General features: G+C 57.4%; 54 protein-coding genes and 4 tRNA genes (1 of these 58 running past the window's edge). 29 read left to right on the top strand and 29 right to left on the bottom strand.

Annotated elements, in window-relative coordinates; translation table 11 throughout:
• Positions 1–40 precede the first annotated feature (40 nt).
• From fliJ to fliR, 9 genes are all read left to right on the top strand, one after another.
• Positions 41–514, top strand: coding sequence for a flagellar export protein FliJ (gene fliJ / locus F568_RS0109155; RefSeq protein ID WP_019018419.1), 474 nt, complete (start codon positions 41–43; stop codon positions 512–514).
• A 14-nt stretch (positions 515–528) separates the two neighbouring features.
• Positions 529–1,839, top strand: coding sequence for a flagellar hook-length control protein FliK (locus tag F568_RS23855; protein ID WP_019018418.1), 1,311 nt, complete (start codon positions 529–531; stop codon positions 1,837–1,839).
• A gap of 211 nt (positions 1,840–2,050) precedes the next feature.
• A complete protein-coding gene (gene fliL, locus F568_RS0109145; RefSeq protein ID WP_026300439.1) occupies positions 2,051–2,539 on the top strand; it encodes a flagellar basal body-associated protein FliL in 489 nt (162 codons plus the stop codon).
• 7 nt (positions 2,540–2,546) lie between these two features.
• On the top strand, positions 2,547–3,593 hold the full coding sequence (gene fliM, locus F568_RS0109140) for a flagellar motor switch protein FliM (RefSeq protein WP_019018415.1): 1,047 nt from the start codon (positions 2,547–2,549) through the stop codon (positions 3,591–3,593).
• Positions 3,586–4,083 carry a flagellar motor switch protein FliN gene (gene fliN / locus F568_RS0109135; protein WP_019018414.1) on the top strand — a complete coding sequence of 166 codons (498 nt, stop codon included), beginning with the start codon at positions 3,586–3,588 and terminating at the stop codon, positions 4,081–4,083. Before fliM ends, fliN begins: the two co-directional genes overlap by 8 nt.
• Positions 4,080–4,523, top strand: coding sequence for a flagellar biosynthetic protein FliO (gene fliO, locus F568_RS0109130; RefSeq protein WP_019018413.1), 444 nt, complete (start codon positions 4,080–4,082; stop codon positions 4,521–4,523). The genes fliN and fliO overlap by 4 nt, the downstream gene beginning before the upstream one ends.
• A gap of 86 nt (positions 4,524–4,609) precedes the next feature.
• Positions 4,610–5,323, top strand: a complete 714-nt coding sequence (gene fliP, locus F568_RS0109125; RefSeq protein ID WP_507236282.1) for a flagellar type III secretion system pore protein FliP — start codon at positions 4,610–4,612, stop codon at positions 5,321–5,323.
• Between the two features lie 45 nt (positions 5,324–5,368).
• Positions 5,369–5,638: a flagellar biosynthesis protein FliQ gene (fliQ, locus tag F568_RS0109120; protein WP_026300437.1), complete on the top strand. Its 270-nt coding sequence runs from the start codon at positions 5,369–5,371 to the stop codon at positions 5,636–5,638.
• A 1-nt stretch (position 5,639) separates the two neighbouring features.
• Complete coding sequence (gene fliR, locus F568_RS0109115; protein ID WP_019018410.1) at positions 5,640–6,425, top strand: flagellar biosynthetic protein FliR; 786 nt, start codon at positions 5,640–5,642, stop codon at positions 6,423–6,425.
• A gap of 73 nt (positions 6,426–6,498) precedes the next feature.
• Here the strand turns inward: fliR and flgL are convergent, their stop codons facing one another.
• The 11 genes from flgL to flgB all read right to left on the bottom strand — a co-directional run bounded on the left by flgL (position 6,499) and on the right by flgB (position 16,884).
• Positions 6,499–7,725, bottom strand: a complete 1,227-nt coding sequence (flgL, locus tag F568_RS0109110) for a flagellar hook-associated protein FlgL (RefSeq protein WP_019018409.1) — start codon at positions 7,723–7,725, stop codon at positions 6,499–6,501.
• 22 nt (positions 7,726–7,747) lie between these two features.
• Positions 7,748–9,364 (bottom strand): flagellar hook-associated protein FlgK, encoded by a 1,617-nt coding sequence (gene flgK, locus F568_RS0109105; RefSeq protein WP_019018408.1) that lies wholly within the window; start codon positions 9,362–9,364, stop codon positions 7,748–7,750.
• A gap of 87 nt (positions 9,365–9,451) precedes the next feature.
• Positions 9,452–10,540, bottom strand: a complete 1,089-nt coding sequence (gene flgJ, locus F568_RS0109100) for a flagellar assembly peptidoglycan hydrolase FlgJ (RefSeq protein ID WP_019018407.1) — start codon at positions 10,538–10,540, stop codon at positions 9,452–9,454.
• Positions 10,540–11,637 carry a flagellar basal body P-ring protein FlgI gene (locus tag F568_RS0109095; RefSeq protein ID WP_169338670.1) on the bottom strand — a complete coding sequence of 366 codons (1,098 nt, stop codon included), beginning with the start codon at positions 11,635–11,637 and terminating at the stop codon, positions 10,540–10,542. The genes flgJ and F568_RS0109095 overlap by 1 nt, the downstream gene beginning before the upstream one ends.
• 61 nt (positions 11,638–11,698) lie before the next feature.
• Positions 11,699–12,361: a flagellar basal body L-ring protein FlgH gene (locus tag F568_RS0109090; protein WP_026300435.1), complete on the bottom strand. Its 663-nt coding sequence runs from the start codon at positions 12,359–12,361 to the stop codon at positions 11,699–11,701.
• Between the two features lie 56 nt (positions 12,362–12,417).
• Positions 12,418–13,200 (bottom strand): flagellar basal-body rod protein FlgG, encoded by a 783-nt coding sequence (gene flgG / locus F568_RS0109085; protein ID WP_019018404.1) that lies wholly within the window; start codon positions 13,198–13,200, stop codon positions 12,418–12,420.
• Positions 13,201–13,243: 43 nt separating this feature from the next.
• Positions 13,244–13,981: a flagellar basal-body rod protein FlgF gene (flgF, locus tag F568_RS0109080; protein ID WP_019018403.1), complete on the bottom strand. Its 738-nt coding sequence runs from the start codon at positions 13,979–13,981 to the stop codon at positions 13,244–13,246.
• A gap of 78 nt (positions 13,982–14,059) precedes the next feature.
• Positions 14,060–15,274, bottom strand: coding sequence for a flagellar hook protein FlgE (flgE, locus tag F568_RS0109075; protein WP_019018402.1), 1,215 nt, complete (start codon positions 15,272–15,274; stop codon positions 14,060–14,062).
• Positions 15,275–15,333: 59 nt separating this feature from the next.
• Positions 15,334–16,032 (bottom strand): flagellar hook assembly protein FlgD, encoded by a 699-nt coding sequence (locus F568_RS0109070; RefSeq protein ID WP_019018401.1) that lies wholly within the window; start codon positions 16,030–16,032, stop codon positions 15,334–15,336.
• Positions 16,033–16,056: 24 nt separating this feature from the next.
• Entirely contained in the window at positions 16,057–16,464 is a 408-nt protein-coding gene (flgC, locus tag F568_RS0109065) for a flagellar basal body rod protein FlgC (protein ID WP_026300434.1), read from the bottom strand.
• 6 nt (positions 16,465–16,470) lie between these two features.
• A complete protein-coding gene (gene flgB, locus F568_RS0109060) occupies positions 16,471–16,884 on the bottom strand; it encodes a flagellar basal body rod protein FlgB (protein WP_026300433.1) in 414 nt (137 codons plus the stop codon).
• Between the two features lie 236 nt (positions 16,885–17,120).
• Here flgB and flgA point away from each other — a divergent pair, with 236 nt between their 5' ends.
• From flgA to F568_RS22515, 4 genes are all read left to right on the top strand, one after another.
• Entirely contained in the window at positions 17,121–17,789 is a 669-nt protein-coding gene (gene flgA / locus F568_RS0109055) for a flagellar basal body P-ring formation chaperone FlgA (protein WP_019018398.1), read from the top strand.
• Between the two features lie 110 nt (positions 17,790–17,899).
• Entirely contained in the window at positions 17,900–18,181 is a 282-nt protein-coding gene (flgM, locus tag F568_RS0109050) for a flagellar biosynthesis anti-sigma factor FlgM (protein ID WP_019018397.1), read from the top strand.
• A gap of 20 nt (positions 18,182–18,201) precedes the next feature.
• Positions 18,202–18,654, top strand: a complete 453-nt coding sequence (locus F568_RS0109045; RefSeq protein ID WP_019018396.1) for a flagella synthesis protein FlgN — start codon at positions 18,202–18,204, stop codon at positions 18,652–18,654.
• A gap of 198 nt (positions 18,655–18,852) precedes the next feature.
• The gene (locus F568_RS22515) at positions 18,853–20,331 is read left to right on the top strand and encodes a GGDEF domain-containing protein (RefSeq protein WP_019018395.1); all 1,479 of its coding nucleotides are present in this window, start codon (positions 18,853–18,855) and stop codon (positions 20,329–20,331) included.
• Positions 20,332–20,335: 4 nt separating this feature from the next.
• Here F568_RS22515 and F568_RS0109035 read toward each other — a convergent pair whose 3' ends face one another.
• Positions 20,336–20,746, bottom strand: a complete 411-nt coding sequence (locus tag F568_RS0109035) for an SRPBCC family protein (protein ID WP_019018394.1) — start codon at positions 20,744–20,746, stop codon at positions 20,336–20,338.
• Positions 20,747–20,965: 219 nt separating this feature from the next.
• On the opposite strand from F568_RS0109035, the gene queC reads away from it, so the two are divergent.
• The 5 genes from queC (at position 20,966) to F568_RS24315 (ending at position 24,918) form a co-directional block, all read left to right on the top strand.
• Positions 20,966–21,667 (top strand): 7-cyano-7-deazaguanine synthase QueC, encoded by a 702-nt coding sequence (queC, locus tag F568_RS0109030; protein WP_019018393.1) that lies wholly within the window; start codon positions 20,966–20,968, stop codon positions 21,665–21,667.
• Positions 21,660–22,307 (top strand): 7-carboxy-7-deazaguanine synthase, encoded by a 648-nt coding sequence (queE, locus tag F568_RS0109025; protein WP_019018392.1) that lies wholly within the window; start codon positions 21,660–21,662, stop codon positions 22,305–22,307. The genes queC and queE overlap by 8 nt, the downstream gene beginning before the upstream one ends.
• Complete coding sequence (locus F568_RS0109020) at positions 22,307–23,167, top strand: 6-carboxytetrahydropterin synthase (RefSeq protein WP_019018391.1); 861 nt, start codon at positions 22,307–22,309, stop codon at positions 23,165–23,167. The genes queE and F568_RS0109020 overlap by 1 nt, the downstream gene beginning before the upstream one ends.
• Before the next feature lie 108 nt (positions 23,168–23,275).
• The gene (locus F568_RS22510) at positions 23,276–24,625 is read left to right on the top strand and encodes a mechanosensitive ion channel family protein (protein ID WP_019018390.1); all 1,350 of its coding nucleotides are present in this window, start codon (positions 23,276–23,278) and stop codon (positions 24,623–24,625) included.
• A gap of 44 nt (positions 24,626–24,669) precedes the next feature.
• The gene (locus F568_RS24315) at positions 24,670–24,918 is read left to right on the top strand and encodes a YkgJ family cysteine cluster protein (RefSeq protein WP_083933005.1); all 249 of its coding nucleotides are present in this window, start codon (positions 24,670–24,672) and stop codon (positions 24,916–24,918) included.
• A 31-nt stretch (positions 24,919–24,949) separates the two neighbouring features.
• Here the strand turns inward: F568_RS24315 and F568_RS0109010 are convergent, their stop codons facing one another.
• The 11 genes from F568_RS0109010 to F568_RS0108960 form a co-directional block, all read right to left on the bottom strand.
• Positions 24,950–25,978: a CobW family GTP-binding protein gene (locus tag F568_RS0109010; RefSeq protein WP_019018389.1), complete on the bottom strand. Its 1,029-nt coding sequence runs from the start codon at positions 25,976–25,978 to the stop codon at positions 24,950–24,952.
• A 150-nt stretch (positions 25,979–26,128) separates the two neighbouring features.
• On the bottom strand, positions 26,129–27,955 hold the full coding sequence (locus F568_RS0109005; RefSeq protein ID WP_019018388.1) for a SurA N-terminal domain-containing protein: 1,827 nt from the start codon (positions 27,953–27,955) through the stop codon (positions 26,129–26,131).
• A gap of 177 nt (positions 27,956–28,132) precedes the next feature.
• Entirely contained in the window at positions 28,133–28,405 is a 273-nt protein-coding gene (hupB, locus tag F568_RS0109000; protein WP_019018387.1) for a nucleoid-associated protein HU-beta, read from the bottom strand.
• 176 nt (positions 28,406–28,581) lie between these two features.
• Positions 28,582–30,990 carry an endopeptidase La gene (lon, locus tag F568_RS0108995; protein WP_019018386.1) on the bottom strand — a complete coding sequence of 803 codons (2,409 nt, stop codon included), beginning with the start codon at positions 30,988–30,990 and terminating at the stop codon, positions 28,582–28,584.
• 317 nt (positions 30,991–31,307) lie between these two features.
• Positions 31,308–32,585, bottom strand: a complete 1,278-nt coding sequence (gene clpX / locus F568_RS0108990) for an ATP-dependent Clp protease ATP-binding subunit ClpX (protein WP_019018385.1) — start codon at positions 32,583–32,585, stop codon at positions 31,308–31,310.
• Positions 32,586–32,651: 66 nt separating this feature from the next.
• Entirely contained in the window at positions 32,652–33,272 is a 621-nt protein-coding gene (clpP, locus tag F568_RS0108985) for an ATP-dependent Clp endopeptidase proteolytic subunit ClpP (RefSeq protein ID WP_019018384.1), read from the bottom strand.
• A 116-nt stretch (positions 33,273–33,388) separates the two neighbouring features.
• Positions 33,389–34,747, bottom strand: coding sequence for a trigger factor (tig, locus tag F568_RS0108980; RefSeq protein ID WP_019018383.1), 1,359 nt, complete (start codon positions 34,745–34,747; stop codon positions 33,389–33,391).
• 252 nt (positions 34,748–34,999) lie between these two features.
• Positions 35,000–35,074 (bottom strand) — tRNA-His (locus F568_RS0108975).
• A 30-nt stretch (positions 35,075–35,104) separates the two neighbouring features.
• Positions 35,105–35,179 (bottom strand) — tRNA-His (locus F568_RS0108970).
• Positions 35,180–35,241: 62 nt separating this feature from the next.
• Positions 35,242–35,318 (bottom strand) — tRNA-Arg (locus F568_RS0108965).
• Between the two features lie 88 nt (positions 35,319–35,406).
• Positions 35,407–35,483 (bottom strand) — tRNA-Pro (locus F568_RS0108960).
• Between the two features lie 194 nt (positions 35,484–35,677).
• Between F568_RS0108960 and folD the strand changes: the two genes are divergently transcribed.
• The 3 genes from folD to mtnN all read left to right on the top strand — a co-directional run bounded on the left by folD (position 35,678) and on the right by mtnN (position 37,814).
• Positions 35,678–36,541: a bifunctional methylenetetrahydrofolate dehydrogenase/methenyltetrahydrofolate cyclohydrolase FolD gene (gene folD / locus F568_RS0108955; RefSeq protein WP_019018382.1), complete on the top strand. Its 864-nt coding sequence runs from the start codon at positions 35,678–35,680 to the stop codon at positions 36,539–36,541.
• 77 nt (positions 36,542–36,618) lie between these two features.
• Positions 36,619–37,089, top strand: a complete 471-nt coding sequence (locus tag F568_RS0108950) for an S-ribosylhomocysteine lyase (RefSeq protein ID WP_019018381.1) — start codon at positions 36,619–36,621, stop codon at positions 37,087–37,089.
• Positions 37,089–37,814: a 5'-methylthioadenosine/S-adenosylhomocysteine nucleosidase gene (gene mtnN / locus F568_RS0108945; protein ID WP_026300431.1), complete on the top strand. Its 726-nt coding sequence runs from the start codon at positions 37,089–37,091 to the stop codon at positions 37,812–37,814. Before F568_RS0108950 ends, mtnN begins: the two co-directional genes overlap by 1 nt.
• 78 nt (positions 37,815–37,892) lie before the next feature.
• Here the strand turns inward: mtnN and cysS are convergent, their stop codons facing one another.
• Together cysS and F568_RS0108935 are read right to left on the bottom strand one after the other, a co-directional pair.
• Positions 37,893–39,275 (bottom strand): cysteine--tRNA ligase, encoded by a 1,383-nt coding sequence (cysS, locus tag F568_RS0108940; protein WP_019018379.1) that lies wholly within the window; start codon positions 39,273–39,275, stop codon positions 37,893–37,895.
• 7 nt (positions 39,276–39,282) lie between these two features.
• A complete protein-coding gene (locus tag F568_RS0108935) occupies positions 39,283–40,962 on the bottom strand; it encodes a glutamine--tRNA ligase/YqeY domain fusion protein (RefSeq protein WP_019018378.1) in 1,680 nt (559 codons plus the stop codon).
• 143 nt (positions 40,963–41,105) lie between these two features.
• Here F568_RS0108935 and F568_RS0108930 point away from each other — a divergent pair, with 143 nt between their 5' ends.
• A complete protein-coding gene (locus tag F568_RS0108930; RefSeq protein ID WP_019018377.1) occupies positions 41,106–41,600 on the top strand; it encodes a peptidylprolyl isomerase in 495 nt (164 codons plus the stop codon).
• 96 nt (positions 41,601–41,696) lie between these two features.
• Positions 41,697–42,425 carry a UDP-2,3-diacylglucosamine diphosphatase gene (locus F568_RS0108925; protein WP_019018376.1) on the top strand — a complete coding sequence of 243 codons (729 nt, stop codon included), beginning with the start codon at positions 41,697–41,699 and terminating at the stop codon, positions 42,423–42,425.
• Between the two features lie 80 nt (positions 42,426–42,505).
• On the opposite strand, the gene F568_RS0108920 is transcribed toward F568_RS0108925, so the two are convergent.
• The 3 genes from F568_RS0108920 to F568_RS22505 form a co-directional block, all read right to left on the bottom strand.
• On the bottom strand, positions 42,506–46,417 hold the full coding sequence (locus F568_RS0108920; RefSeq protein ID WP_040476098.1) for an ATP-binding protein: 3,912 nt from the start codon (positions 46,415–46,417) through the stop codon (positions 42,506–42,508).
• Positions 46,418–46,485: 68 nt separating this feature from the next.
• A complete protein-coding gene (locus tag F568_RS0108915; protein WP_156817389.1) occupies positions 46,486–47,112 on the bottom strand; it encodes a MiaE family protein in 627 nt (208 codons plus the stop codon).
• A gap of 8 nt (positions 47,113–47,120) precedes the next feature.
• On the bottom strand, positions 47,121–47,570 hold the full coding sequence (locus tag F568_RS22505; RefSeq protein ID WP_019018373.1) for a DUF1289 domain-containing protein: 450 nt from the start codon (positions 47,568–47,570) through the stop codon (positions 47,121–47,123).
• A gap of 273 nt (positions 47,571–47,843) precedes the next feature.
• Between F568_RS22505 and acnB the strand changes: the two genes are divergently transcribed.
• From acnB to F568_RS0108885, 5 genes are all read left to right on the top strand, one after another.
• The gene (gene acnB, locus F568_RS0108905; RefSeq protein WP_026300429.1) at positions 47,844–50,447 is read left to right on the top strand and encodes a bifunctional aconitate hydratase 2/2-methylisocitrate dehydratase; all 2,604 of its coding nucleotides are present in this window, start codon (positions 47,844–47,846) and stop codon (positions 50,445–50,447) included.
• A gap of 255 nt (positions 50,448–50,702) precedes the next feature.
• Positions 50,703–51,305, top strand: a complete 603-nt coding sequence (locus tag F568_RS0108900) for a porin family protein (protein WP_019018371.1) — start codon at positions 50,703–50,705, stop codon at positions 51,303–51,305.
• 247 nt (positions 51,306–51,552) lie between these two features.
• The gene (locus F568_RS0108895) at positions 51,553–52,158 is read left to right on the top strand and encodes an outer membrane beta-barrel protein (RefSeq protein WP_019018370.1); all 606 of its coding nucleotides are present in this window, start codon (positions 51,553–51,555) and stop codon (positions 52,156–52,158) included.
• 121 nt (positions 52,159–52,279) lie between these two features.
• Positions 52,280–52,768: a ribonuclease E activity regulator RraA gene (gene rraA, locus F568_RS0108890; RefSeq protein WP_019018369.1), complete on the top strand. Its 489-nt coding sequence runs from the start codon at positions 52,280–52,282 to the stop codon at positions 52,766–52,768.
• Between the two features lie 134 nt (positions 52,769–52,902).
• Entirely contained in the window at positions 52,903–54,735 is a 1,833-nt protein-coding gene (locus F568_RS0108885; RefSeq protein ID WP_019018368.1) for a glycerophosphodiester phosphodiesterase family protein, read from the top strand.
• 123 nt (positions 54,736–54,858) lie between these two features.
• Here the strand turns inward: F568_RS0108885 and ppsA are convergent, their stop codons facing one another.
• Positions 54,859–57,231: a phosphoenolpyruvate synthase gene (gene ppsA, locus F568_RS0108880; RefSeq protein ID WP_019018367.1), complete on the bottom strand. Its 2,373-nt coding sequence runs from the start codon at positions 57,229–57,231 to the stop codon at positions 54,859–54,861.
• 245 nt (positions 57,232–57,476) lie between these two features.
• On the opposite strand from ppsA, the gene ppsR reads away from it, so the two are divergent.
• Positions 57,477–57,671, top strand: the 5' end (the start) of a protein-coding gene (gene ppsR, locus F568_RS0108875) for a posphoenolpyruvate synthetase regulatory kinase/phosphorylase PpsR (protein WP_019018366.1). Its footprint extends 639 nt past the window's final position; 195 of the gene's 834 nt are visible here — the first part of the coding sequence; its start codon is at positions 57,477–57,479; its stop codon lies beyond the right edge, outside the window.

Genomic DNA, 57,671 nt, shown 5'->3' with positions numbered 1-57,671 from the left:
TCTAAGGCTTGATTCAAGTCTAGCGAGAAGGAACGATCCCGTGGCACAAGCAACGACACCGTTGGATACGTTGATTTCATTGACGCGTAACTCCCGCGACAGTGCCAATATCGAGCTCAACGGTCTGCGTCGCGATCTTCAGGGCGCCAAGTCCCAGCTCGAAACGTTGAACCGTTATCGCCATGAGTATCGCCAACGCCTTCAACAGGCCATGGAAGCGGGCATCGGGCCCGACAGTTGGCGCAACTATCAGCAATTCCTCGCTTCGTTGGATTCCGCCATCGCCCGTGCTCGACAAACCCTCGGCGAACGTGAAGCGCGCTTGAATCATGGCCAGAAGCACTGGCAGAACGAGCAGCGTAAGCTGTCCGCCTATGACACCTTAGCGACCCGCCGGGCAACGGAAGCCCAGCAGCGGGCCAGCCGACAGGAACAGCGGTTAGCCGATGAAATGGCCAGTGGCCTTGTGCTGCGCCGCCAACGCCAAGAAACGAATACCGATACCCATCACTGAGGCAGCTAGCTTTCATGGAACTTTCTCAACTGCTTGCTGGCAGTAGCACTGCCGCCTCGGTGCCCCCGGGCAAAAGCGAAGGCAAGGCCAACGGCAATGACAATGCCGAATTTGCACGTCTGTACAAGCAGGCGGGCGAAACGAACAAGCGCACAGCGGCCGACACACCCACAACAAAGACCGGCCCCGATAAAAAATTGCTTGCTGAGGAAGCCTCCCAGTCCGGCGCGCTTGATCATGAAAGCGGCTCCCTGGAGCAGGACCAGTTGATCGCTACCGCCCCTGACGAACTGGCCCCTTTGACGCAGCAAGTCATCCAGGCCATCGAAGGCAAACTGTCGGGAAATGCCAAGACACTGGAACAGCAGGTCGAAGGCCTAGCTTCTGCCCAAGCCGAAAATGGCAATTTTATGGCAGCGACACTCGCCTCCTTGTCGGCGGGGACCGGCGAATCACTGGCCGACATCCGCCAGCGTCTGGATATGATTGCCAGCGCACAGCGCGGCGATACGCCCCCCGCCCAGCAAGACGCGAAACTTGCTGTCAACGCAGCGCAGCTGATCACTGATGCTGGAGGCAAGCCCGCCAGCAACGACCGGGCCGCAGCTCTGGCCGACTCCCAGGCAGCTGGCCAGCGGCATCAGCAGTTGATGGCCCAGGGCGTACAGACGTTGGCACCACAAGGCGCGGCTGCCCAGCCGACAGCTACGCCGGTCGGCACCTTCGCGGATGCCATCGCGGCGGTTACCGCTGACGAAGGTGCCTTTCTCGCCCGGCATGGCAATGACAATCCGTCCAGCCACTCACTCAACGGAACCGCTGCACCGCTGGGAGCGACATCCAACAGCGTAAATGGCGCCCTGCCAACTACCACGCAGCCCACCCCAGGGTTGACGGCTCCCTTGGCCTCGCCACAGTGGCAGCAGGGGTTAGGGCAGCAACTGGTGGCCTTGCATCAGCGTGGCGGGCAGCAGGTCGAACTTCACCTGCATCCTGCCGAGCTGGGTCCACTCTCGATCAGTCTGAAGGTTGACGATCAACTTGCCCAGGCTCAGTTCTTCTCCGCCAACCCGCAGGTTCGCGCAGCCATCGAGCAAGCCATACCGCAGCTCAGAGAGGCCCTGGAAGAGAGCGGCATCCAGCTGGGTGAAGCCATGGTGGGAGAGCAGCAGCACCGTGATGACGGGCAGGAGCAAAAGCAAGGTAAGGGCGACCTCGATGGCTTGACCAATGGCGTTCTGGCATCCTCGGGTGACACGGCTCTGGCCGACCAGCCATCGGCGGTAATCGGCCCGGACAGTAACGCAATAGACCTATACGCCTGACGTCACCCTTCAAGAACGGCCGAACTGGCCGATACCTGAAAGAGCCTGCCCGCAATTGCGTGACAGGCTCTACGGCTGTCTGGGATGCAACAAGATCAGCAGCTGAACAAAGCCTTGAGATAAGCGTGTATCGGCAGCTTTTTCCATCCATGCCGATGGGAAGGCAGCCAGCATAATCCCCACTGAAATATCGACCACAGCGGCGTAAGCAATGGCCAAGAACCCCAACGCAGGAACGAGTCGCAAGCCCTGGTGGCTGCTAGGTATCATTCTCATCGTGCTATCCATGGCCAGCTCGGCTGGCGTGTACTTCCTGCTCGATTCCAAGAGCGAGGCAAGTACCGAGGGAGTCGAAGAGACGGCAGAGCCCATCAAGCCAGAGCCACCGATCTTTGTGACCGTTTCACCATTTACGGTCAACCTGCAGAGCGACCAGTATGAGCAGCGCCTGCTGTATATCGGCTTGTCGTTCAAGGTGGCCGATGAGACCACGCGCGAGATGCTTGAACAGAACATGCCTCAGTTGCGCAGCCGGTTGCTGATGCTGTTCTCTAGCCAGCACGCCGAAAGTTTGACAACTCCTGAAGGCAAGCGAGCGCTGTCACAGCAAATCCTGGCGCTTTTCGATGAGCCGTTCAGCGACCCCCAGCCCAAACTGGCGGTCAATGACGTTCTCTACACCGACTTTATCGTGCAATAGGGACACCATGTCTCAAGACGATCTGCTCTCGCAGGATGAGATCGACGCCCTTCTCAAGGGCGTCAGCGGCGAAGACGACGCGAGTTCCGGCAGCGACAAAGCTGCCAATTCCCGCATTCGCCCCTACGATCCGGCGACTCAGCACCGGATCATCCGGGAACGTCTGCATGCGCTGGACATCATTAACGAACGCTTTGCTCGCCAGTTCCGTATGAGTCTGTTCAACCTGTTGCGGCGTAGCGCCGACATCACTGTGGACGGCGTACGCTACCAGAGTTATAGCGAGTTCTCGCGTCATATTCCGGTACCGACCAACGTTAACCTGATTTCCATGAAACCGCTGCGCGGCACCGCCCTGATAGTCTTTCCGCCCAGCTTGGTGTTCATGGTGGTCGATAACCTGTTCGGTGGTGACGGCCGCTTCTTGACCAAGTCGGAAGGACGTGAGTTCACGCACACTGAACAGCGCATCATCCAGCGACTGCTGCATCTGGCCATCGATGCCTACCAGGATGCCTGGAAGTCGGTTTTCCCTCTGGAAATTGATTACACGCGCTCCGAGATGCAGCTGCGCTTTGCAAATATCACCAATTCACCCAACGAAATCGTGGTCACCAGTACCTTCCACCTGGAGGTAGGCAACCTGTCCAGCGATTTCCAGGTGTGCATGCCCTACTCGATGATCGAGCCGATTCGCGACCTGCTCTCCGGTCCGCTGACCGATAACCATTCGGACGAAGAGAGCCAGTGGGGCCAGCGCATGGCAGGCGAAATCAAGCATTCCCATATCGAACTGGCGGCCGACTTCGTAGATCTCTCGACCAGCCTCGGCCGGGTCATGTCGCTCAAGGTAGGCGATGTGCTCCCGCTGGAACTCCCCGAAATCGTCACGGCACGTGTCGATGGCGTCCCGGTCATGGAGTGCGAGTTCGGCAACCAACACGGCCAGCGCGCGCTGCGTGTACGCCATCTGATCGACCATGTCGCCAACAACGCCAAGTTCAAGTTCAACCCCGGGCTGTTAACGCAAGCCAAGGAGTCCGATAATGACTGACCCCAAGAAACCCGAACAAAGCAGCACTGACGACGCTTGGGCGGACGCCATGGCCGAACAGGGCGCCGGCGCGTCTGCAGCCGATGAAGACGATCCCTGGGCGGCAGCCTTCGCTGAACAGGCTGAGGTCGAAGCCGAGCAGCAAGTCGACCATGCCAGCAGCCAGGCCACCGCTGCCAGCGACCAGGTATTCAAGCCGTTGGATTCCAGCGCTAGCAGCGGTACCATGCGCGACCTGGAAATGATCATGGACATCCCGGTCAAGTTGACCGTGGAATTGGGCCGCACACGTATCACCATCAAGCAATTGCTGGAGTTGGCCCAGGGCTCGGTGATCGAGCTTGACGGCCTGGCCGGCGAGCCCATGGATATCCTGATCAACGGTTACCTGATTGCCCAGGGCGAAGTCGTCGTCGTCGATGACAAGTACGGCATTCGTATCACCGAAATCATTACACCATCAGAGCGCGTTCAGAAACTCAACCGATGAGCCAAGTTTCCGCGACACAGGATACCGCCGAGGCATTGGGCAGCGCCCAAGGGGATGCCCTGCTAGGTCTGGCCACCCTCGGCAAGACCGCCTTGGCGCTTGCCCTGGTCATTGCGGTGATCCTGCTATGTAGTGCATTACTCAAGCGTGTCGGGCCTGGGCGCACCGGCCATAACCGGCACCTGAAGCTTGTTGCCAGCACCGCGGTGGGACAACGCGAACGCGTGGTCATCGTCGATGTCGAAGGGACCTGGCTGGTACTTGGCGTCGGGGGCGGTGAGGTGACACGGCTTCATGAGATGCCGGCGCCGAAACCGGATGAACTCCCTCCTTCGACAGCTGATGCCGAGGGGTTTGCGGCACGTTTCGCAAGCGCCATGCGCCAGAATGCGCGGAACACATTCACACGTAGCAGCAAACGCTCTGGAGAGGATGTGTGACGTTGCCAGTTTCTTCCCTATCCGCTTTGCCGCTGACACAACGCCTCCGGCTCAGCTTGTTCATTAGCCTGACAGCGGTAGCTGTAATCACGCTTCTCTGGCCTCAGGCCGGTTGGGCGCAGGCCGCCATTCCTGGTGTTGTCACGCGCCCGTTGGAGGATGGCGGTCAGCAATGGTCGTTGAGCCTGCAGACCCTGTTGCTACTCAGCTCGATGGCCTTCTTGCCAGCCATCTTGCTAATGATGACGAGTTTTACGCGAATCATCATTGTGCTCGGCCTGCTGCGCACCGCCATGGGTACCCAGTCTGCCCCGCCGAATCAGGTCCTGCTTGGCCTCGCGTTATTCTTGACGTTTTTCATCATGTCACCGGTGCTCAACGAAGCTTACGAGATCGCCTGGCAGCCGTTTTCCGACCAACAGATCAATTTCGACGAGTTTCTGCAATTGGCGAGCCAGCCCTTCCGGGAGTTTATGCTAGCGCAGACCCGTGAGCCGGACATTGCTCTTTTCGGCCGCCTGGCTGATGCCGGTACCTTCCAAGGGCCGGAGGACGTGCCGATGCGCGTACTGCTACCCGCCTTCGTGACCAGCGAACTGAAGACGGCATTCCAGATCGGTTTCACTGTTTTTATACCTTTCCTGATCATTGATCTCGTTGTCGCCAGTGTACTGATGGCGCTGGGGATGATGATGGTTCCCCCGGCAACGATCTCACTCCCCTTCAAGCTGATGCTGTTTGTGCTGGTGGATGGATGGCAATTGCTGATCGGCTCGTTGGCTGAAAGTTTTTATATCTAGCGCGCCGCCTCAGCGGTTGACTGCACTTAATAAAGGTAATCGTCCATGACTCCGGAAATGGTTATGAGCATGGCCTATCAGGGCATGAAGGTGACTTTGTTCCTTGCCGGCCCCTTGCTCATCACGGCACTGCTGATCGGTCTTCTTGTCAGCCTATTCCAGGCGGCGACGCAGATCAACGAGATGACGCTGTCGTTTATTCCCAAGATTTTGGGTGTTTTTGGCGCCCTGGTGCTGGCTGGTCCTTGGTTGATACAGCTGATCACCAATTTCACCACCGAGCTGTTTCGCAACATCCCCCTGATGCTGGGCTGACATGGTCGAAGTCACCTTCGCTCAGTTGCAGGGTTGGCTAGTTGCCTTCCTGTGGCCATTCGTACGCTTGACGGCGTTTATTATGGCCGCCCCTCTACTGGGTCACAGCAGTATTCCCCGGCAGGTCAAGATTGGCTTTGCGGCAGTGTTGGCCTTTCTCATCGCACCGACCTTACCGCCACTCCCCGCGGTGCCTATCGTCTCATGGCCCAGCCTGGGCATCATGATGGAGCAGATGCTCATCGGCGTGGCCATTGGCCTGGTCATGCGGGTTACGCTTGCCGTAGTCATGGCGGCTGGTGAGTATATTGGTTTGCAGATGGGCCTGGCTTTCGCGACCTTTTTCGATGCCAGTAGCGGCACGCAGACCATGGTCCTGTCGCGCTTCCTTTACATGATTACCTTGTTGATGCTGTTAGCCTTCAATGGTCACCTGATCGTGATCGAGATCCTCGCAAGCTCTTTCGATACCCTACCCATCGGCATGGGAAGCCTCAATCCGGATGCTTGGGAGATGCTGGCACGTTATGGAGGGACGATTTTCACGGCAGGGCTACTGCTCGCGCTACCGGTCGTGACAGCATTGTTAATCATCAATCTGTCACTGGGCATACTTAACCGGGCTGCGCCCCAGCTGACTATCTTCTCGGTAGGTTTCCCTATGACCCTAACTGTCGGGTTGGTGCTACTAATGGTGCTTATGGGAGACTTCGGCAGCTTCCTCGAGGGGCTGTTCGCCAAAGCCTTTTATTTTATGCAAGAGCTCATCGAAACGATGGCCGGCTAAATGTTGCTATATGAGTTCCATGCACAACAAAGAGGGCGCCATTCGGCGCCCTCTTTGTTTCTTAGGCCTGGAGTTAGAGCTGATCGAACAGCGACATCCCCTGGATATCAACGAAGGCTTTCTGCGAGGCCTGTAGCCCGACTTGGCGCAGCGTATAGTCGGAAATCGCCCGGGCATAATCAAGATCGACCAGATCGGACATCGTTTGTTCGTAGTTTAGCGTGCGATTTCCGCCCACATCGTCAAGCACATCCAGCTCATTGAGACGCGCGCCGACCGAGGCACGCACAGTTAGTACGTTGTCGAGGCTGTTATCGAGCTCACGACTGACCGTCGAGAGCGTGTTCTGCAGCGAGGCCTTCGCAGCATCGGTTTCCGTGGTACTATCCAGTGCGGCGATGGCATTCTCGAGTGTGGTAAACAGGCTCCGGTCCGGTGCCTTGGCCAAAGCGATCTCGTCGTTAGCTGCAGGCTTCCCCTCAAGATTAATCGAGATACCAGCAAAGGTTATGGTTTCACCAGACGTATAAGAGAACGTATCCTCAGGGGTACCATTATCGTCTCTGTCAAGCTTGATAGGATTATCATCCTCATCGAGTATTTGGTAGTTTTCACCATCGGTAAACTGAATGGTGTACTTCTCACCATACCCTGGATCAGCAGCATTCACGCGGGTCGGACCAGTAAATATCACGCTACCAGAGTTGGCTGCATCAGCCGTTGCGACATAACCCGCACCGCTATGTACACTTTCAAAGATTTCCTTACCGCTATTGCCCACCGGCATCTGGCGCGAGGAATCTACCTGCTGCGCCCTCACATTGGTGCTTCCCTGATAGGTGACTTCCCCACCATTTTTCACGAAAGGGGGGGCATCATCTTTATAGCCACCGAATAGGTATGTACCGTTGCCGTTGGTGACGTTGGCCTGGCCCAGCAAATTCTCGTAGATGCCCTTGAGTTCAGTGGCGATCGAAGCGCGGTCGGCATCGGTCAGGGTACCATTGCCAGCCTGCACAATAAGGGTCTTGGCACTGGCAATGCTGTCACTGACACTATTGAGTACACTCTCTTCCTGAGAGAGCGCATTGCGTGCCGAAACCCTCGCATCGGCATACTGCTGGCTCACCGCCATGGATTGCGAGACGCCAACCGCACGAGAGGCGGCCTGTGGGTCATCAGAGGGATTGACCACGCGACGACCACTGGCAATTTGCTGGCCAACTTTCATGAATTCACCCTGCTGCCGATTCATCGACGACAGGCTGGATTCGAACATGGTGACGGTACTGATACGCATGATGTCGTCCCGTAATTATCGTTTAACGCAGGCCAAGGATGGCATCGAACACGGTACTACCGGTCTGGATGACCTTGGCATTGGCCTGGTAGTACTGCTGATAGCGAATCAGGTTTGCCGCTTCCTCATCGAGGTTGACGCCGGAATCGGACTGCTGGACGGCAAACAACTGCTCCTTTAGTCCTTCCTGGGCCGAAAGGTTAACCTTGACTACGTTGGTCTGATTACCGACATCGCTGACTAGCGAGGCATAGGCTTCATTCAGGCTGGCCTTGCCACCCACGAGGTCTCCATTCTGTAGATTCTGCAGGGCCAGCGCGTTGCGGTTGTCGCCCTTGGCATCGCTCATGCCTGCAGCGATTTTCGCAGTGTCTCGAATCTGGTTCTCGATCTGGCCGGCCAGGTTCCGTGTCGGCTGAATCTGGAAAATGTCACCTACTTTGGGCGGACCATTCGCTACGTTGAGAGTCATACCACCAAACTCTAGCGGCTGGCTGGCATCGAGAGTAGCCACCGGTTCTCCAGTATCAACCCGTGTGACCTCGTATTCGCTCCCAACCGTGCCCGTATAGGTCACCTTGTAATCGTTGGTGGCAACCTGCGAGAAATCACTGAATTCGGCAGCCATTTGCGCGGTGCCGTCGTTATTCTCGTTCGAGAATACGGTCGGCGAGCCAATGCTGAAGAAATCCTCGCCCGGCTCGCCGTTCAGATCCTGGCCGGCCCGATGCTGGGCATTGAAGCCTTCCGCCATGGCCAACGCCATCTGTCCAAGCTGATTCTGGGTCTTGTCCAACGACTCGTGGCGGAACGTCATTAGTCCGCCCAGCGTGCCGCTCTCGAAGGTGGATTCCTTCATCTCGATGGTGTTACCGCCAGCGTCACGATAGGCCACCACCATCCGTGAAGGATCGGCGGCCGAGCCGACGGCTTCAAGCGCGAAGCTTTGGGTACCCGCCACCAGCGGCTGACCATTGCCAATGGTCAGGTTGTAACTGCCACCATCCTGAATAACCAAATCGACACCGATACGCTTACTGATATCGGCCACCAGCTGGTCGCGCTGATTGAGCAGGCTATTGGGGGCCTCGCCGGTCTTGGCCTTGGCCAAGGAAATCTCTTTATTGAGCTTGGCCATCTGATCGGCGGCATTGTTGATCTGGGTGACTTCATCCCGGATCTGCCCGTTGATGCCTGACTGCATGTCGTCCAGGTAGCTGTCAAAGGCACGAAACTGCGCGGTTAGGGTGTCAGCATTACCTATAACACCCTGACGCGCGGCAGGGTCAGAGGGCGCCCCGGCCAAATCTTCCAGCGACGAGAAGAAACTCTGCATCAACGGGGCCAGCCCGGCTTCACGGTCTGCCAGCAGGTTGTCGATCTGGCTGACCTGGGTCGAGTACGCCTGCAGAGCACTGGTGCTGCCCGTTGCCTGGTTGAGCTGCGACGCGATGTACTGATTGAATTGGCGCTGCACATCGTTGACCTGCACGCCATTCGCACCGGTACTGCTCTCGCCCAGCAGGGTAAGCTGGCGGTTGTAACCCGGCGTGTAGACATTGCTGATGTTGCTGCCGGTAGTTTGCAGAGCGGTCTGTGCCGCACTCAGGCCACTGAGGCCGATGGAAAAGATACTCATGTGCCCGTTCCGATTTAGCGATTGTCAGGGTTATCGGCAGCTAACGTTTAAACTTGAAGACAAGCGACACGCCTGCCTTCACTGGGTTCAGAAGAGGCTCGCAGGTACCTGACCGGCGCCAAAGCCAATCGGTTTGGCGGAACCGGACTGGGCGACAGCGCTTGCCGGGCGCTCACCAAAGGTGTTCATCACTGCGACCAGTTTGTCGGCATAAGCCGGATCAGTGGCGTACCCGGCTGCTTGCAACTCCTGCGCGGCGGCTTTGGCATTCGGCGCAGTCAACACGCTTGCATAACGCGGGTTATCCCCGATCAGCCGGGCATAATCAGTGAAGGCATCCTCGAAGGAGTCATAAACTCGGAAGCGATCGACCTGCTTGGTAGCACGTCCATTGACATACTCAGTGGTGGTAATGTCAGTCGTATCACCCTGCCAGTGGCTACCTGCTTTGATACCGAACAGGTTGTGGCTGTTGCCGCCATCTCTGGTGGGAATTTCATGCCGACCCCAGCCAGTCTCGAGCGCCGCCTGAGCCAGGATCAATTCAGCAGGCACACCGGTCTTGCGACTGGCCGCTTGCGCGGGGGCCTCCAGTCGATCGAGGAAGCTTGTCACATGGTCTGCACGTTCGCCCCGAGTTGCAGCCGTCCCACTGTTTGCACTCGATGTCGCCGGTGCACTGTGGCCCTCCTGCACATTCTGCGGACGCAGATCGAGTTCCTGGCTCAGCAACGAGCCGAACTCGCTCTTCTCAGGCGCCTTGTCAACGGCCTCAGACTCCTCGTCGGCGCGCAGACCGTCATGGAGTACGCGCGGTGTACCACGTGGAATACCGGCGATCAGGTCTTCGGTCGCGCTGGCACCTTGCGGCACCAGGCCCCGGCTTTCGAGCTGATTGATGAGCTGTTCGGCCAGGCCGATACCATGCCCTGAAAGATGCTGAGACCATTGCTTATCGAGCATCTCAGTATAGAACTGAGTCTGCTGGCTATTGAGCAGCCCAGTCTCGGGTATCGCATCACGCATGCTTTTGAGCATCATCTGCATGAAGATCGCTTCGAACTGCTTGGCCGCTTCATCCAGCCCCTGGCCAGGGTCGCTACCGGCCGTACGCTTTAAACGTTGGAGCCCTTGCAAATCCAGGGCGAACTGTCCATTCAGGTTCCCGACGGCCATTACATGATCTCCAGTTCAGCCCGCAGAGAGCCGGCTTCTTTCAATGCCTGGAGAATCGACATCAGGTCCTGCGGGGTAGCGCCCAAGGCGTTCAAAGCGCCGACGACTTCAGCAAGATCAGCGCTGGTTTCCAGCATTTGCAGCGCCCCACCCTGCTGGGAGACGGTGATATCCGCATTGGGCACGACCACCGTCTCGCCCCCCGAAAGCGGGTTAGGTTGGCTGACCTGAGGATTGGAGTCGATGGTGATCGACAGATTTCCATGGGCAACCGCGGCGCGCCGTAGTGTTACCGCGCTGGTCAGCACGACCGAACCGGTGCGCGAATTGAGAATGACCCGGGCCGGCCCTTCACCCAGAGTCAGGTCAATGCTCTGTACACGCGCCATGAAACGGACCATGGAGTTACTGTCCGAGGGGGCCTGCAGGCTAATGACGCGGCCATCAAGCGCAGTCGCGACTGGCATGCCGAATTCGGTATTGATTGCCGTTACGGCCCGCTGTGCCGTATCGAAGTCATGCTCGTCGAGTTGAAGCTCGAGGGTACCATCCATCCCTAGCTGCAACGGCACTTCGGCCTCTACGGTCGCGCCTCCACTGATACGCCCAGCCGCTTGATGGTCCACCTGTACGCTACTTCCACCCGCCTGAGCGCCAACGCCGCCCACTAGAATATTGCCTTGGGCAACCGCATATATTTGCCCATCGGCACCTTTGAGAGGCGACATCAGCAGAGTGCCGTTACGCAGGCTGCGTGCGTTGCCCACCGATGACACGACGACATCGATTTTCTGGCCCTGGCGGGCGAAGGGTGGCAACTCAGCTGTAATCATGACCGCCGCTACGTTCTTGAGCTGCATGTTGGTGCCAGGGGGAACAGTAATCCCCAACTGCGACAACATATTGCTCAAGCTCTGCGTAGTGAATGGCGCCTGGGTGGTCTGGTCACCAGTACCTTCCAGGCCCACTACCAGCCCATAGCCGACCAATGAATTACTACGCACGCCAGCAAAGGACGCCAGATCACGGATCCGCTCGGCCTGGACCGGAAGGGCCAGCCCCAGGCTTAACAACAGCCCTATTGCCAGGCGCAGCATAAGCGGGAGAGAGTAACGACGGTGGACCATCTTCATCGACCTGTGATTCATGTGGTGCCTTTCAGAAAGGCGACACGTTGAGGAAGAAGCGTTGCAACCAGCCCATGGTCTGCGCCTCGTTGATATAACCATCCCCGACGTACTCGATGCGAGCATCGGCCACTCGGGTCGAGGGGACCGTATTCTGTGCTGTAATCGTCCGCGGATTGACAACCCCAGAGAAGCGGATGAACTCTGTCCCCTGGTTAATCATGATCTGCTTCTCGCCGCGAACGCGCAGGTTCCCGTTATATAGGACATCCAGCACCGTCACGGTGATGGTCCCGGTGAAGCTGTTCGATGCTGCGGCTCCACCACTGCCGGAAAAGTCATTCTCACCGGAGACATCGAAACCATACTCGGCGAGTGTTGCCAGCGCATCGGGCAGCTGGCCAAGCTCGAGCCCTGCCGAGCCCTCGCGTCCAGCATTGGCCGAAGCGTTTTTGCTGGCACTGACTTCTTCATCAAGGACGATGGTCAGAATGTCACCGACCATGCGCGGCCGGCGATCCTCGAAAAGCGGGTGATAACCCCGGTTTGGCTGATAGATCGAGCCATTGGGCACCCGCGGAGGTGGCTCGGCAATCACGACCCTTTCCTGTTCGCCTACCACCGAGGGTTTCGGCAACTGAGCACAACCACCGATGATCAGCAGCGCCACCAAAACCAGTACCAGGCGCAGCATACGATTCAGGGCGAAGAAAGGACGTGACGTCATGTACACATTACCCATGCTCAGGATCACAACTGGGCCAAACGCGCCAGCATCTCGTCGGAAGTCTGTACAGCCTTGCTGTTGATCTCGTAGGCACGCTGGGTCTGGATCATGCTGACCATTTCCTCGACCACATTGACGTTGGAGGTTTCTACATAGCCCTGGTAGAGGCTACCGGCACCGTTGAGGCCTGGCAGGTTCTGGAAAGCCGGCCCGGAAGCATCTGTCTCGAGATACAGATTCTCGCCAATGCTTTCCAGCCCGGTCGGGTTGGTGAAATTCGCCAGCATGAGCGTACCGACTTCATCGGACTGACTGCTTCCCGGCCGGGTGATCGAGACGATGCCATCCTGGCTGATCGATACAGACAGAGCATCCTGAGGAATGTTAATTGCCGGCTCGATCGGGTAACCGCTGGCCGTGACCATGTCACCGTTCTGGTTGACCTGAAAGCTTCCATCGCGCGTGTAGGCGGTCGTGCCATCCGGACGCATTACCTGGAAGAAACCCTTGCCATTGATAGCCAGATCGCGGGAATTCCCTGTATTTTCCAGGCCACCTTGGGTATGCAGGCGCTCGGTGGCAACGGGGCGGACACCGCTACCTATCTGCATGCCTGACGGCAGGTTGTCCTGCACAGTGGATTGAGCGCCCGGCTGGCGCAGGTTCTGATACAACAGGTCCTCGAACACGGCCCTTGAGCGCTTGAAACCATTGGTGCTGACGTTTGCCAGGTTGTTGGAGATGACATCCATCTGCACCTGCTGGGATTCGAGACCGGTCTTGGCCGTCCACAGCGATCTGATCATGATACGTTTCCTCGATAATTCTTCTGGCTAATCGCTTAGCGAATTAGCCTGTCACGGAAAGCAGGTTGTTGGCCCGTTGGGAGTTTTCATCAACGCTTTCGATGGACTTCATCTGCATATCGTAGCGACGAGCGCTATCGATCATGGAGACCATGGCTTCGGTAACGCTGACGTTGCTGCCTTCCAGCGCGCCACTGACAACCCGCACCGTGTCATCAGCTTCCAGTACCCCGCCCTGGGCAGGACGGAACAAGCCATCCTCGCCACGTACCAGGCTACCCGGCTCAGGGTTGACCAGCTTGAGCTGACCTGCCGGGCCTCGTGTGGCCGGCTCGCCACCCGGGACCAGAGCACTGAGCGTGCCGTCACTACCGATGCTGACATCGGCACCCAGCGGGACAGCGATGGGGCCGCCATTGCCCATGACCGGCCGCCCCATCACGGTGAGCATGCCGTTGGCATCGACCTGCAGGTCGCCGCGGCGCGTATAGGCCTCGCCATCCGGCGTTTGGACGGCCAGCCAGCCGTCACCGTCGATAGCAACATCCAGCTCGCGCCCGGTGGTGTTGATGGGGCCATGGCTGTAATTGGTGCCCGGCGTGGTAGCCGCAACCACAGTCCGCGTCGCCAAGCCCTCGCCCTGCACCGGTACCGCTCGCATGGCCTGCAACTCAGAGCGGAAACCCGGCGTCGAGGCATTGGCAAGGTTATGATTGATGACCGACTGCAGATCCATGCTCTGCCTGGCTCCGCTCATCGCTGTATAAAGGATGCGATCCATGGGGTCTGGCTCTCCTGATTCCCAGAAACAGTTACATCAACACGACCGGGCCAACCGAATGGCCCGGCGCAGCCAGCATTAGAGATTCACGATACCTTGCATGACTTCGTCCTGGGTCTTGATGGTCTGGGAATTAGCCTGGAAGTTGCGCTGAGCAATGATCAGATCAACCAGCTCTTTGGTCAGATCGACATTGGAAGTTTCGACAGTGCCGGACTCAATGGAACCCAGCATGCCGCTGCCCGCCAGGCCGACCAATGCCTGGCCGGATGCAGTGGTCTCGACCCAAGCGTTATCCCCCACCGGCTTGAGGCCTTCCGGGTTGCGGAAGTTGGCCAACGCGATGGTACCGAGCACCTTGGACTCTTCGTTGGAATAGCTGCCGATGACGTTGCCGGCATCATCGATGGTGATGCCGACCATGCTGCCAGAGGTATAGCCGTCCTGGTTCAGACTGCTGAGCTCGAAATCATTACCGTACTGGGTGGTACCACCGAAATCGAAAGCAACGCCTTGGGGATTAGTGGCCCCATTGGCATGCGTAAAGGTATAAGTCAGAGTATCGCTTCCGGTCAGTTGACCATTGCTATCAAACGTCAAGGGTTGAGGCTGGCCATCACCGCCAGTCAAAGTTCCATCGATGGAAGTACGGACCTGCCAATCGTTGTCTCCGATGGGCGGATTTGCAGTTGCATCGGGCTCAAGCTTAGCAAAGTACATCGTGACGTTATGGCGGTTGCCCAACGAATCATAGACCGTTGAACTGTTGGCGTAGTTGTAGCTAAAGTTACCACTGGCATGCTGAGTCTGGTCAGCTGGATTACTGCTAGAGTTGGCATCCAGGTTGAGGCTGGCATTCACCCCTGTGGTCGCCTTGGCCTCTAATGCAGCCGCAGGCACCTGCAGCGCCTGCGGCTGCCCACCGGCACCTACTCCCGCCGGGTAACCGGTCAGGCGCGCGCCTTGGGCATTTTCCAGATAGCCATCTGGGGTCATGGTCAGCTGGCCGTTACGCGAATAAACCACCTGGTCATTCTGGGTCATGCGGAAAAAGCCGCCACCGGCAATCGCCAAGTCGAGATTGCGGCCGGAGGATTCCAGCGCACCATTGCTGAAGTCCTGGAGCACCGCGGAAACCCGCGTCCCCAGACCGGTCTTGGCGGCATATACGTCGGCAAACTGAACACTAGAGCCCTTGAAGCCCACCGTCTGCGAGTTGGCAATGTTATTGCCGACAACGTCGAGTTGCGAAGATGCTGCATTAAGGCCGCTAAGCGCTTGTGAAAAACCCATGATTCTACTCCTGCGCGTATTCTAAATCTGGTTATGGTTTTTAGCTGAGATGCGTGGCATTAGAGAATCTGGCGCACGTCCTCGAGCCTGACCTGATCGGAGAGCGCTCCCAGATCCAGGCGTGGGCCGCTATCTGTCTTGACCACGCCGTTCACTTGGGCGTAGTGCAGTGAAGTCACCGCGACAGGCTCATCATCAAGGGTTGCCTCGATGGATACCTTGTATTCACCCGCCGGGGCCGTAGTCTTGCCATCGCTTAGCGTGCCATCCCAGGTGAAGGATTGTACGCCGGCATCGAGCGGCCCTACATTTTCATAGGTGCGCATGACTTCACCGGCACCGTTGGTAATAGTGATCTTGACCTGCTCAGCAGGGCTCTTGAGCTCGACGCCAAATGGCGTGGTAGCGACACCTTCGGCCTCATCGCTACCCTTGCCGACCAACACACGGTCACCTGGCACCAGCACGCCCTGGCCGATCAGCGCCGCTGCTTGCAGGGTCTGACCGGCATCGATCTGTCCCGTGATGCCCTCGAGGGTCGTATTGAGCTCCTGGATACCGTTGACCGTATTGATCTGTGCCAACTGAGAGGTCATCTCAGCATTTTCCATCGGCTTCAATGGATCCTGGTTCTTCAGCTGCGTTACCAGCAGAGTCATGAAGCTGTCGCTTAGCTCTTGGCTGGTGCCCTGAGTCTGCTTGGCGGCGGCGCCCAGGTTCATGTTGTTGAGTACACCGCTATCTATGCTGTTGGCCATTGGCTATCTCCTCGACCTACCGAATCAGTTTTCGCCCAACGTCAACGTCTTGAGCATCAGCGTCTTGCTGGTGTTCATGACCTCGACGTTGGCTTGGTAGGACCGCGACGCCGCGATCATGTTGACCATCTCGTTGACCGGTTCCACATTGGGCATCGTCACGTAGCCTTCCTCGTCGGCCAGCGGATGATCCGGGCGATACTCGGTACGCATCGGCGACGGATCGTCGATGACCTGGGAAACGCGCACGCCACCCACACCATTGGCGGCTTGCGACTGGGTCTCGAACATGACCTGCTTGGCCCGATAGGCTTCGCCGTCAGGACCCGCCACGCTATCGGCGTTGGCCATGTTGCTGGCGGTGACATTCATACGCTGCGACTGGGCACTCATGGCCGACGCAGAGATATCGAAAACGCTAAACATAGACACGCGGCATTACTCCGACTGCATGGCCGTCTTCAGGCCCTGGATCTTGCGGTTGAGGATGGTCAGGCCGGCTTGATAGCGAACCGCATTATCGGCAAACTGCGCGCGCTCGCGGTCCATGTCCACGGTGTTACCGTCCAGACTCGGCTGATCGGGAACGCGATACAGCAGATCCCGCCCCGTCGAAACCGATGCCTGCGCAGGAATGTGGTGGCTGGAGGTAGTCGCCAGGCCCAGCCCTTCGCGACTGGTCCGCCCGCTTTCCATGGCTCGAGACAATTCGCTGGAGAAATCGAAGTCACGCGCCTTGTAGTTGGGCGTATCGGCATTGGCGATATTGCTGGACAGTACTTTTTGTCGTTCGGCGCGCAGATTGAGTACTTCCTGGTGGAAGTTTAGCGCCCCGGCAAGCTTGTCGATCATCATCGAGCCCTTTGGCCTGGATGGGGATAGATTCAGCGTGGAGAATAGACCTACCCCTGTCAGCCCAAAGGCAAAAACAGGCCATAATTTGGCCATCATTTCAGCGTTTGGTTTTTTTCGCCTACTCCTAGAATCGGCGACTATCGAAATGGGAGGCGGAAATGCGGATCACGACAGACGCCAAGATGAACGGAATACCTCACCAGAGGACGACACGCCTTACAATGAGGCTGTTATTGTCGTTCGTCCTGTGGCTAGTTCCCGCAATTTCCACCTGGGGCGCAACGGAGATTGACGCTCAGGTAGAAGATCGCATCACAGCGTTTCTGACCGACCAAGCCAGCGACTTGGGGCGTGACATCGAAGTTACGGTACATCCGGCATCGGCTCGCCTGGCCACCTGTATCGACCCGCAGCCTTTCCTGACAAATCCCGGGCAGCGCCTGTACGGTCGTGTTTCTATCGGCCTGCGCTGCGGGGAGCAAGGGCAGCAGACGCGTTACCTTCAAGCTACAGTTTCCGTGTTGGTCGATCATGTCGTCACCGCGCGTCAAATCGAGGCAGGTACGCTTATCACAGCTAATGATCTGACCGTGGAAGAGGCTCGGCTGGAAAGCCTGCCCCGCCATGCCTTGCTGAGTATCGATGAGGCGCTGGGCATGACCGTCGCCCGACCATTGCGGGCTGGTACGTCACTGCAAACCCAGTATCTTCGTCGCCCACAACTCGTCTCGCGTGGCGATCATGTGACCGTAACGGCACAAGGCGCAGGGTTTTCGATCAGCCGTAAGGTCAAGGCGTTGGACAACGGTGCATTGGGCGATGAGGTTCGCTTGAGCACAAATAACGGGGAACAGCTCATGGCTACCGTGACAGGGCCCAACCAACTAAAAATTACGCTCTAACATGCAAGCTCGACCAGTAGTCGCTGGAACCTAAATTTCTGCCGATGGACTAAAGTATCCGTACCCGACGCCGATAGACAGGGAAAGCGACCTATTGTGAGGATGATTGCGTGAAAATCGACAATTCTCAGGCTCTGAACCCGATTGCCCAAGGTGAAGCCGGCAAGAAGCCCCAAACCAGCGCGGCAGACTCGGCCAAGAGCAAGACCCAACCAGCTACCGTCACCCACCTGAGTGACGGGGCTAAAGACGCCAGCAAGGATGTCGATGCCACTCGCGTCGCCGAGATTCGTCAGGCGATTAACGAGGGCCGTCTCGATATTCGCGCCGAGCGTATCGCCGACGGGTTGATCGACAGTGTGCGCGATCTACTCGGCGACAAGACGTCCTGAATCGTTTTGGAGTATCGACCATGAGCCTGGCCCGGCATATTGCCCGTCAACGCAGTCACCTTGAAACCCTGATCGAGCTACTCGAAGCCGAGCGGGAATGCCTAGCCCATGGTCATGTCGATGGAGAGCATCTTTCACAACTGGCCCGTGACAAGCAGGAGACATTTGTCCTGCTTGAGCAGCTCGAGTCCCAACGCGTTACCGCTCAGCGTAAGCTGGGCTATGGTGAGGGCCGACTCGGTGCAGAGCGAGCAGCTCAAGATGCCGGGTGCATGCAGGATTGGCAAACTTTTCGTGAAAGAGCGCAGCATGCCAAGCAGCTCAATCAGCTCAACGGTGTGCTCGTCGGCTCTCGATTGGCTCAGAACCAGCGAATTCTCGATTTTCTCAACGAGGCAGCTGGTAAAGCACTTTACGGACCCGACGGCCAATCACGCCGGCGTGGCTTCGGCGGGATTGCTTCTAGCGCTTAATTGTAAGCCTACCGTAAAGATCGCGTGTATTTGCGTAAGGGAATTTATCTTGACCCGCAGGTAACAATCCGCTGTTATAGTGTGACCGACGGTTATATGCCTTCAGTATAAGGATATAATGATGCGCGTGGTCGTTACACTTTTACCCTGTGGTAATGCTCCACAGCTAGCGGGGTGGCACTTGCGGGGGGCTGTTGCTTGATTTCCGACGCGTTGCGCCAGTCCCTGGCCACTTGCCCTACTCTTCCTTCGCTGCCTGCTGCCGTACTCAAGGTCATTGAGCTGGCACGCGATCCCGACGTCAAGCTGCAGCCTCTGGTCGAAGCACTCAATCATGATCCCGCGCTGACCGTTAGACTGATTTCCCTGGCCAATACCGTTTATTACACTTTGGGCGGACGCCCAGCCAGCACATTACGCGAAGCGGTAGAGCGGCTCGGGCTGGAGATGTCCGTCTCGCTGGCCCTTGGATTCAGTTTGGCTCGAAGCTACGGCAACCGGGCCCGGACCAAAGGCCTGGACCTGCACAAATATTGGCAGCGATCCCTCACCAGTGCCATTGCTGCACGCGAATTGGCACGCCACGTCCCGAACGAGCTGGATAGCGATACTATTTTTACTGCCGCCCTGCTACAGGATATCGGCATGCTAGCTCTGGATGCCGTCGAAGGGCCTATTTACGCCGATACGCTGGGAGGCAACCTTCAACATGACGAAATTAGCCTGCGCGAACGAATCGACCTGGGTGCTGACCATACCGAGATCGGCGCCTGGTTAGCCGCCACCTGGGGACTTTCGCCGCTGAGTTGCGAGTGGATCCGCTACAGTCACGACTGCCCCGTCAACCAACAGTCACTGACTGGCGGCGAGTGTGTCATGTTATCGGGACGCCTGGCAGACATCTGGTTGGCACCGGATGGACACAAGACCTTGGCGCAGCTCGAGCCCTGGCTTGGCGATGATACGTTTCGCAGCGAATTACTGGGAAGCATTCAGGAACAGTTACCCATAATTGCGGAGTTGTTTGATGTCGACGCACCGGACCGGATCGATCCCCAGCAATTGCTTTTCGAAAGCAAGCAGCTCTTGCTCGAACGCAGCCTGAATCTATACGAACGTCTCAAGAAGCAGGAAAGGGAACTCGCTCAGTTACGTGAGAACAACGCCAAGCTCAGCGAAGCCGTCCGCTTCGACCCGCTGACTCGGCTGTTCAATCGCCAATACCTGATGCAATTGTTCGAGAGCTGTTTTTGCGAGGCACAGAGTGACGGCTCGAGATTATCGCTCGTTTTTATTGATCTCGACCATTTCAAGCAGATCAATGATAAGCATGGACATCATTTCGGTGACGAGGTTCTGCGTGCCTTCGCTAAACTGCTGCAAGGTACCAGTGAGCCCGGCACCATCGTGGGACGTTACGGCGGTGAGGAGTTTCTCGCCATTCTCAAGAACCGCTCTCACTCGGAAGCCTCGGCATTTGCCGACACTCTTTGCGCAAAGCTACGCGACCAGCCTTTGGTACATCATGCAGGCGTCCCTGTCTTCATCACCGCATCCGTGGGTGTCGTCAGCCTGGGTGACGGGGATTTTTCCTTACCGAAAGAGATGATCCATATTGCCGATCAGCGCATGTATCTTTCCAAGCGCCAGGGACGCAACCGAATCACAGCACAATGAGCGGTCATAGGCGCGCCTCGATGCGCTCCAGAATCTGCCGGCTGACCTGATTCGCAATTGGCTGGGCAGCCTTGTTGACCGCCTTCTCCAAGAGCCGATTACGAATATGATATTCCACGGTCAATGTCACTCGTGTGCCTTCGGGCACACTTTCGAGCCGATAACGCCCCGTATTACGCACGCCTTCCACCGATTCCCACGCAAGCGTTTCAGGCGCTCGTCGCTCCGTGATCTGCACATCAAAAGTCCAATCCATCCTTATGGCGTGGATATGCCAACGGTAGCGTGAATCGCCAAGCGGTTCGATCGATTCGATCATGTCGGAATAATCGGCAAAATTTTCTACCTGCTCCAGCAGGGCAAATACTCTTTCGCGTTCTGCATGGACAATTGCGCTATGTTCAATGGTTGCCATTCGATACTCTCGCCGATTCGCCGGACTGCTTTCGAGGGTAACGTTAGCTACGTCGAATCGCCAGTCATCGATCCTGGCTGCCAGCCTTTCCAAACGGTAAGATAACGCCCGCTCTCGACACGAGAGCAGCTCGCAGCGATGAGCGTCTCGCTTGTCGTCCGGACACCCGGATCCCGGACTCGTCTCCGACGAATCAACAAATTCTCCGGCAGGATAATCATGACCCAACGATCTACCGATGCTGCAGGCGTCGACGTCCAGAAAGCCGTCGTCATCTATTCCGGCGGCATGGATTCCTACACCGTCCTTCATAAAGCGTTACGACAGGGTTTCGATGTACATGCGCTTTCCTTTCACTACGGTCAGCGCCATGCCAAGGAACTTCACGTAGCTGAGCAGGTTTGCGATGACCTGGGCATTAATCACCGGCTCATCGACATCCGGGCCATCCACTCGCTCATGGATGGATCCGCGCTTACCGACACCAATCGCGCCATGCCCAACGGCGATTATGCGCAAGATAACCTGAGCGCTACCGTAGTACCCAATCGCAACATGGTACTGCTGTCGCTCGCGATTGCGCATGCGGTCAATATTGGCGCCAATATTTGTTTTTACGGCGCGCATGGCGGCGACCATACCCTTTATCCCGATTGTCGCCCCGAGTTCGTTGAGAAAATGAATGCTGTGGCAGCTATCGCCAATTTCGAGCCAGTGCGCATCGAGGCACCGTTTCTGCATACCGATAAGGCCAACATCTTAGCCGCCGGGCTCTCCATGGGGCTCGACTATGCATATACCTGGACATGCTATTTAGGCGGGGAGCTTGCTTGCGGCAAGTGTGGCAGCTGTCGTGAGCGGTTGGCAGCCTTTGCCGCCAATGGCGTTACCGACCCTGTGAGGTACTCGTCCCATGTATAGCGTCAAGGAAGCTTTCTACTCGCTCCAGGGCGAAGGGGCGCGTGCCGGAAGGGCTAGCGTGTTTTGCCGGTTTTCAGGCTGTAACCTGTGGTCAGGGCGTGAACGCGATCGAGCGACCAGTGTTTGCCGTTTCTGTGATACCGATTTTGTCGGGATCAATGGCCAGAACGGGGGCCGATTTGCCACAGCTGACGAACTCTCCAGTCACCTTGCATCATTATGGCCTACGTCTACCCTCGAGACGTCCAAGCCTTACGTCGTGTTCACTGGTGGTGAGCCGCTTCTTCAGCTCGACTCCTCCCTTCTCATGGCCATGCATGACCGCGGCTTCGAAGTTGCCGTGGAGACGAATGGCACGTTGCAGCCCCCCGTTGGCATCGACTGGATATGCGTTAGTCCCAAGGGACGGGCACCTTTAAGGCTGACTCAAGGAAACGAACTCAAGCTGGTATACCCTCAGGCAGATGCTAGGCCAGAGCAATTCACTGACCTAGCCTTCGATCACTTCTTTTTGCAACCCATGGAGTTAGATTTCCAAGGCTCAAAAGGAAATACCCTGACGGAAACGGTGAGTTATTGCCTGTCCCATCCACAATGGCGCCTGTCCGTACAGATCCACAAGTTAGCGGGAATCGACTAATGACTCTCTTCGTTAATAACCTGACCCATCTGGATGTCTCGTTGTGGTGTCCGCACCGCGGCCTGATCGGGGCCAGTTGGCATGTGGGCGTCGAGCTTGACGGGCAACTGGGCGAAGACGGCATGCTTTTCGACTTTGGTCAGGTCAAACCCTGGGTCAAGTCGCATCTCGATAGCGGACCGGACCATACCCTCCTGGTACCCTTAGAAGCACCGGGACTAAGCGTACACGATTGCAGCGAAGGTATATGTATTCGGACCACGACCCCATATCCGATGGAGGTCCGTGGTCCGCGCCAGGCTTTCACCTTACTGCCTTGGAAGGAAGTTACCCCGCAGCGTCTCGCCGACCACTACAGCACCGTACTCAGCCGACGTCCTCCTCCAAGGGTTGAGGCCATCAGATTGGAACTGCATGACGAAGCCATCGAGGATGCGGCCTTTACCTACAGCCACGGTCTAAAGCATCACGAAGGAAACTGCCAGCGCATTGCGCACGGCCACCGTTCACGTCTGCGTATATGGGCCCAAGGTTCGCGGCAGCCTGAGTTGGAGTCCGCTTGGGCCGAACGCCTGCATGATCGCTACTTGGTGACAGAGGACGACATCGCTGATGCCGGCCCCCCAGGGCCTCGAGGCCAGCTGACAATCCGCTATAAAGCAGCTCAGGGTCAATTTCAGATCCGTCTGCCCCGTGAACGCTGCATCATCATGCCAACCCCCACCACCGTAGAGCATATTGCTGCCTGGCTGTCGGACGGCATCACGAGCGAGTCGGAAAGCGAAGTTCGTGTCCAAGCCTTCGAGGGGATCGGCAAGGGTGCGTTTTCCGGCCCACGCAGCGTGATGGCCAACGGCTGAAACGAATCAACTTCAGAATTCGGTGTCGGGAAGCAATTCTTCTAGGCTAAATGCATGAGAACGCGGAGCCAGGCTCCGCGTAGTCATTCAGCCGATGGAGATAAAGGAATGTATTGGCTCGAACGTCAATTCGGCACCGCACTGTCGAGCGGGGGCTTGGCCTTAGCCTTACTGCTGGTCGCCGCCACGGCATCCTTCGCCCTGCGACAACTGCATCGTCGCGTGCAGTCAAGCACGACCCCTCATCTACGCCTGTTGCGTGTGCTCGGCCAGGCTGTGTATTTACCCGTACAATTGCTGATCTGGCTATATGGTCCAGCGATCTCCTTGGTCGTGCTACTCCCCGAGGTCCCCGCAAGGATGGCTTTGGTCATCGCTGCGCATACACTCGGCGCGACTCTTGCCATCTGGCTATTCTTGCGCCTCGCCAAGCGAATGATCGCCTATCTCGACCGGTGGTCGCAACGACGCAGCAATGCATTGGACAAGTATTTCTTTCCCTTCCTGGCACGTTGCTGTGCCGTACTGCTTCCCGTCTTTCTGCTGTTTTCGCTGTTGCCACTGGTTACGGACTCGCCGGGGCTGGAAGCTTCCTTGAACAATCTGGCCAGTCTGGTGCTTATTGGTGGTATTGCCGCTGTTCTGATGTATATGGTGGGGATCGGTGAAAACATCCTGCATGCGCGGTTTCGCACCGATGTCGCCGATAACTTGCGCGCACGCCAGGTACATACTCAAGTCGCCATGCTGCGCAAGCTGATCAATTTCATCATCGTCGTGCTAGCCATCGCATCGATGTTGATGGTATTCGATAAGGTACGCCAACTTGGCGCCAGCATTCTGGCCTCGGCAGGGATCATCGGGGTAGTCGTCGGCTTTGCAGCCCAGAAAGTCCTGGGCAATTTGCTTGCGGGTATTCAAATTGCGCTAACCCAACCCATTCGACTGGATGACGCGGTCGTCGTCGAAGGAGAATGGGGGCGCGTTGAAGAATTGACGCTGACCTATGTCGTGATTCGTATCTGGGACCTTCGCCGGCTGGTTCTGCCAATCAATTATTTCATAGATAACCCCTTCCAGAACTGGACCCGCAGTAGTGCTGATCTGATCGGGACCGTATTCATCTACGTTGACTACACCTTGCCGCTCGATCCGGTCAGAGAAGAGTTGGCCCGGGTTCTGGCTGCCTCAAAGTATTGGGATGGCAAGGTCAGTGTGGTACAGGCCACCGATTTTAGTGAGCGCACCATGCAGGTCCGCATTCTGGTCAGTGCGGGTAGCGGTGGTGATGCGTTCGATCTCCGCTGTGAAGTGCGTGAAAAGTTGATTGCATTCATCAATACCCACTACCCCTATGCCCTGCCTAGGCTACGTGCAGAAACGGGCGAACTGGCTCCTCTTCCCGAAAGGCACTCGACAAGTGGTGACTATGCGAGTCGGCTCGGCGAAGAGGCCTGAATTGACGTAGACTCCACCGCAAATCATCACGGAGGTGTCTTCTAATGGCGTGTCGTATCGGTTGCGGTGCCTGTTGCATCGCTCCATCCATCAGCTCACCCATCCCAGGTATGCCGCAAGGCAAACCGGCCGGAGTACGCTGCGTACAACTCGACGAAAACAATCTGTGTAGGCTCTTCAATGACCCGAAACGGCCTACTGTTTGTTATCGCTTCGACTATGATCCTGAGCTTTGCGGCAGTCATCGTGATGAGGCGCTGGAAAACATTACGATTCTCGAGGCAGCAACATGACAAGTTAGTCAAATATGATAACGGTATAAAACTAGCAGGGCCCAGCTATTCGACACTGTTGCCACATGCTCTCTAGCGCATCAGCCTCGGGTAGGCGCTGTCCAATCAGCTCAACCCGCGAGTCACGACGCCAGGCAACATCTTCCAGGGCAAGGTATCCCTGGCTTCGATTGAGCGATTTCCAACCTACCGTTGTGTGCCATATTCCTTTGAGACGTATATCGCCGGGTAAGTCGTCGATTCCCCGTGTCAGTCGATCCAGGTCAAAAACATCATCTGGATGCCAACGCCATCCGTGACTGGCAAACCCCAACGACTCACCTTCGTCATGCACCGGTTTGCCCGGCTTGGGCTGCCGGTAATCGTATGCATCCAGCATCAAGACTTGCCCAGTACCCTTGAGGCGATGGGCCTCTGGTCGCTTGACTTCATCTTGCCAATGAGCCCCGGGCTGCAGAAATTGCTCAATGGTCATGAACCGACCATTTCGCAACCAGCGCTTAGCCGGCCATAAGCCACCAACATAGTCTTGTGCCGCTTGTATCTGCTGCTGCGAAGCAATATCGGTCATGGATAGCACTACCCCATCCGCCAGAGCCAATTGGTCACGGAAGGTCTCATGCTGCAACGCCCTATCATCATGCATGCGCCGAGGGTCGAGCAGGACGATTACCTCGCTGAGCGTCAAAGCGCCTTTGAATGAATCACTGCGCAGAACATCCAGCAACCCCGCTGGGTGGCCAAGCCCAGAGGGCTCGATCAGGAGCCGGTCGGGCCTGCTGCGGTGCAGAAGGTTGACCAGCCCCGCCTGTAAGACGAAAGCCAGTTGACAGCACATGCACCCCCCCGGCAAGCCTTTCACCACTACATCATCCCTCGATTCGAACAAGGCCTGATCGATACCCACCTGGCCGAATTCATTTATCAAGATCGCCCAACGCTCATTGGACGGCTTGTAACGAATAAGCGACTTGATAAAGCTACTCTTACCGCTGCCGAGAAAACCGGTAACGATATGAACGGGAATAGGCGGTTTAGGCATCTGATCCGGTCGTGGCATGCTGGCTCCGATCTATTACTTTATAACATAACATACTATCACGTATAACCCAGTGATCCGCTTCGGACTGGATGCTTACGCTAGAAGGTAAAAGAGGGCGCAGTCAGACTGCGCCCTCTTCCAATGGTAGGCAGTAGGAGCCTAGCGCCGCTATAACCGCTCGACCTCTGCCTCGTCCTTCAGCGTCTCGAGCAATCCTTGTACCGCCGCCTGGGCACGCAGGCGCTCAGCCATTTGCACGATGAAAGCATCGGTCTGGTCCTCAGCTGAGGCGTCACCCGCCTCCACGCTAGTCAAAGCAATCAATGCCACGCCCTGAGGGATCGCCGTCTGCCCATACACCGGGTCGCTGCCCTCGGGTCTGGGCAGCCGGAAGGCCTGCTGCAAAATCGGCTGTGGAACATCGACTTCCTGCTGGCGGGAAACGTTATCGACCTGCTGCCAGTCGAGATTCAGCGAGTCGCCATTGCGCAAGGCCTGCGCCATTTCGGACGCCCTCTCACGCAATGTTTCTTTTACTTTCTCCTGCTCGACGGCACTACGTACCTGCTCTCGTACCTCGTCCAGTGGCAACGTGGTCGCTTCACGATGATCGGTGACACGCAGTACCATTCGACGCTGGTCGTCGAGCTCGATCACCTCGCTGTTATAACCGTTTTCCAGCACATCCGTCTCGAAAGCTGCCGCCATGACGCCGGGCTCTGCTAATACACCGCTGGCACCATCACGAGAAACCCAGTCGCTCTGCTGCAGCGGCAGCCCCAGATCATCCGCAACGCTTGCCAGATCATCAGCTGCAAAGCTCTCATCAATCAGGCGCTGGGCACGCTCATTAAAGGCATTACCGGCTTTTTCCATGGCCACGTCTTGACGCAACGTATCGCGCATTTCTTCGAAAGGCGGAATGTCCAGATCGGTGACCTTGATAAGGTGCAGGCCATTCTCGGTCTCGACAATGTCTGACACTTGGCCTGGCTTCAAAGAAAACGCCGCATTCTCGAAGGACTCACCGAAGAAACCTCGATTGATAAAGCCTAGATCACCCTGACTATCGGCGGTCGATCCGTCATCGGAGTATTCAGCCGCCAGCTCAGCAAAATCATCACCGGCTGCGAGTCGATCTTTCACCTTCTGCAGCCGCGCCCGGGCCTCTTCACGCGTGCGCTCATCACCGAACGAGACCATGATATGTGACACTCTTCGGCCAGCTTCACGTTCGCGTTCAGCGTAAGCGTCGCGAAGCGCCTGCTCATCCACCTGGATACTATCTGCCAGATCCGCCTGATCCAGTATCACGTAGGCCAAACGGACCTGCTCGGGGCGACGATACTGGTCTTGGTTGGCCTGGTAGTAGGATTGCAATTCTTCATCTGACACGGTGACGTCTCGTTCCAGATCATCCCGCGCCAAGACATGGTAACGGAAGCTACGAGTCTGGCGCTGCAGCTCGACGAAGCGCTCACGTTCGCTATCGAGAACGAATTCGCTAGTAGTCAGCCCTTGCTGGACTTGTTGCCGAATCAGATCTTCTCGAAGCTGCTGGCGGAAGGCCAACGGAGTGTAACCGGCACTGGCCAGGCGATTACGAAAGATCTCTTTTGAAAACTTACCATTCTGGTCCTGGAATTCGGCAAGATTGACGATCAAGTGATCGATCTGTGCCTCCGAGGCATATAGACCACCTTCTTCGGCATACTGGTCCAGCACCTCACGAGACACCAGCTGTTCAATTACCTGGTTGCGCAATGCTCGCTCCTGCTCGGGAGGGACTTGGCCAGAGCGAATAGCGCGCTGAACCTCGATCTCGACCTGCTGACGAGTAACCGGCTCTCCATTAACCTCTGCAACGTTATCACTACCTGACGTAAACAGACCGATCACCGATTCAATGCCAAACAGAGCGAGAGCGACAATGACCGCGCCAACGATGACCTTGGCGATCATGCTTTGGGAGCGATCCCGGATTTGTTGCAGCATGCTGGCCTCAAATGCTGATTGTTGAAATAAAAAAGCGCATCGCTTACGCGATGCGCCTGGCAGCAGGGACATGGTTGGCAGCTAACCGGCAAGGTGGGATGCTCAACATCGCAGGTTGATCATCAGCGCCCTGATGTCACTGCCAGGCCCCGCGTATGCAACCGGGACGTCAGGGAATCAGTTGACCGAATCCTTGAGCGCCTTGCCAGCCTTGAAGCTGGGCACCTTGGCTGCGCTGATATCGATCGGCTGACCTGTCTGGGGGTTGCGGCCAGTACGCGCAGCGCGCTCCTTGACAGTAAAAGTACCGAAGCCGACCAAGGCAACGGAATCGCCCTTCTTCAGGCTCTCGGTGACGGACTCAATCATCGCATCCAGCGCGCGACTTGCAGCTGCCTTGGGAATATCGGCAGATGCGGCGATGGCTTCGATCAGCTCGGATTTATTCACACTTCACCCCTTGACTGTTTCGGAAATTACTGAAAATCGGCGCTTCTTTAGGGCGGCTTACGCGATCACAGCAAAGCGCAATTTATAGCAATGCGGCAAAACTTCTGTCAAGCGACCTTCGGCGCCAAGCCCCGTCATAACGGGGTTTTTACCCCGTTATGTCTTTTAAAAACCCTTTAGTGCGTGCTGACCATCGTATGCGAAGAAGCCGCTTCATCAGGACGAGTATCATCGCTTGACACTTCGGAAGGATCAACCAACGCCACGTCAAGAACCTCATCGATCCAACGCACAGGACGAATATCCAAGGCATTGGTAATGTTGTCGGGAACCTCCTTGAGGTCACGACGATTCTCTTCAGGAATAAGTACGATCTTTATACCACCCCGCCTTGCTGCCAGCAATTTCTCCTTTAGCCCACCGATCGGAAGCACTTCGCCCCGCAGGTTGACTTCTCCAGTCATCGCCACGTCACAACGCACAGGGCGTTCGGTATAGGCGGATACCATGGCGGTAACCATGGCAATGCCAGCGCTGGGGCCATCCTTGGGAGTGGCACCTTCGGGCACGTGGATATGTAAATCCTCTTTTTCGAAACGCTCAGGATCTATCCCCATGGGTACGGCACGGGCACGTACCACGGTATGCGCTGCATCGACCGATTCCTTCATGACGTTACCTAGAGAGCCCGTCTTGTTCAGGCGCCCCTTACCCGGCGTAACGACCGACTCGATGTTGAGCAGTTCACCACCGACCGAAGTCCAGGCTAGGCCAGTAACTCGTCCCACCTGATGCTCCAGATCGGCCAAGCCATAGCTATAACGCCGTACGCCTGCGTAAGCCTCTATATCCTCGGCTGTCAGCGATTGCGCCGCCTGTGCGCCCTGCTTGCCTTCCTGCTCGACACGCTCGCGAAGTACTTTACGACATACTTTCGCTATCTGACGTTCGAGTTCGCGTACCCCTGCCTCGCGAGTATAGTAGCGAATGAGCTCGAGAATCGCCTCATCGGACATCGCGAGCTCTTCGTCCTTGAGCCCATTGGCCTTGAGCTGCTTGGGCAACAGGTAGCGCTTCGCGATGGCGAGTTTTTCATCCTCGGTGTAGCCCGGAAGACGAATGATCTCCATGCGATCCAGTAGTGGCCCAGGGATATTCATCGAGTTCGCGGTGCAGATGAACATCACGTCGGAAAGGTCGTAGTCGAGTTCCAGATAGTGATCACTGAACTTGTCGTTCTGCTCGGGATCAAGCACCTCAAGTAGCGCCGATGCCGGATCGCCACGATGGTCCATGCCAATCTTGTCGACTTCGTCCAGCAGGAACAGCGGGTTCTTTACGCCGGCTTTGCTCATGCGCTGGATCAATTTACCCGGCAGCGAGCCGATGTAGGTCCGGCGATGCCCACGTATTTCCGATTCGTCCCTTACGCCACCCAGGGCGAGGCGAACATACTTGCGATTGGTTGCACGAGCGATCGACTGGCCCAGCGATGTCTTACCTACCCCTGGCGGCCCAACGAGGCATAGTACCGGCCCCTTGAGCTTCTTGACCCGTTTCTGTACGGCCAAGTACTCGAGAATACGTTCCTTTACCTCTTCCAGGCCATAATGGTCTTCATCAAGCACCGAGACGGCATGCGGCAGATCGTGCTTGACGCGTGTGCGCTTTTTCCACGGCACCGACACCAGCCAATCCAGGTACGAGCGCACCACGGTCGCCTCGGCCGAGGTGGGGGCCATCATCTTGAGCTTGCTCAGCTCTTGGTTGGCCTTATCGGCAGCCTCGGCAGGCATACCGGATTCCTTGATCAGCTTCTCGTATTTATCAGCCTCGTTAGGTACGTTCTCGAGCTCGCCCATCTCTTTCTGGATGGCCTTCATCTGCTCGTTGAGGTAGTACTCACGCTGCGACTTTTCCATCTGATCCTTGACACGCGACCGAATGCGCTTTTCCACCTGTAGCAGATCGATTTCTGATTCGATCAATGCCATCAGGTGCTCGATGCGATCACGCACACGATCCATCTCGAGTAGTTCCTGCTTGTCACCGATTTTCAGCGACAGATGGGCGCAGATGGTATCAACGAGTCGGCTCGGATCCTCAATGCCCTGTAGCGAGCTGAGTACCTCGTTGGGTACTTTCTTGGACAGCTTTACGTACTGCTCAAACTGGTTGAGCAGCACTCTGACGAGCGATTCCTGCTCGCGATCTGAAAGTGGCTGGCTCTCGCGCAGCACGATATCGGCAATGCTGTAACCAGATTCAGCAAGGCCCACATGCCGCACATCGGCACGTGACGTCCCTTCGATGAGAACCTTGACGGTCCCGTCCGGCAACTTGAGCAGTTGCATGATCTCCGCCACGGTGCCTATCGAGAACAGGTCTTCAGTCCCCGGGTCGTCTTGTCCAGCCTCGCGCTGGGCGACCAACAGCACACGCTTATCGGCATCCATGGCCGCTTCGAGGGCCTGGATGGACTTTTCACGCCCTACGAACAGGGGAATGACCATCTGCGGGTAGACGACAACATCCCGCAATGGGAGAAGGGGCAGACTCAGTGTCTGTTCGGCGTTCTGCTGCATCGCAGACAGTTCCTCACGATTCGAATGTTTGGACACCAGGCACAACCTGGTTCGGCGGTTCGCAGCCGGCAAGAACGAGATGGCAGGAGCCTGATGGATCCTGTTCGGGCAGACCGACCCGACACGCATCGGCCGGAACCGAGTGAACGATCTCCTTAGTCAGCCAGGTCGAGTATTCTCCTAGCGCGGCAATCGACTATTGGGACAAGAAATTGGGGCGAAAGTGTCAATTTACAACCGTCAGGCAGCAACCGCCTCATGCTGCCTAACATACGAAAAGGGGGCCATGACGGCCCCCCTCCCGAACGGGATGAACATTAGCCATCCTTGTTCGCGACCTTGCTCTCTTCATGGTTCGAATACATGAGCAACGGCTCGCTCTCGCCAGCGATTACAGACTCGTCAATAACCACCTTGGTGACGCCTTCGAGTGACGGCACTTCATACATGGTATCGAGCAGTACCGACTCGAGAATCGAACGCAAGCCACGAGCGCCGGTCTTGCGAGTCATCGCCTTACGTGCAACCGCAAGAAGCGCATCCTCACGAAAATCGAGCTCGACGTTCTCCATCTCGAACAGCTTGGCATATTGCTTGACCAACGAGTTCTTGGGCTCGGTCAGGATCTGTACGAGCGCCTCCTCGCTGAGCTCGGTCAAGGTAGCTATCACCGGCAGACGACCGACAAATTCAGGAATCAGGCCGAACTTGACCAGATCCTCGGGCTCCACATCGGCGAGGATATCGCCAACGCCCTTGTTGGAGTCCTTACTCTTGACTGTCGCATTGAAACCGATCCCGCCCTTCTCGGCACGATCGCGAATCACCTTGTCCAGCCCAGCGAAGGCGCCGCCGACAATAAACAAGATGTTGCCGGTATCGACCTGCAGGAACTCCTGCTGCGGGTGCTTGCGTCCTCCCTGCGGAGGTACCGAAGCCGTTGTGCCTTCTATCAGCTTGAGCAGCGCCTGCTGTACCCCCTCGCCCGAAACGTCACGGGTGATCGACGGGTTGTCGGACTTGCGCGAGATCTTGTCGATCTCGTCGATGTAGACGATGCCGCGCTGGGCCTTTTCAACATCATAGTCGCACTTCTGCAGCAGCTTCTGGATGATGTTCTCTACGTCCTCACCGACATAGCCCGCTTCCGTCAGCGTCGTGGCATCGGCGATGGTAAAGGGAACATTAAGCAGACGTGCCAAGGTTTCGGCCAACAGCGTCTTGCCGCTACCCGTCGGGCCGATCAGCAGAATATTGGATTTGCCGAGCTCGACGTCATCGCTTTTCACACCTGCGCGCAGACGCTTGTAGTGGTTGTACACCGCTACAGAGAGCACCATTTTGGCCCGGTCCTGCCCGATTACGTAGTCATCGAGAGTATCGCGGATTTCACGCGGAGCTGGCAGACGATCCTCATCACCCTCAGCATCGGCCTCCAGAACCTCCTCGCGAATGATGTCGTTGCACAAATCGACACACTCGTCGCAGATATAGACGGAAGGACCTGCGATCAGCTTGCGTACTTCGTTCTGATTCTTGCCACAGAACGAGCAGTACAGCAGCTTACCCTCGTCTTTGCCTTTGCCGTCGGCCATTCGCGTACCTCTTTCCGAAGGCGACCCTATCAGCCGCCAGGATATGCTTAGTTTACAATTACGCTATCAGGATGCCGGGCGCTTATCCAGCACGGCATCGATAAGGCCATATTCCACTGCCTGGTTACCATCCATGAAGTTGTCACGGTCAGTATCCTTGGCAATAGTCTCGATCTCCTGCCCGGTATGATCGGCCAGAATACGATTCAGTTTATGGCGGATGTTGAGAATTTCACGTGTATGGATCTCGATATCCGCTGCCTGCCCCTGATACCCACCGAGTGGCTGGTGGATCATCATTCGGGAATTCGGTAGACAGAAGCGCTTGTCCTTAGCGCCACCGGCCAGAAGCAATGCTCCCATGCTGGCGGCCTGACCAATACACACGGTCGAAACATCAGGCTTGACGAACTGCATGGTGTCATAGATGGACATTCCCGCTGTCACCGATCCACCAGGCGAGTTGATGTACAGATGAATATCCTTGTCCGGGTTTTCGGACTCAAGGAATAAAAGCTGTGCTACGACCAGGTTGGCCATGTAGTCTTCCACCGGACCCACTAGGAAGATCACACGTTCCTTGAGCAGGCGCGAGTAAATATCGTAGGCCCGCTCGCCGCGTGCGCTCTGCTCGACCACCATAGGGACCAGACCGCCGGCGTTTTGAATATCGAACTCGTTGCCCATTGCGTGACTACCTTAATCCGGTGATTTGTAACGTGATGCCTTGCTTACCTTAGCCAGACACATGACTATCGACCCGGCCGAAGCCGGGTCGTTCAGTCAGCTTGTGCAGCGTCGCGTCAGGACTGCTGTGAAGTCGCCTCATCCTCTTCGGCTTCTTCACCTTCTCCGCCCTGCTGTTGGGCCGCCTGAAGCGCCTGCTCGTAGGACATCTCGACGTCTTTAACCTGTGCCTGCTCGAGAAGCTTGTCAACCGCCTTCTCTTCAAGTACGGCAGACTTTACCTGGTTCTTCATCTGCTCGTCCTTGAGGTAGTACTCAATGACCTGCTCAGGTTGCTGGTACTGTTGGGCGAGCTCTTCGACCTTGGCCTTGATCTCGTCATCGCTGGCTTCCAGCTCATTCACCTTGATGACCTCGGCCAGCAACAGACCGACCTGCACCCGGCTCTTGGCCTGCTCGGCGAATAGCTCGTCCGGTAGCTGCGAGACGTCAAAATCGTCACCCAGGCCGAACTGCTGGGCAGCCTGGCGCTTGAGCGCATCGGTTTCCTGGCTGACCATCGAAGCCGGCACCGGAATATCGTTGGCCTGCTTCAAGGCATCCAAGGCCTGCTGCTTGACGCGATTGTCGACGGCCTGCTTGATCTCGCGCTCCATGTTCTTACGCACTTCGGCACGGAACTTGTCGAGGTCACCATCGTCGACTCCGAACTGCTTGACGAACTCGGCATCGACTTCCGGCAATTGCTGGGCGCTGACCTGATGAACCTTGACCTTGAAGGTCGCCTCTTTACCGGCCAGATGCTCAGCCTGGTAGTCTTCAGGGAAGGTGACCTTGATCTCGGTTTCGTCGCCTGCCTTGACCCCGACCAGCTGATCCTCGAAACCCGGAATGAAGCTGTTGGAGCCCAGAACGAGGTCATGCCCTTCGGCTTCGCCACCTTCAAACGGCTCATCACCCAGGAAGCCCTTGAAGTCGACCTTGACCTGATCGCCCGTTTCGGCGACACGGTCGACGGCTTCCCACTGAGCATTCTGCTTGCGCAGGGTTTCGATCATCTGATCGATGTCGCCGTCATTGACGCTAGCTACCGGGCGCTCGATTTCGCTGCCTTCGATAGAGGCCAAATCGAACTCCGGATACACCTCCAGCGTCGCGACGAACTCCAGATCCTTGCCCGCCTCATTGACGGTGGGTTCAATCGAGGGGTATCCCGCCGGGTTCAGGCTCTGCTCGGTGATAGCCCGGACATAATGCTGACGCATTAGCTCGCCCACCACTTCATTACGTACGTCGCGACCGTAGCGCTGCTTCACCACCGCCATCGGTACCCGCCCTTGGCGGAAGCCATTGAGGCGAACGTTTTTCGCGGTGTCCTTGAGACGGGCGGCGACGGCCTCATCGACTTCATTGGATGGCACCTGCACGGTGACGCGGCGCTCGATCTGTGAAGTCGTTTCGACGGAAACTTGCATGAAAGGTCCTCTACCGACTGGGGGCGTTTAAATGTGCGTTCAAAGAGAGGATTTTAAGAATCCCGACACGCGCTGGCAAGCGCGGCATGCGGCTGTATATGAGGACATCCACTGATTTTGCAAGGTCAGCGGGCAAAACAGCACCATTGTAAGCCTAGCAACCGGGAAAGTATCAACGGAAAGCAGCGGGAAAAGAGTTTAAACAGGAATCGCCACGAGCGTGGCAACACAACAACGAGGGAAATAAAGAAATGGGGTGGATGATGGGGATCGAACCCACGACCACCGGAGCCACAATCCGGGGCTCTACCACTGAGCTACATCCACCACTTCTAGGACAAACCGGGAAAGACGATATGGGGTGGATGATGGGGATCGAACCCACGACCACCGGAGCCACAATCCGGGGCTCTACCACTGAGCTACATCCACCATATCGAACTATTACTTACGGCATTGCAAGCTGAACTGACCAAAGAGATCGGCCACCAACTTGGCGCGCCCAGCAGGACTCGAACCTGCAACCTACGGCTTAGAAGGCCGTTGCTCTATCCGGTTGAGCTATAGGCGCATACAGTCTCTACAGTGAGAGTCATATTACGGCCCCAAGCTTCTCACCACAACCCTACTGAGCAAAAACTTCTTGCCGATCAATAGGTTGGTCGGGGTAGAGGGATTCGAACCCCCGACATCCTGCTCCCAAAGCAGGCGCGCTACCAGACTGCGCTATACCCCGCCGTTCGTAGCCACGGCCAAGACGTCACCGCTCGGGCCCCGTCAAGCGCTGCGTATTCTACGCAACTTTTACCAAAGGTCAAGTCCTTGCCAACCATTACAACGCAGCATCGCTTTGACAGCCGCTGCTGACATGCGAAAATCTCGCCTTCTCTTCCGCAGCGCTTCTGCTCGACAGTACCAAAGGAATCTTTGATGTCAGCCCAACTGATCGACGGCAAAGCCATTGCCGCGCAAGTTCGCCAACAAGTCGCTCGCCAGGTGAAGACCCGTCACGAAACCGGCAAGCGCATTCCCGGGCTAGCCGTGGTATTGGTTGGTGAAGACCCGGCGTCCGAAGTCTATGTGCGCAATAAACACCTTGCCTGTGAGCAGGCTGGCATTCTCTCCTTTCGCCATCAACTGACCGCCGACACGAGCCAGGAAGCGCTTGAAGCCCTTGTCGACGAGCTAAACGACGACCCGTCAATCGACGGTATTCTGGTTCAGCTACCCCTGCCACAGCACCTCGATGCCCGCCCGATCCTCGAGCGCATTCGCCCCGACAAGGATGTGGATGGTTTTCACCCTTACAATCTTGGCCGTCTCGCCCAGCGCCTGCCCGTGCTGCGCCCTTGCACGCCCAAAGGCATCATGACCCTGTTGCAGGAAACCGGCCTGCAAGTGCGCGGCCTCGATGCGACCATTGTCGGCGCCTCCAATATCGTCGGGCGCCCCATGGCACTGGAGCTGTTACTGGCCGGCTGCACCACCACCATCTGTCACCGTTTCACTAACGAGCTGGAAAAGCATGTCCGTGCGGCGGATCTGTTAGTGGTTGCCGTAGGAAAACCAGGTGTGGTCAAGGGCGAATGGGTCAAGGAAGGAGCCATTGTCATTGATGTCGGCATCAATCGTCTGGATAGCGGCCAGCTGATCGGTGACATTGAGTTCGAGCCCGCTGCCGCGCGCGCCAGCTTTATCACACCGGTACCGGGTGGCGTAGGCCCCATGACGGTCGCTTCGCTACTGGAAAACACCCTGTATGCTGCGGAATTGCACGATGCCATGCATAAGTGAGGCATGGTGCGTATAATCAGCCCCCATTTGTGCGCCCGCACCCAGGGCTAACGATCAACGATGTTTCGGAGAGTGGGATGAGCGACCAGAAGCTGATGAACGTCGAAAGCTTCAACCTGGACCACACCAAGGTCAAGGCACCTTATGTACGCCTGGCTGGCATCAAGGCCGGCGCCAACGGTGATCAGATTCACAAATACGACATGCGCTTCTGCCAACCCAACCGGGAGCACATGGATATGCCGGCCCTGCACTCGCTGGAACACCTGATGGCAGAGCTGTCACGCAACCATAGCGACAAGGTGGTCGATATCAGCCCGATGGGCTGTCAGACCGGTTTTTACGTGGCGATGATCAATCACGATGACTACGACGACGTGCTCGATCTGCTAGCCAAGACTCTGGAAGACGTGCTCGAGGCCAAGGAAGTCCCGGCCTGCAACGAAATGCAGTGCGGGTGGGCCGCTAGCCATAGCCTGGAGGGCGCTCAGGAGCTGGCGCGCAGCTTCCTGACCAAGCGCAATGAATGGAACCAGGTGTTCGCCTGATGCAAAGACTTGGAATCATCGGCGCCATGGAAGAGGAAGTGGCCCTGCTCGCCTCGCGCCTGGACAACCGACGTACACGTGAGCATGTAGGCTCAACCTTCCATATCGGTCAGTTGCACGGGGTCGATGTTGTCATCCTTCAGTCGGGCATCGGCAAGGTCAACGCCGCCGTTGGTACGACCTTGCTGCTCGACATGTACCAGCCAGAAGCCGTTATCAATACCGGCTCTGCCGGCGGCTTCGGGAGCGACTTGCGTGTTGGCGACGTAGTGATTTCGACAGAAGTCCGCCATCACGATGTCGATGCCGTGGTTTTCGGCTATGAGCATGGCCAGGTACCGCGCATGCCGGCAGCCTACCTGCCAGATGATCGCCTGGTGCGGATTGCGCGTGAATGCATCGAGGGCTTGGGGCATTTGCGCGTGCACGAGGGGCTGATCGCCACCGGCGACGCCTTCATGGCCTGCCCGAATGCCGTGCAGCGTACCCGTGAACGCTTCCCCACCATGTTGGCAGCAGAGATGGAAGCGGCCGCCATTGCCCAGACTTGCCATTTGTATGGCTGCCCCTTCGTGGTGATCCGCGCCCTGTCGGATATTGCCGGCAAGGAGTCCAATGTCTCCTTCCAGCAATTCATCGACCAGGCTGCTACCCATTCGGCCGAGATGGTCGAGGCCATGGTACAGCGCCTGGGCACTCCTCGCGAAGCCGTCGTCGAGGCCTGAGCCGCCCAGCTTGATGCAAAAATGAAAAAACCCGCGAGCCACTACGGCATCGCGGGTTTTCTTTATGCTATAGCGTCGTTACTTTTCGAACACCCAGGTCGTCCCTTCGCGGGAATCCTTGAGCACAATACCCATCGCTGCCAATTCGTCACGAATACGGTCGGCCTCGGCAAAGTCCCGCTGCGCCTTGGCTTCAGCACGAGCAGCGATGCGCGCCTCAATTTCGGACTCGGAAACCGGCAGGTTCGCCGCCCCCGCCTTGAGAAATGTCGACGGCCCCTGACCGAAGAGCCCAAGAACATCGCCGAGGCGCTTCAACTCGAACGCCAGGGCCGGCGCCTGCTCTGGGGCTTCCTTACGCGCACGGTTGAGGTCGCGAACCAGGTCGAACAGCACAGCAAGCGCCTCGGCGGTATTGAAATCATCATCCATCGCCTCGCCGAAACGCGCCTGATAGCGAGCGTCTACGTCGCCCTGAACGGGCTCGACGCCCTCGAGGGCATTATAGAACCGCTCCAGAGAACGCCGTGCCTCGTCGAGCGCATCGGGCGCATAGTTGATCGGGCTGCGATAGTGGCTGGCCAGCAGCAGGTAACGGACCACCTCGGGATCATGCACTTCAAGCACTTCGCGAATAGTGAAGAAATTGCCCAGTGACTTGGACATCTTCTGCTGATCGACCCTGACCGCGCCAGCATGCATCCAGGTGTTGACATAGCGCTTGCCGGTCGCCGCTTCGCTCTGGGCAATCTCATTCTCATGGTGCGGGAAGGTCAGGTCTGGCCCGCCACCATGGATATCAAACGTCTCCCCCAGGCAGCAGGTCGACATGGCGGAACACTCGATATGCCAGCCAGGACGGCCATTACCCCAGGGCGACGGCCAACTGGCCTCGTCCGGCTTGGCCGCCTTCCAGAGCACGAAGTCGAGCGGATCCTCCTTATACGCGTCGACCTCGACACGCGCTCCGGCTCGCATCTCATCAAGGTTGCGGTTGTTGAGCTTGCCGTAGTCGGCGAACTTGCGAACCCGGTAGTAGACGTCACCGTTATCGGCGCGATACGCATAGCCCTTGTCGATAAGCCGCTCGATCATCGCAATAATGTCATCGATGTGCGCTGTCGCCCGGGGTTCGTAATCGGGTCGCAGCACACCGAGGCGATCCTCGTCCTCATGCATGGCATCGATCATGCGCTCGGTGAGGCTGACAATGGTTTCGCCATTTTCGTCGGCACGCTTGAGAATCTTGTCGTCGATATCGGTGATGTTGCGCACGTAGATCACGTCATAACCTCGCTCCCGAAGGTAACGGGTAATCACGTCGAAGGCGACCATGACCCGAGCATGACCGATGTGGCAATAGTCATAGACCGTGATGCCACACACGTACATGCGCACCTTGCCCGGCTCGATGGGCCTGAACGTCTCCTTGCGCCGTGTCAGGGTATTGTAAATCTGCATGCCCTGCTTACCCCTTCTTCTGGATCTTGGCCCAGGTATCCTTGAGACCGACGGTCCGGTTGAAGACACGCTTGCCCTCAGCCAAGGCATGACGGTCAGCGCAGAAATAACCCACCCGCTCGAACTGGAAGCGATCCTCGGGGTTGGCCTCTGCCAGGCTCGGCTCACCATAGCCTTCCACCACGCTCAGCGAATCCTCGTTGAGGTGTTCCAGAAAATCGACGTCACGATCACGATCCGGCGCCTCGACCTGGAAGAGATTATCGTAGAGACGCACCTCGACCGGCACCGCATGGGCCGCACTGACCCAATGAATCACCCCTTTGACCTTACGGCCTTCAGGGTTCTTCCCGAGCGTGTCGAAGTCCACCGAACAACGAAGCTCCTCGATGTCGCCCGAGGCATTCTTGATGACCTCATCGCACCGGATGACATATGCGTTACGCAGGCGCACTTCCTTGCCCGGCGCCAGACGGAAGAACTTCTTGGGCGGTTCTTCCATGAAGTCGTCGGCATCAATCCAAATCTCGCGACTCAACGGCAGCTTACGCACGCCCATGTCGTCACGCGCCGGGTGCCCCGGCACTTCGAAGACCTCGTCGTGATCCTCCGGCACGTTCGTCAGCACTACCTTGAGCGGCTTGAGCACGCACATGGCACGCGGCGCGTTGTCTTCCAGGTCGGATCGAATGGCGTGATAGAGCATCGCAATATCGACCATGCCCCCCTCGGCCCGGGTGACCCCAATCATGTCGCAGAACTTGCGTATTGAGTTCGCGGTATAACCACGCCGACGCATACCGGAAATGGTCGGCATGCGGGGATCATCCCAACCGTCGACAATTCCTTGATCCACCAGAAGCTTAAGCTTGCGCTTGGAGGTGACAGTATAATCCAGGTTCAGGCGCGCGAACTCGATCTGACGGGGGCGTGCCGGGACCGGCAAATTTTCAAGGAACCAGTCATAAAGAGGACGATGATCCTCGAATTCCAGCGTACACAGCGAATGGGTTACACCCTCGATGGCATCCGACTGGCCATGGGCAAAGTCATAGGAAGGATAGATCTTCCATTTGTCGCCCGTCTGGTGATGGCTGGCATGACGGATGCGATAGAGAACCGGATCGCGCAGGTTAATATTAGGTGACGCCATGTCGATCTTGGCGCGCAACACCTTTTCGCCTTCAGCGAACTCCCCGGTGCGCATGCGCTCTAGCAGGTCCAGGTTTTCTTCGGCTGAGCGGTCACGGTAGGGACTTGGACGCCCCGGCTCTGTCAGCGTACCGCGATACTCCCGGATTTCTTCGGCGGACAGATCATCGACATATGCCTTGTCCTCGCGTATCAGATGCTGGGCCCAAGCATAGAGCTGATCGAAATAGTCCGAGGCATAACGCACATTACCGGCCCACTGGAATCCCAACCATTCCACATCGGCCTTGATGGCATCGATATAAGCCTGCTCTTCCTTGGCCGGATTGGTATCGTCGAAGCGCAGGTTACAACCACCACCGAACTGTTCGGCAATCCCGAAGTTCAGGCAGATCGACTTGGCGTGGCCGATATGCAGAAATCCATTGGGTTCCGGAGGAAAACGGGTGACGACGGTATCGACGGAGCCCGCTTCGATCTCTTCCCTGATCTGGTTGCGTATGAAATTCGGGGCGCTGTTACTCTCGGTGGTCATAGGGTGTCCGTGAACCTCTGGTATCGCGAATGACGAAGCGGCAATGATGAACCGGCTTCGCGCGTAGAACGAAAGACGCTATTATAGCGCGACGCTCAAGCGCTTCGCCAAGGCGCACCATTTTTGACAGTTGGGAATCCTCCATGATCGTCCTGTATACCAATCACGGCGAAATCCACCTCAAGCTCGATCACGAGAACGCCCCCAAGACGGCGGCGAACTTCGAGCAATATGTGCGTGACGGCCACTATGACAATACGCTGTTCCACCGAGTGATCAACGGCTTCATGATCCAAGGCGGGGGCTTCGACACCGACTTCGAACAGAAACCCACACGCGAGCCGATCGATAACGAAGCCGATAATGGCCTGAAGAATCGCAAAGGCACCATCGCCATGGCGCGCACTCAGGACCCGCACTCGGCCACTGCCCAATTCTTCATTAACTTGGCCGACAATGACTTCCTCGACCACCGCGGCAAGAACCTACAGGGTTGGGGTTACTGCGTGTTCGGAGAAGTCATTGAAGGCATGGACGTCGTCGAGAACATCAAGGCTGTCCCTACGACTCGCCGCGGCATGCATGCCGACGTTCCGGCTGAAGATGTCGTGATACAACGTGCGGAAATCGTTGACTGAGCGACAGTGGCCCGCTTCGGCGGGTCACTTCATGACGAGGCTCCCATGTGCTGGGTAACGCCAAGAAAAGCCCCTTACCAGTAACGGTATGGACGCATGACGATACGACTGATTTCCGACCTGCACCTGCATGCCGACGCGCCCGAGATCGCTCAGGGCTTCCTGCGCTATCTCGATGAGCGCGGCCGCCATGCCGAGTCACTGTATATTCTTGGTGATTTCTTCGAAGCCTGGATCGGAGACGACTACCGTGGAGAGTTCGAGACTCGCATCATGGCGGCACTCAAGGAGGTAAGCGACAGCGGTACGCGACTCTATTTCATGCATGGAAATCGCGACTTCCTGATCGGCGAGGGATTTGCACAGGCCACCGGCGCCACCCTTCTGCCTGACCCCAGCATTGTCACGCTGGGCGGCCAGCGAGTCCTGCTAATGCATGGCGACAGCCTTTGCACTAGTGATGAGGCCTACATGAAGTTTCGAAGCATGGCTCGCGACCCCCAGTGGCAGGCGCAGATCCTGGCCCTCCCCGTGGAGCAACGGCTCGAACTGGCCCGCAACTTGCGCAACCAGTCAGGCGAGGCCAACTCCAACAAGGCGGAAGACATCATGGATGTCACGCCGGACGAGGTCGTGCGCGAAATGGCGCAACACCGGACCCCCATATTGATTCACGGCCATACCCACCGCCCCGCTGTACATGATTTGACGGTCGAAGGAAAGCCAGCACAACGTATCGTGTTGGGCGACTGGCAGCCACACCAAGGCTGGGAAATACAAATCGATGCGGCCGGACCGCCCGAACTGCTTCGCTTCACCTACTAAACCTTTAACCGCTCACTCAACACCATGCCGAGCGCTGCCAATAGCAGCGCCCGGCATGGTGTTGAGGATGCCAAACAGACTTACTCGGCGTTGATGGCCCGAGAACTGGCCAGATCGCCCGACAGACGATGGTTCAATAACGTACGCCACCGCCCCAGTACCGGTGCATCGCTCTGCGAAACTTCGCCAAGGACCCGGCGTAGCGCCTCACGCGTACTAATGTCATCCGGATCGACGACCTCCAGCCAGAACTCCAGCGCATAAAGCTCGTGATGAACGTTTTCGTGTTCACGTGCCTGCTTCAACGCCTGCTCAGCCAGCTTGCGAACTGACTCAAGGGGACGGCCCAGCTCGTGATACACCCTGGCAAGTTGGATGGAAAGTTCTGGCACATAGAGAGAATTACGCTCGCGTGCCATCAGCAAGCACTGATCCAGGTAGTCCTCGGCCCGCGCCAGCTCCCCCAGAAACATGCAAGCATCCACGTACCAGAGTACGGGCCGCTGGTACCGGTCGCGTCCGGCCAATTCGGAAAACTCCTCCAAACCGGTCTCGATCATGGCTAGCCCGGCACGGTCACCAGTCAGCGCCTTGTGCCAACCCAGGGCGCATTGAGCCGTCATGTGCCAGAGGTGCAGATCTAGGGTCTGCGTCAACTCAAAAACGCGCTCTGCCCTGGCTCCTGCCAAGTGAACATGTCCCAACTGCCGGTATAGCGTAGCCGCATACATCAGCGCCAGTGCCAGGGACCCGGGATGATTGAAGCGTTCGGCGAGGCGAATCGCCGCCTCCATCTGGACTTCGGCATTATGATAATCCCCACGCAGACATAGCGCCCAGCCTTGATAACAGGCCGCTGCCACCTGCGGATGATCGGAAAACGGTAGCCACTCCAGCATCATCGATTGATTGAGCGGGTCGATTTCCTGCAAATGGTCATGCGCCTGCCGAATTCTCCCCGCCCAGTACTCGCAATGTGCCTGGGCATACTCTGCCAGCCGGCGGTATCGCGGGTCGGGGAGTTGTTGTGCCAACGCTGCCATGCGCGACGCCAATGAGAACGCATCGGCATTCGCATAGCGCTGACTGCAGCCCACCCAAAGCCCCCACTTGACCAGAAAACGCTGCTCGAGTTCGGTCTCTTCGTCGGCGCAGGGCGAACACTCGATCAGTTCACGCGCTTTTACGAAGCTTTCATGGGCGGTTGGCGAACCATGCCCCTCCAGGGCGAAGGCAGCCTGCCCTTTGACGGTCAGCAGGCTGATCTCACGTTCCACCGGATTCTCGACCTGACGCAAACTCGCCAGACCGGCATCCGCCATGCGCAGTGCTGTCCGGTTGGCACTGACCTTGAGCGCTTCCCGAGCCGCCAGCTCAAAATAGCGGGCACCGCGAGCATAGTGTCCGCTGCGACGCAGATGCGCGGCGAAATCACCAGGGTTGCGGCTGATCCACATCGGGAAACGCTCCTCGATCAGACCGACAACCTGCTGGTGAATACGGGCGCGAATGTCCCGAGGACAGGAAAGATAGGCCGCCTCCTGCAAGAGCGGATGCGTAAACTGATATTCGAACTCGCTACCTGCCTCGCAGTGCTCGATGATTTCCAGGCGCATCATCTGGTCCAACGCCTTCTTGAGCCGAGCTTCCTCGACTCCGCAGCACTCCTTGAGAAAATCGAGACGGAACTGACGACCGAGCACTGCAGCGGCATGGGCAACATGGCGGTCGGTATCCAATTGATCGATACGGCTGGCCAACAGCCCAAGCAAGCCATGTGGCAGCTCATCGACCTGAACGCTGCGCCCTTCACGGCGATCCATGTCCAGTCGTCGGCAGATTTCCTGCAGATAAAGGGGAACGCCATCACAGCGCTCGATCAGTTGACTACGCAGTCTCGGGCTGAGGTGCAAACGGTAGCGTCGCGCCAATTGCGACAACAGGCGCGACGACTGCATGGCATCGAGCCGTCCAAGCACGATTTGCTGATCCCAATGCAGCTTAACCGGCAGCGATTCTCGACCATGATAACTACTCACCAGCAGGAAGGGGCTATTGATGGGCAGCCGCGCTTGCAGACCGGACAATACCTTCAACGAGGGCTCATCGATCCACTGTAAGTCGTCGACCATGAGCACTAATGGCTTATCCTTCGTGATGCGCTCGATCAAGCCATGCAGCACGCGGACGACAAGCTCCACCGCCTCGCCGTTCTGGGTAACGGCCATGTGTTCTTCCGGAGCCTCGAGCCCCAGCGCCTGATGAAGCAAGCGGCAACGGCTTACATCGGCTATCAGCGCCGTCTCACCCTGCATTTCCAGCAAGGCATGCAAGGCGTTGCGGCTCAGCTCGTCCTGCCAATGCCAGCGCAACAGCGATCGCGCTACGCCATAAGGCTCCTGCATAGACATACGGGTGGTCGAGATCCAACACAGCGCGGCGTCCTGGCTCTGTTCCAGTTGTCTGAACCCCACCATCAACGCCGACTTGCCCATACCCGACGCGCCCTGCACCAGCACGCTCTGCCGCAAGCCAATGCCGGCTCGGGCCAGGGCATCCCGCATTTTGCGTAGTGCATTCTCACGCCCGACCAATGCCGGTGGCAGCGTACTACGCCCGCCCTCACCGGTACCGAGCACAAGTGCACGCAAACGTATCTTGCCGTCACTGGCTACCAAACGCGATGCCAGACGGGGCTGCAGATCGAGCGCTGGCGGCATGTGCTGGCTGGCCTCCTGCGAAATGACCAGCTCACTGCCCCCTGCCGCACTCATCAACTCCAACGAGCGCTGCGTTACCTGGCCCAAGGGATCGACCAACTGACGTTCAGGTAGATAAACGACACGTCCGCTGTGAAGGCCCGCTGTCAGCGAAAACTGTGGTGTTGGCTTATCGCCGCTCCAAAGGCGCGCTGTCTCATCCGGCAGGGCACGCCGGCAATGCTCATATAGCGCGACCAGTTCAGCCAATTGATGCGCCGGGCCGTGAGTTCCAAAGCAAGCCAGCCCCAGGCCACCTGTCGCTCCGGGCAGCCAGAACCCCCCAAGATGATGGCATTGTTGCTCCAGCCAGCGCAGCAGTTCGATCTGCAGTGCCAGGCAGGCCCTGACCTCGCTACGTTCCTCCCATTCGCCGTGCAAGCTCAGACGAATCGCCATCACGGAAAGCTGCCGATGATCGATTTCCTCGTCATGCAGTGGCTGACTGTCCATGCTAAGCGCACGGGAATAGGCCCCCTGTGGCGTTGCTGGCTGCGGTTCCGCCGGGGCGTCGGACCAATAACGCGCCAGTTGCAGAATACCCGGGTCGGGTTGCTGTCCTGCCAAGGCCAGCAACTGCAGGTAGGCATTGTATTCTTCATGGGCAGCGGCAGATTGGCCCTGATCTAGCAGTTGTCGGATCAAGCGTTCATGAAAGGGGGCGTAGCCTGAGAAACGGCTGACCAGCGTACGCAACAATGCATCCGGAACGTCCGACGACGAATTGACGACCTGTTCAGCATAAGCGATGACGCGCTGGCGCCATTCGCCGCGAATTCGTACCAACCAGCGCTGATACTCAGCACACTGGGAGAGCTGGAGTTCTTCCGCCAGATCGCCTCTATACAGGGAAAGTAATTGCTCAAGACGTTCCACATCGGGCGTCTCGGCCAACAACGAATCGACCTGATGCAGATCGAACTGCCATTGCTCCGGCAATTGGAACGCGATCGTTTGACGGGACACCACCAACACGCGCTCGGCGTCGTCACCCAGGCTCTGACGTAAACAATGCAACGCATGGCGAAGATTGGTACGTCCTGAAGAAAGCCCCTGGTCTGGCCATAGAAGTTCGGCAAGCGTGGCACGGTTGACCGGCTGGCCCTGCAGCAACAGGTGGACAAGCAGTGCCTTGACCTTGTCGTAACTGAACTGGGTCAACGTATCGCCACCCAGGCTCAAAGAAAAATGACCGAACAGCGTTAACTGTGTATTTACGGAATCGGTCCGCATCATTGTTGTCAGTTCCTGCATTGTTCTGTCTACGACTGCAAGGCGTCACCGCCCAGCCCCAGGTTGCCTCAGGCCGCGGCAGGCAAGCCACTATGGAAACGGAAGGCCGTATCCGGAGCCTCGATCAGCTCTCGCTCGCGGTCAGCGAAGAAGGCAATACGCGTGTCTATGGGTGCCGTGGCATAGTGTCGGGCCAACATCAAATAGTCTTCATAATGACGTCCTTCCGACTTAACCAGAGAGCGATAGAACTTGGCAAGCTCGTCATCGAGACGTGGAATCAGCCGGGCGAAGCGTTCGCAACTGCGCGCCTCGATGAAAGCCCCGACAATCAAGATATCAATGAGTCGGCCGGGATCGTCTCGGCGCACATGGCTGCGTAGCCCCTCGGCATAGCGTGCCGCGCTGAGATGGCGATAGACCACACCTCGCGTCTCCATCAGCTTGACCACCTGCTCGAAATGCAGGAGCTCCTCCCGGGCTAGTTGGGACATCTTTGTCAACAATAATGGCCTATCGACATAGCGATACATCAAACTCATGGCGGTCGATGCCGCCTTTTTCTCGCACTGCGCATGATCAATCAGCAACAGTTCCTGATTCTCAAGCGCAGCATCACACCATGCCTCTGGCGTGGCACAGGGAAGAAAGTCGAGCAGTTCGGCAGGCAGCAACGCCTCTACGGTATCGGGCATGGTCGTCATCATGTTGGTTGATCAAGTCGATGCACCTGACTGCGCTTCTGAGCATGCTCAAGCAATGCCAGGCTAATCGACTCATACAATTCATCGGCAGAAAGCTGCAGACCTTTACCGTAGGGCTGCAGGCCGTAACGGGTCAGATCGACGATTCGGGTTCGTCCGACACGCAAAAGCTCGACCGCACGCGACAGCGGCGGCTGCCCCTCGCGGAAGCGAATGCGATAGCGGACGAGTTGTGCCTCAAGCGTCTCGGCATCAGTGACTTGCAGATATTCCTCCGCAACCGCCACCCGCAGCCTGTCCAGTTCGTCCATACGCCGCTGCCGTTCTTGATCGTCGTAAACAAACCAGTCGCGTATCTCAGTATCGCTGCGCTGGCACCCTCGACAGGCGGTGTCACCCACCGTGGTGGAGCACAACCCGACGCAGGGAGAAGCAATACGTTGCGTCATGGCAGATCCTCTTCAAGCGCATCATGGTAACGCGACAGTTTCGTGTCAGCGATAGAGAAACAGAGGTTTGTGTTGTTGTATTACACAGCGCCGACCAAAGTGGAACGCCACACGGCCGGGCTTCGCTTAACATTGTCGACATTCTCGCGTAGAATCGCGGCGGCCTGTCAGCGGTCGGGGTCGCCTGTCACCGGGTCGTCTTTCATCGACATGTGTCGATGTATCCCCCTCCGATCGCTCATGGAATCCGAAAAATAGATGAGGATCCCCAACGTGCTTGAAGCCTACCGCCAACATGTCGAGGAGCGCGCTGCCGAGGGCGTGCCGCCGAAGCCGCTGAACGCCGAGCAGACCGCTGCGCTGGTCGACCTCCTCAAGAACCCGCCGGCGGGTGAGGAACAGTTTCTCCTCGAATTGATCACCGATCGCGTACCGCCCGGTGTCGACGAAGCCGCCTACGTCAAGGCCGGCTTTCTCACTGCCATCGCCAAGGGCGACGCCGAATCGCCGCTGATCGACAAAGTCCATGCGGTCAAGCTGTTGGGTACCATGCAGGGTGGCTACAACATCGCCACGCTGGTCGAGTTGCTCGATGACGAAAGCCTAGCCAAGGAAGCCGGCGAACAGCTCAAGCACACCCTGCTGATGTTCGATGCCTTCCACGACGTCGCCGATCGTGCCAAGGCCGGCAATGCCATTGCCAAGGACGTTCTGCAATCCTGGGCCGACGCCGAATGGTTCCTGGCCAAGCCCAAGCTGGACGACAAGATCACCCTGAGCGTGTTCAAGGTCCCCGGCGAGACCAACACCGACGACCTGTCGCCGGCTCCGGATGCCTGGTCGCGCCCGGACATCCCCCTGCACGCCAACGCCATGCTCAAGAACGAGCGCGAAGGCATCCAGCCCGAAGTTCCCGGCAGCAAGGGGCCGCTGGCCCAGATCGACGAAGTGAAGTCCAAGGGTTACCCGGTCGCCTACGTCGGTGACGTGGTCGGCACCGGCTCCTCACGCAAGTCGGCCACCAACTCCGTACTGTGGTTCTTCGGCGATGACATTCCGTTCGTGCCCAACAAGCGCGCTGGCGGTTTCTGCTTCGGCGGTAAGATCGCTCCGATCTTCTTCAACACCATGGAAGATGCAGGCGCCCTGCCCGTCGAGATGGATGTCTCCCAGATGAATATGGGCGATGTCATCGATGTCTACCCGTACGAAGGCAAGGTTTGCAAGCACGGTACCGACGAGGTACTGACTACCTTCGAACTCAAGACTCGCGTCATCCTCGACGAAGTGCGTGCCGGCGGTCGTATTCCTTTGATCATTGGACGCGGTCTTACCGACAAGGCCCGCAATGAGCTCGGCATGGGCCCGTCCGACGTATTCAAGACTCCGGAGCAGCCGGCCGATAGCGGCAAAGGCTTCACCCTCGCTCAGAAGATGGTGGGCAAGGCTTGCGGCATGGAAGGCGTGCGCCCCGGCATGTACTGCGAGCCGAAGATGACCACTGTGGGATCCCAGGATACTACTGGCCCGATGACCCGCGACGAGCTCAAGGACCTCGCCTGCCTGGGCTTCCAGGCTGACCTGGTCATGCAGTCGTTCTGTCATACCAGCGCCTATCCCAAACCGGTCGACGTGGAAACCCACCACACCCTGCCCGACTTCATCATGAACCGTGGCGGCGTGTCGCTGCGTCCGGGCGACGGTATCATCCACTCATGGCTGAACCGCATGCTGCTGCCCGATACCGTAGGCACCGGTGGCGATTCCCATACCCGCTTCCCGATGGGTATCTCTTTCCCGGCGGGCTCTGGTCTGGTGGCCTTTGCCGCTGCCACCGGCGTCATGCCGCTGGACATGCCCGAGTCGGTCCTGGTTCGCTTCAAGGGCGAGCGCCAGCCCGGCATCACCCTGCGTGACCTGGTCCACGCCATTCCGCTATATGGCATCAAGCAGGGCTTGTTGACGGTCGAAAAATCCGGCAAGAAGAATGCCTTCTCAGGCCGCATTCTTGAGATCGAAGGTCTCGAAGACCTCACCGTCGAGCAGGCTTTCGAACTGTCCGACGCCTCTGCCGAGCGTAGCGCCGCAGGCTGCACCATCACGCTGTCCGACGAGCGCGTGTCCGAATATCTCAAGTCGAACATCACGCTGCTCAAGTGGATGATCGCCAATGGTTACGGCGACGTGCGTACCCTAGAGCGCCGCATCCTGGCAATGGAAGAATGGTTGGCCAATCCGAGCCTGATGCGTGCCGACAAGGACGCCGAGTATGCCGAGGTCATCGAGATCGATCTCAGCGAGATTACCGAGCCCGTGCTGTGCGCGCCCAACGATCCCGACGATGCGCGCCTGCTTTCCGATGTGGCCGGCGAAACCATCGATGAAGTCTTCATCGGCTCATGCATGACCAACATTGGCCACTTCCGTGCCGCGGGCAAGCTCTTGGAAAAGCAGCCGGCCGGCAGTTTGAAGACACGCCTATGGCTGGCGCCGCCGACCAAGATGGACCAGCATCAGTTGACTGAAGAAGGCTACTACGGCATTTATGGTCGTGCCGGGGCACGGATGGAAATGCCGGGCTGCTCACTGTGCATGGGTAACCAGGCACGTGTCGCACCCAAATCCACCGTGGTTTCGACTTCGACCCGTAACTTCCCCAACCGTCTGGGCGATGGTGCTAACGTCTACCTGGCATCGGCAGAACTGGCTGCGGTGGCCGCAGTAGTTGGTCGCCTACCGACGGTGGAGGAGTACATGGGTTACATGGGCGAGTTCAATGCCATGGCCGGTGAAATTTACCGGTACATGAACTTCCATGAAATCGAGGAATATCAGAAAATGGCCTCGAATGCGATTCCTGTCGCACAGGAAGCTTGATTCTTTGGTTCCGATGCTCGCAACATCGCTGGGACGCTAGCCGTCCTAGAATCGAAGACCGAAACGCCCCGTCCATGACGGGGCGTTTTTTTATACAAAAAGCTACCTGTTATAACGCAGGAAAACTTGCTGCCAAACAGTGTTCGACTTAAATTTCTGACGTCTTGATCAAACGGTCGTTACATGGCGTGAAACACGGCAGGACGCCGTTTCATACATTGCCGGTTAGCAATATCTGGCGTCATCAGGAGAACCGTGAAATTCAAAACGTTAGTCACTGCATCACTGGCCTCTGCCATCATGTGTACCGCAGCCTCTCCTGTCATGGCGGCACCGAACGGCCAAGGGCTCTATCTAGGCGTTGGTACCGGATTCAGTTCATTGAAGAATGACAGTGACGAAGTCGACGATTTTATCGATACCGGCTCAGAAGACTTCGATATCGATGACGACGACAACTCGTTCAAGGGGTTTGTCGGTTACGAATACAATCCTTACTTCGCCACTGAGCTGTTTTATGCCGATCTGGGCCGGACACGCCTGGAAGGCAATAATGAAGCAAACACCGATCTGGAGTCGGATGCCTACGGTGTAAGTATCGTTGGTCAGTTGCCGATCACCTCATGGTTTACCGCCTTTGCCAAGATCGGAGTTGCCAAATGGGAAACCGACGTCGATGGCAACCTGGGCAGTGCCGACTTTGATCTGGAAGACCAGGATGGCACCGATCCCGTTTATGGTGTTGGAGCCCAGCTGAACTTTTCTCCGGCTTTCGTTCGTGCCGAGTACGAACGTTACGACTTCGATAGTGACTACAAGATCGATAGTTTCTCTGCCTCTGCCGGCATTCGCTTCTGACGCAGTTAATTAGTCAGTGCAATAAACGACTTCCCATTGGTATCGGTGGGAAGTCGTCCTCTTTATAGTACACCTCTGAAACAGTAGTTACCCGCCGTAACCTAGCCGCCCTTGTCGGCAGCCTTTGTCGGGCTTACTTTTAATGCACGTAAGTTATCCGCCCTATTCTCAACGGCGCCAACCATGCTCGTGTCAGCGGTTGACGATCACGATAACGAAGACTTGTCGCATCACAGGGAGATTTCCCGTGCAGACTTGGATATTGCTCAGCGTCTTTCTGGGCTCCGCCTTCCTTGGCCTGGCGGCTGTTTCGCTGCCGGCTTCAGCTGAGCCTAGGGAAAGTATTTTCGTGGGCACAGGCATCGGCACCCAAGGCGATGACAGACAGACGCCAATGAATGACATGCTTTCTTCACAGCCTGGCAAGAAAGCATTCGAGGATGACCAGAATGTCTTCAAGGGGTTCGTGGGTTACGATTTCACCCCCTACTTTGCCGCCGAAATGTTTTATACCTATCTGGGTCGCATTCGGTTCGAGGATAGCAGTGGAGCCAGCAGTGATTTCGAATCCAGTGCCTACGGCATGAGCGCGGTGGGCCAGATGGCGTTTTCTCCTTGGCTTACTGCGTTCGCCAAGGCCGGCATCGCTCGCTGGGACAGCAATCTGGAAGGCAATCTCGACGACGGGACACGTTTCGAACTCGAAGGTCATAAAGGCACCAACCCCGTCTACGGGTTTGGTGCGCAGTTCGACTTTTCTCCGTTCCTGTTGCGCACCGAATACGAATATTACGATGTCGACAGCGATTATCGCGTCGACACGTTCACGGCCTCGGCCGGGTTCCGCTTCTGACGGTTCGGGTCAGGTCTTCAGCCGTATCTCCTGTCGCTAACCTACACGCCCTGCCCCCAAGGCAGGGTTTTCTTGTTGTGTGAGTGTGGCACTATCCAAAAACCCATCCAGGAGAAATTACATGAGCCATATCGTGACACCGGATATCTGCGACGCCCATCCCGGCGTGCGGGTTCTCGACCCGCTGTTTGCCAACTTTGGAGGTGTAGATGCCTTCTGCGGTCCCGTGCGCACTGTCAAGTGCTTCGAGGACAACTCCCGTGTCAAGGAGGCAGTTGCCGAACCGGGAGATGGGGCCGTGCTTGTGGTCGACGGTGGTGGCTCACTACGCTGCGCCCTGCTGGGAGACATGCTGGCCGAAAAGGCCGCTGACAATGGCTGGGCCGGCGTCATCGTGTACGGTTGCGTGCGTGATATCGATGTTCTCGCCGAGACGGAATTGGGCGTGCAAGCTCTGGGCGCACATCCGCGTCGTAGTGATAAGCACGGTGAAGGGCAGCGAGACGTGGCGGTGGCCTTTGCCGGCGTTACCCTGCGCCCCGGGCAGTGGGTCTATGCCGATAATAATGGCATCGTGGTAGCTGAATCCCGCCTCACTCTGGACGTCTAGACTTATGAAAGTGTCTGCCCTAGCTCGGCCTTCTCAGACACGATGAAGTTCTCGTAGCCGGTCCGCTCGCAGCTAGCGGGCCTCACGCATAGCCGTTATTGGCACTTTTTCTAATAAAGTGCAACGCTAGGAGCATGTCCGAGAAAACCCCCACATCATTGACGCTGCATCACTTGTTCGCCGATGTCGTGGCCACTCTGCGTGACCATTGGCGTCCTCTAGTCGCTTACCATCTTTTTTTCACCCTACTGGCCGCTACGCTGTTGCTACCAGCTTCAGCCAGCTCGCTGGCCGCCCTACTCAAACGCATTGGCCGGCCAGTGCTCACCAACGACCAGTTACTGGCAGTGATCCTGTCTCCGGTAGGGCTGATCTGGGTGCTGGCAGTCGTTGCCCTTGCCTTCCTGGTTCTATTCTTGCAACAGGCTGGCATGCTCCTGATCACCGTACACCCCGGCGGCAATCGCTATCGCATGGCGCTGGATGCCTCTTGGGGTGTACTCCAGCGCTTCATCGGCCTCGCCACGCTAACTCTGGTCAAGGTCGGAGCACACTTGCTGCTCGCGCTACCCTTTTTACTGATCCTGGTCTGGCTATACGAAGCGTTGCTTGGTGGCTATGAAAGCTATTACGTGACGCAGGCCAAACCTCAAGAACTATGGTGGTTTTTCCTTGCCGCGGCGCTTCTGGCGTTGTTATGGCTATGGCTGGCAGCCAGGCTCTACCTGCGCTGGGCGCTGGCCCTGCCTGCTTTGATGCTTGAACGGTTGTCTGCTCGCCAGGCGCTGGCACGTAGTCGTGCGCTGACATACGGCGTCAAGGCCCGACTAAGTCTTCCTGTTGCCATTCCACTCACGGCAATTCTTTTGCTGCCGACCTTGGTCACGGCAGGATTCGATACCCTGATCACCCCAATGCTGCAGTGGCTGCCTGAACGGGTCAGTGTACTCATCCCAGCCATGCTGCTTTATCTGACCCTCTACGGCCTGCTGGCACTGGCAGGGACATTCGTAGGGGTAGCATTTAACAGCATGCTGGTGGGGTGCCTTTATTTACGCCTGGCGCATCACCAGCCAAAGCCCTCCGCGCCGCCGAAGGGCAGTCATCCCGGCTGGGTCGCCTGGGGTGCTGAGGCACTGGTTCTGGTTTTTGCGTTCTACCAGGCGTCCTCGGTGCTGAACAGCTTCGAGATCCGCGATCGTGTACAGGTCACGGCCCACCGTGGCAGTTCGATGAAAGCACCGGAGAACACCCTGGCAGCCATCGAAGAGGCCATTATCGATGGTGCAGATTATGTCGAAATCGATGTTCGCCTGACCGCCGATGGCGAAGTGGTTCTCTCGCATGACAACAGCCTGAGACGCTTGACCGGCCTGGACCGGGACATCGATGAGATGAGGCTGGATGAGGTGAAAGAAGTGGACGTCGGGAGCTGGTTTGGCGATACGTTTGCCGGTCAGCCCATCCCGACCCTTGATGAAGTCCTGCGGCTGACACGTGGCCGAATCAATCTGTACATAGAGCTCAAGCCGGCTCCGGGCGATGCACAGGCGCTGGTCGCTGCGGTCATCGACCGCTTGCCAGAGGCACGCCAGGACGAGGTGATCATGGCGTCACTTTCGCCACAGATCATCCGGGAAGTAAAACAGCAAGCCCCACATCTGAAAACGACCCTATTCGCTCAGTTCGTGGTTCGTGGCGGTCTGGACACCACGATTATCGATGCGTTAGGCCTTCGCCATAATCGTATAACCCCAGATAGTATCGCAGCCGCGCATCGCCGGGGTTACCAACTACACGCATGGACCGTTAACGGCCGTAGCGAAATGTCACGCATGATCGACCTGGGCGTCGACAATATCATTACCGACCGTCCGGATGTCCTTGCTGAAGTTTTGGCAGAACGCTCGACGCTTAGCGATGGGGAGCTGTTGTTGGTTAAACTGCGCAATTGGCTCCATTCATAAGACAATCGCTGCGCTCATCTATACGGCCTAAAAAGACGTCGTCTAAAAACCTTTATTGTCCGCTAAAAGCACGGCGCCCGGCATGCAATCCATGCCGGGCGCCGATTCTCGGATTAGGGGTCGTTAGCCCAATGTTTCCCCTGCAAGCATGAACCAGGTCTCAAGAACGGCATCGGGGTTAAGCGAGACCGAATCGATGCCCTGCTCCATCAGCCACTTGGCGAGTTCAGGATGGTCCGAGGGGCCTTGCCCGCAGATCCCGACATATTTGCCTTGCGCCTTGCAGGCCTGGATGGCCATGGATAGTAGCTTCTTGACGGCAGGGTCACGCTCATCGAAGAGATGCGCGATGATGCCGGAATCACGATCCAGCCCCAGCGTCAGCTGGGTCAGGTCGTTGGAACCGATCGAGAAACCGTCGAAGTGTTCAAGGAACTCATCGGCCAGCAGCGCATTGGACGGAAGCTCGCACATCATGATGATCTTGAGTCCATTGTCGCCGCTCTTCAGGCCATTGGCATTGAGCAACTTGACGACCTCTCGTCCTTCGTCCGGCGTACGCACGAAGGGAACCATGATCTCGACGTTATCGAGGCCCATCTCGTCGCGGACACGCTTGAGCGCCCGACACTCCAGCTCGAAACAAGGACGGAAGGTGTCCGAGATGTAACGTGACGCCCCGCGGAAGCCAAGCATGGGATTCTCTTCACCCGGCTCGTAATGCTTGCCACCGATCAGGTTCTCGTACTCGTTGGACTTGAAGTCCGACAAACGCACGATGACCCGTTTGGGATAGAATGCCGCCGCCAAGGTCGAGATTCCTTCGACCAACTTGTCGACATAGAACGCGACCGGGTCGGCATAACCGGCTGTACGCACGTCAATGATTTGCTGCAAGTCAGCAGAGAGCTGGTCGTATTCCATCAGCGCCTTGGGGTGCACGCCGATCATGCGGTTGATGATGAATTCCAGTCGCGCCAGCCCCACCCCGGCATTGGGCAACGAGGCGAAGTTAAAGGCGCGGTCCGGATTGCCGACGTTCATCATGATCTTGAACGGCAGCTCCGGCATGCTATCGACGCTGGTGGTGTTGCAGTCGTAATCGAGCAGGCCATCATAGACATGACCGGTGTCACCTTCCGAACAGGAAACGGTGACTTCGCGTCCATCCTCGAGAAGGCTAGTGGCGTCGCCACACCCGACGACTGCGGGGATTCCCAGCTCACGGGCAATGATCGCCGCGTGACATGTGCGTCCGCCGCGGTTGGTGACGATTGCCGAGGCGCGCTTCATCACCGGCTCCCAGTCGGGATCGGTCATGTCGGTGACCAGCACATCGCCATTCTGGACCTTGCTCATCTGCTCGGGCGATTCGATCACCTTGACGGCGCCACTCCCGATACGCTGGCCGATGGCGCGGCCGGACACCAACAGGCGGCCTTTCTCCTTGAGCTGAAACCGTTCGAGCTTACCGCCTTCCTGGTTCGACACCACGGTCTCGGGGCGTGCCTGGACGATATAGAGCTTGCCGTCATCACCGTCCCGCGCCCACTCGATATCCATCGGCCGGCCATAATGCTGCTCGATGGTCACTGCCTGGCGTGCCAATGCCATGACGTCGTCGTCGCTGATGCAGAAGCGCGCGCGATCGGCGAGCGGCACATCGATGGTCTGGACCGACTTGCCCGCCGAAGCGTCGTCGGTATAGGTCATCTTGATCAGTTTGGAGCCGAGCGTACGACGCAGTACCGCCGGACGGCCCGCAGCCAGTGTCGGCTTGTGCACGTAGAATTCGTCGGGATTGACTGCGCCCTGCACAACGGTTTCCCCCAGCCCCCATGAGCCGGTGATAAACACAGCATCGCGATAGCCGGACTCGGTATCGAGGGTGAACATGACCCCCGACGCTCCGGTTTCCGAGCGCACCATTTTCTGCACCCCTGCAGACAGCGCGACTTGATCATGGGCAAAGCCGCGGTGCACGCGGTAGGAGATCGCTCGGTCATTGAAAAGCGACGCGAAAACCTCGTGAACGGCACGCTTGACGTTATCGAAGCCTTCAATGTTAAGGAAGGTCTCCTGCTGCCCCGCAAACGAAGCATCTGGAAGATCCTCTGCTGTCGCCGAGGAACGAACCGCCACCTTCAGGTTGGCATGCCGGGATTCAAGCTCACGGTAGGCATCGCGCAAGGCAGCTTCGAACTGCGGAGGTAGCGGTGTATCGATAACCCATTGACGAATTTCAGCGCCGACCCGTGCCAGCTCATCGGTATCGTCCACATCCAGACGCGACAGGGCTTCGTCGATGCGCTCCTTGAGCCCTTCATGAGCCAGGAATTCACGATAGGCGAATGCCGTGGTAGCAAAACCACCCGGGACGGTGACCCCGGCATCGGCCAGGTTGGAAATCATCTCACCCAGAGATGCGTTCTTGCCGCCAACTCGCTCGACGTCATCCATGCCCAGGCGATCGAACCATTCGATATAGTTTTCCAAGAGACCTCCCAATCCTTGTGCGGTGCGCGCAGCGCGGCGCCAGTCACGACTGGCTTCGTAAGATGTTACTCACCCTAACAATCGCTGCGCTTATTAGCCATTAGTCTAATAGCGAAGTCACTGGAGTTTTTTTACAACACTGCCCGTTTTCTGACGAATTATGTAGTCGGCGTGCCGGTTGCCGCGTCTTGGACGACGCGGGACAATGCATGGGCTTTCCAAGCCTCATTACCGGGAGATACGGCATGGCCCGCACCGCCTTTTTCATTTCCGACGGCACCGGCATTACCGCCGAAACCCTGGGACGCAGTCTGCTGGCGCAGTTCGAGAACAGCGACATCCAGATGATTACCAAGCCTTACATCGATTCCCGGGAGAAGGCTCAGAACCTGGCTGCTGTCATCGAAGCCACCGCTGTACGTGACGGCGAACGGCCGATC

This window comes from Modicisalibacter luteus DSM 23508, from assembly GCF_000378505.1.
Lineage (GTDB): Bacteria > Pseudomonadota > Gammaproteobacteria > Pseudomonadales > Halomonadaceae > Modicisalibacter > Modicisalibacter luteus.
This window is presented reverse-complemented; position numbering and strand designations above follow the sequence as displayed.

What these genes read in the sequence shown, in the direction of transcription:
- F568_RS23855 (WP_019018418.1), top strand. Translation starts at nt 529, where the DNA reads ATGGAACTTTCTCAACTGCTTGCTGGCAGTAGCACTGCCGCCTCGGTG.
- fliL (WP_026300439.1), top strand. Translation starts at nt 2,051, where the DNA reads ATGGCCAAGAACCCCAACGCAGGAACGAGTCGCAAGCCCTGGTGGCTG.
- fliM (WP_019018415.1), top strand. Translation starts at nt 2,547, where the DNA reads ATGTCTCAAGACGATCTGCTCTCGCAGGATGAGATCGACGCCCTTCTC.
- fliN (WP_019018414.1), top strand. Translation starts at nt 3,586, where the DNA reads ATGACTGACCCCAAGAAACCCGAACAAAGCAGCACTGACGACGCTTGG.
- fliO (WP_019018413.1), top strand. Translation starts at nt 4,080, where the DNA reads ATGAGCCAAGTTTCCGCGACACAGGATACCGCCGAGGCATTGGGCAGC.
- fliQ (WP_026300437.1), top strand. Translation starts at nt 5,369, where the DNA reads ATGACTCCGGAAATGGTTATGAGCATGGCCTATCAGGGCATGAAGGTG.
- fliR (WP_019018410.1), top strand. Translation starts at nt 5,640, where the DNA reads ATGGTCGAAGTCACCTTCGCTCAGTTGCAGGGTTGGCTAGTTGCCTTC.
- flgL (WP_019018409.1), bottom strand. Translation starts at nt 7,725, where the DNA reads ATGCGTATCAGTACCGTCACCATGTTCGAATCCAGCCTGTCGTCGATG.
- flgK (WP_019018408.1), bottom strand. Translation starts at nt 9,364, where the DNA reads ATGAGTATCTTTTCCATCGGCCTCAGTGGCCTGAGTGCGGCACAGACC.
- flgJ (WP_019018407.1), bottom strand. Translation starts at nt 10,540, where the DNA reads ATGGCCGTCGGGAACCTGAATGGACAGTTCGCCCTGGATTTGCAAGGG.
- F568_RS0109095 (WP_169338670.1), bottom strand. Translation starts at nt 11,637, where the DNA reads ATGCTGCGCCTGGCAATAGGGCTGTTGTTAAGCCTGGGGCTGGCCCTT.
- F568_RS0109090 (WP_026300435.1), bottom strand. Translation starts at nt 12,361, where the DNA reads ATGCTGCGCCTGGTACTGGTTTTGGTGGCGCTGCTGATCATCGGTGGT.
- flgG (WP_019018404.1), bottom strand. Translation starts at nt 13,200, where the DNA reads ATGATCAGATCGCTGTGGACGGCCAAGACCGGTCTCGAATCCCAGCAG.
- flgF (WP_019018403.1), bottom strand. Translation starts at nt 13,981, where the DNA reads ATGGATCGCATCCTTTATACAGCGATGAGCGGAGCCAGGCAGAGCATG.
- flgE (WP_019018402.1), bottom strand. Translation starts at nt 15,274, where the DNA reads ATGGGTTTTTCACAAGCGCTTAGCGGCCTTAATGCAGCATCTTCGCAA.
- F568_RS0109070 (WP_019018401.1), bottom strand. Translation starts at nt 16,032, where the DNA reads ATGGCCAACAGCATAGATAGCGGTGTACTCAACAACATGAACCTGGGC.
- flgB (WP_026300433.1), bottom strand. Translation starts at nt 16,884, where the DNA reads ATGATCGACAAGCTTGCCGGGGCGCTAAACTTCCACCAGGAAGTACTC.
- F568_RS0109045 (WP_019018396.1), top strand. Translation starts at nt 18,202, where the DNA reads ATGAGCCTGGCCCGGCATATTGCCCGTCAACGCAGTCACCTTGAAACC.
- F568_RS0109035 (WP_019018394.1), bottom strand. Translation starts at nt 20,746, where the DNA reads ATGGCAACCATTGAACATAGCGCAATTGTCCATGCAGAACGCGAAAGA.
- queC (WP_019018393.1), top strand. Translation starts at nt 20,966, where the DNA reads ATGACCCAACGATCTACCGATGCTGCAGGCGTCGACGTCCAGAAAGCC.
- queE (WP_019018392.1), top strand. Translation starts at nt 21,660, where the DNA reads ATGTATAGCGTCAAGGAAGCTTTCTACTCGCTCCAGGGCGAAGGGGCG.
- F568_RS0109020 (WP_019018391.1), top strand. Translation starts at nt 22,307, where the DNA reads ATGACTCTCTTCGTTAATAACCTGACCCATCTGGATGTCTCGTTGTGG.
- F568_RS22510 (WP_019018390.1), top strand. Translation starts at nt 23,276, where the DNA reads ATGTATTGGCTCGAACGTCAATTCGGCACCGCACTGTCGAGCGGGGGC.
- F568_RS24315 (WP_083933005.1), top strand. Translation starts at nt 24,670, where the DNA reads ATGGCGTGTCGTATCGGTTGCGGTGCCTGTTGCATCGCTCCATCCATC.
- F568_RS0109010 (WP_019018389.1), bottom strand. Translation starts at nt 25,978, where the DNA reads ATGCCACGACCGGATCAGATGCCTAAACCGCCTATTCCCGTTCATATC.
- F568_RS0109005 (WP_019018388.1), bottom strand. Translation starts at nt 27,955, where the DNA reads ATGCTGCAACAAATCCGGGATCGCTCCCAAAGCATGATCGCCAAGGTC.
- lon (WP_019018386.1), bottom strand. Translation starts at nt 30,990, where the DNA reads ATGCAGCAGAACGCCGAACAGACACTGAGTCTGCCCCTTCTCCCATTG.
- clpX (WP_019018385.1), bottom strand. Translation starts at nt 32,585, where the DNA reads ATGGCCGACGGCAAAGGCAAAGACGAGGGTAAGCTGCTGTACTGCTCG.
- clpP (WP_019018384.1), bottom strand. Translation starts at nt 33,272, where the DNA reads ATGGGCAACGAGTTCGATATTCAAAACGCCGGCGGTCTGGTCCCTATG.
- tig (WP_019018383.1), bottom strand. Translation starts at nt 34,747, where the DNA reads ATGCAAGTTTCCGTCGAAACGACTTCACAGATCGAGCGCCGCGTCACC.
- folD (WP_019018382.1), top strand. Translation starts at nt 35,678, where the DNA reads ATGTCAGCCCAACTGATCGACGGCAAAGCCATTGCCGCGCAAGTTCGC.
- F568_RS0108950 (WP_019018381.1), top strand. Translation starts at nt 36,619, where the DNA reads ATGAGCGACCAGAAGCTGATGAACGTCGAAAGCTTCAACCTGGACCAC.
- mtnN (WP_026300431.1), top strand. Translation starts at nt 37,089, where the DNA reads ATGCAAAGACTTGGAATCATCGGCGCCATGGAAGAGGAAGTGGCCCTG.
- cysS (WP_019018379.1), bottom strand. Translation starts at nt 39,275, where the DNA reads ATGCAGATTTACAATACCCTGACACGGCGCAAGGAGACGTTCAGGCCC.
- F568_RS0108935 (WP_019018378.1), bottom strand. Translation starts at nt 40,962, where the DNA reads ATGACCACCGAGAGTAACAGCGCCCCGAATTTCATACGCAACCAGATC.
- F568_RS0108930 (WP_019018377.1), top strand. Translation starts at nt 41,106, where the DNA reads ATGATCGTCCTGTATACCAATCACGGCGAAATCCACCTCAAGCTCGAT.
- F568_RS0108925 (WP_019018376.1), top strand. Translation starts at nt 41,697, where the DNA reads ATGACGATACGACTGATTTCCGACCTGCACCTGCATGCCGACGCGCCC.
- F568_RS0108920 (WP_040476098.1), bottom strand. Translation starts at nt 46,417, where the DNA reads ATGCGGACCGATTCCGTAAATACACAGTTAACGCTGTTCGGTCATTTT.
- F568_RS0108915 (WP_156817389.1), bottom strand. Translation starts at nt 47,112, where the DNA reads ATGCCCGATACCGTAGAGGCGTTGCTGCCTGCCGAACTGCTCGACTTT.
- F568_RS22505 (WP_019018373.1), bottom strand. Translation starts at nt 47,570, where the DNA reads ATGACGCAACGTATTGCTTCTCCCTGCGTCGGGTTGTGCTCCACCACG.
- rraA (WP_019018369.1), top strand. Translation starts at nt 52,280, where the DNA reads ATGAGCCATATCGTGACACCGGATATCTGCGACGCCCATCCCGGCGTG.
- F568_RS0108885 (WP_019018368.1), top strand. Translation starts at nt 52,903, where the DNA reads ATGTCCGAGAAAACCCCCACATCATTGACGCTGCATCACTTGTTCGCC.